The sequence below is a fragment of the Fontimonas sp. FW305-C-3 genome (assembly GCF_058783185.1).
Map to the genome: position 1 here is coordinate 341,024 of NZ_JBYSYK010000001.1, position 55,116 is coordinate 396,139.

58 protein-coding genes (2 of these 58 only partly in view) are annotated in these 55,116 nt (G+C 65.1%); 25 read left to right on the plus strand and 33 right to left on the minus strand.

All coding sequences use genetic code 11. The features are described 5' to 3' along the window. Together AC3WUF_RS01555 and AC3WUF_RS01560 are read left to right on the plus strand one after the other, a co-directional pair. Positions 1-368, plus strand: the final stretch of a protein-coding gene (locus AC3WUF_RS01555) for an autotransporter assembly complex protein TamA (RefSeq protein ID WP_492421728.1). It extends 1,387 nt beyond the left edge of the window; only the last 368 of its 1,755 coding nucleotides appear in the window; the start codon falls outside the window, past its left edge; the stop codon is at positions 366-368. Next, positions 365-3,751, plus strand: coding sequence for a translocation/assembly module TamB domain-containing protein (locus AC3WUF_RS01560; protein WP_492421730.1), 3,387 nt, complete (start codon positions 365-367; stop codon positions 3,749-3,751). Before AC3WUF_RS01555 ends, AC3WUF_RS01560 begins: the two co-directional genes overlap by 4 nt. A 98-nt stretch (positions 3,752-3,849) precedes the next feature. On the opposite strand, the gene AC3WUF_RS01565 is transcribed toward AC3WUF_RS01560, so the two are convergent. Next, the gene (locus AC3WUF_RS01565; RefSeq protein WP_492421732.1) at positions 3,850-4,527 is read right to left on the minus strand and encodes an alpha/beta hydrolase; all 678 of its coding nucleotides are present in this window, start codon (positions 4,525-4,527) and stop codon (positions 3,850-3,852) included. Positions 4,528-4,622: 95 nt separating this feature from the next. Between AC3WUF_RS01565 and lptM the strand changes: the two genes are divergently transcribed. From lptM to polA, 3 genes are read left to right on the plus strand one after another with little or no spacing between them, the layout of a single operon-like run. After that, entirely contained in the window at positions 4,623-4,862 is a 240-nt protein-coding gene (gene lptM / locus AC3WUF_RS01570) for an LPS translocon maturation chaperone LptM (protein WP_492421734.1), read from the plus strand. Between the two features lie 9 nt (positions 4,863-4,871). Continuing rightward, on the plus strand, positions 4,872-6,119 hold the full coding sequence (gene lysA / locus AC3WUF_RS01575) for a diaminopimelate decarboxylase (protein ID WP_492421736.1): 1,248 nt from the start codon (positions 4,872-4,874) through the stop codon (positions 6,117-6,119). Then, on the plus strand, positions 6,116-8,935 hold the full coding sequence (gene polA / locus AC3WUF_RS01580; protein WP_492421738.1) for a DNA polymerase I: 2,820 nt from the start codon (positions 6,116-6,118) through the stop codon (positions 8,933-8,935). The genes lysA and polA overlap by 4 nt, the downstream gene beginning before the upstream one ends. A gap of 616 nt (positions 8,936-9,551) precedes the next feature. Here polA and AC3WUF_RS01585 read toward each other — a convergent pair. Both AC3WUF_RS01585 and yihA read right to left on the minus strand, forming a co-directional pair. Beyond that, entirely contained in the window at positions 9,552-11,669 is a 2,118-nt protein-coding gene (locus AC3WUF_RS01585; protein ID WP_492421740.1) for an EAL domain-containing protein, read from the minus strand. 12 nt (positions 11,670-11,681) lie between these two features. Further along, positions 11,682-12,308, minus strand: coding sequence for a ribosome biogenesis GTP-binding protein YihA/YsxC (gene yihA / locus AC3WUF_RS01590; RefSeq protein WP_492421742.1), 627 nt, complete (start codon positions 12,306-12,308; stop codon positions 11,682-11,684). 166 nt (positions 12,309-12,474) lie between these two features. Between yihA and AC3WUF_RS01595 the strand changes: the two genes are divergently transcribed. The 3 genes from AC3WUF_RS01595 to AC3WUF_RS01605 all read left to right on the plus strand — a co-directional run bounded on the left by AC3WUF_RS01595 (position 12,475) and on the right by AC3WUF_RS01605 (position 14,720). Continuing rightward, complete coding sequence (locus AC3WUF_RS01595) at positions 12,475-13,119, plus strand: c-type cytochrome (protein ID WP_492421744.1); 645 nt, start codon at positions 12,475-12,477, stop codon at positions 13,117-13,119. 10 nt (positions 13,120-13,129) lie between these two features. After that, the gene (locus tag AC3WUF_RS01600; RefSeq protein WP_492421746.1) at positions 13,130-13,783 is read left to right on the plus strand and encodes a thiol:disulfide interchange protein DsbA/DsbL; all 654 of its coding nucleotides are present in this window, start codon (positions 13,130-13,132) and stop codon (positions 13,781-13,783) included. A gap of 97 nt (positions 13,784-13,880) precedes the next feature. Beyond that, positions 13,881-14,720, plus strand: coding sequence for a M14 family murein peptide amidase A (locus AC3WUF_RS01605; protein WP_492421748.1), 840 nt, complete (start codon positions 13,881-13,883; stop codon positions 14,718-14,720). Positions 14,721-14,724: 4 nt separating this feature from the next. Here AC3WUF_RS01605 and AC3WUF_RS01610 read toward each other — a convergent pair whose 3' ends face one another. Together AC3WUF_RS01610 and glyS are read right to left on the minus strand one after the other, a co-directional pair. Further along, on the minus strand, positions 14,725-15,300 hold the full coding sequence (locus tag AC3WUF_RS01610) for a D-glycero-alpha-D-manno-heptose-1,7-bisphosphate 7-phosphatase (protein ID WP_492421750.1): 576 nt from the start codon (positions 15,298-15,300) through the stop codon (positions 14,725-14,727). 35 nt (positions 15,301-15,335) lie between these two features. Beyond that, positions 15,336-17,399 (minus strand): glycine--tRNA ligase subunit beta, encoded by a 2,064-nt coding sequence (gene glyS / locus AC3WUF_RS01615; RefSeq protein ID WP_492421752.1) that lies wholly within the window; start codon positions 17,397-17,399, stop codon positions 15,336-15,338. A gap of 232 nt (positions 17,400-17,631) precedes the next feature. Here glyS and katG point away from each other — a divergent pair, with 232 nt between their 5' ends. Next, positions 17,632-19,809, plus strand: a complete 2,178-nt coding sequence (katG, locus tag AC3WUF_RS01620) for a catalase/peroxidase HPI (RefSeq protein ID WP_492421754.1) — start codon at positions 17,632-17,634, stop codon at positions 19,807-19,809. 82 nt (positions 19,810-19,891) lie between these two features. Here katG and AC3WUF_RS01625 read toward each other — a convergent pair whose 3' ends face one another. The 3 genes from AC3WUF_RS01625 to glyQ form a co-directional block, all read right to left on the minus strand. After that, on the minus strand, positions 19,892-20,419 hold the full coding sequence (locus tag AC3WUF_RS01625) for a hypothetical protein (protein WP_492421756.1): 528 nt from the start codon (positions 20,417-20,419) through the stop codon (positions 19,892-19,894). 126 nt (positions 20,420-20,545) lie between these two features. Then, complete coding sequence (locus AC3WUF_RS01630) at positions 20,546-21,178, minus strand: glutathione S-transferase family protein (protein WP_492421758.1); 633 nt, start codon at positions 21,176-21,178, stop codon at positions 20,546-20,548. An 11-nt stretch (positions 21,179-21,189) separates the two neighbouring features. After that, entirely contained in the window at positions 21,190-22,104 is a 915-nt protein-coding gene (gene glyQ / locus AC3WUF_RS01635) for a glycine--tRNA ligase subunit alpha (protein WP_492421760.1), read from the minus strand. Between the two features lie 131 nt (positions 22,105-22,235). Here glyQ and can point away from each other — a divergent pair, with 131 nt between their 5' ends. From can to AC3WUF_RS01675, 8 genes are all read left to right on the plus strand, one after another. Then, complete coding sequence (gene can / locus AC3WUF_RS01640) at positions 22,236-22,886, plus strand: carbonate dehydratase (RefSeq protein WP_492421762.1); 651 nt, start codon at positions 22,236-22,238, stop codon at positions 22,884-22,886. A gap of 228 nt (positions 22,887-23,114) precedes the next feature. Further along, the gene (glnA, locus tag AC3WUF_RS01645) at positions 23,115-24,524 is read left to right on the plus strand and encodes a glutamate--ammonia ligase (RefSeq protein WP_492421764.1); all 1,410 of its coding nucleotides are present in this window, start codon (positions 23,115-23,117) and stop codon (positions 24,522-24,524) included. A 140-nt stretch (positions 24,525-24,664) separates the two neighbouring features. Next, positions 24,665-25,177: a DUF4124 domain-containing protein gene (locus AC3WUF_RS01650; RefSeq protein ID WP_492421766.1), complete on the plus strand. Its 513-nt coding sequence runs from the start codon at positions 24,665-24,667 to the stop codon at positions 25,175-25,177. A 139-nt stretch (positions 25,178-25,316) separates the two neighbouring features. After that, a complete protein-coding gene (gene glnL, locus AC3WUF_RS01655; RefSeq protein WP_492421768.1) occupies positions 25,317-26,363 on the plus strand; it encodes a nitrogen regulation protein NR(II) in 1,047 nt (348 codons plus the stop codon). Continuing rightward, positions 26,360-27,808 (plus strand): nitrogen regulation protein NR(I), encoded by a 1,449-nt coding sequence (ntrC, locus tag AC3WUF_RS01660; protein ID WP_492421770.1) that lies wholly within the window; start codon positions 26,360-26,362, stop codon positions 27,806-27,808. Before glnL ends, ntrC begins: the two co-directional genes overlap by 4 nt. A gap of 97 nt (positions 27,809-27,905) precedes the next feature. Beyond that, complete coding sequence (locus AC3WUF_RS01665; protein WP_492421772.1) at positions 27,906-28,220, plus strand: YbjQ family protein; 315 nt, start codon at positions 27,906-27,908, stop codon at positions 28,218-28,220. 3 nt (positions 28,221-28,223) lie between these two features. Continuing rightward, a complete protein-coding gene (locus AC3WUF_RS01670) occupies positions 28,224-28,688 on the plus strand; it encodes a YbjQ family protein (protein WP_492421774.1) in 465 nt (154 codons plus the stop codon). Next, positions 28,685-29,518: a M48 family metallopeptidase gene (locus AC3WUF_RS01675; RefSeq protein ID WP_492421776.1), complete on the plus strand. Its 834-nt coding sequence runs from the start codon at positions 28,685-28,687 to the stop codon at positions 29,516-29,518. The genes AC3WUF_RS01670 and AC3WUF_RS01675 overlap by 4 nt, the downstream gene beginning before the upstream one ends. A gap of 12 nt (positions 29,519-29,530) precedes the next feature. On the opposite strand, the gene AC3WUF_RS01680 is transcribed toward AC3WUF_RS01675, so the two are convergent. Both AC3WUF_RS01680 and AC3WUF_RS01685 read right to left on the minus strand, forming a co-directional pair. Beyond that, the gene (locus AC3WUF_RS01680; protein ID WP_492421778.1) at positions 29,531-29,950 is read right to left on the minus strand and encodes an MAPEG family protein; all 420 of its coding nucleotides are present in this window, start codon (positions 29,948-29,950) and stop codon (positions 29,531-29,533) included. 8 nt (positions 29,951-29,958) lie between these two features. Further along, positions 29,959-30,792: a helix-turn-helix domain-containing protein gene (locus tag AC3WUF_RS01685; protein ID WP_492421780.1), complete on the minus strand. Its 834-nt coding sequence runs from the start codon at positions 30,790-30,792 to the stop codon at positions 29,959-29,961. A 107-nt stretch (positions 30,793-30,899) separates the two neighbouring features. Between AC3WUF_RS01685 and AC3WUF_RS01690 the strand changes: the two genes are divergently transcribed. From AC3WUF_RS01690 to AC3WUF_RS01715, 6 genes are all read left to right on the plus strand, one after another. Next, positions 30,900-31,223, plus strand: coding sequence for a DUF2834 domain-containing protein (locus AC3WUF_RS01690; protein ID WP_492421782.1), 324 nt, complete (start codon positions 30,900-30,902; stop codon positions 31,221-31,223). A 62-nt stretch (positions 31,224-31,285) separates the two neighbouring features. After that, a complete protein-coding gene (locus AC3WUF_RS01695; RefSeq protein WP_492421784.1) occupies positions 31,286-31,666 on the plus strand; it encodes a phosphopantetheine adenylyltransferase in 381 nt (126 codons plus the stop codon). Positions 31,667-31,673: 7 nt separating this feature from the next. Next, entirely contained in the window at positions 31,674-32,534 is an 861-nt protein-coding gene (locus AC3WUF_RS01700; RefSeq protein ID WP_492421786.1) for an alpha/beta hydrolase family protein, read from the plus strand. 129 nt (positions 32,535-32,663) lie between these two features. Continuing rightward, positions 32,664-33,272: a translesion DNA synthesis-associated protein ImuA gene (gene imuA, locus AC3WUF_RS01705; protein WP_492421788.1), complete on the plus strand. Its 609-nt coding sequence runs from the start codon at positions 32,664-32,666 to the stop codon at positions 33,270-33,272. 10 nt (positions 33,273-33,282) lie between these two features. Beyond that, the gene (locus AC3WUF_RS01710) at positions 33,283-34,710 is read left to right on the plus strand and encodes a Y-family DNA polymerase (RefSeq protein WP_492421790.1); all 1,428 of its coding nucleotides are present in this window, start codon (positions 33,283-33,285) and stop codon (positions 34,708-34,710) included. Then, positions 34,707-37,784 (plus strand): error-prone DNA polymerase, encoded by a 3,078-nt coding sequence (locus AC3WUF_RS01715; protein ID WP_492421792.1) that lies wholly within the window; start codon positions 34,707-34,709, stop codon positions 37,782-37,784. The genes AC3WUF_RS01710 and AC3WUF_RS01715 overlap by 4 nt, the downstream gene beginning before the upstream one ends. On the opposite strand, the gene AC3WUF_RS01720 is transcribed toward AC3WUF_RS01715, so the two are convergent. The 12 genes from AC3WUF_RS01720 to AC3WUF_RS01775 form a co-directional block, all read right to left on the minus strand. Then, positions 37,781-37,981, minus strand: coding sequence for a hypothetical protein (locus tag AC3WUF_RS01720; RefSeq protein ID WP_492421794.1), 201 nt, complete (start codon positions 37,979-37,981; stop codon positions 37,781-37,783). The genes AC3WUF_RS01715 and AC3WUF_RS01720 overlap by 4 nt on opposite strands. A gap of 27 nt (positions 37,982-38,008) precedes the next feature. Continuing rightward, positions 38,009-38,239, minus strand: a complete 231-nt coding sequence (locus AC3WUF_RS01725) for a hypothetical protein (protein WP_492421796.1) — start codon at positions 38,237-38,239, stop codon at positions 38,009-38,011. Positions 38,240-38,256: 17 nt separating this feature from the next. Next, positions 38,257-38,673 (minus strand): GFA family protein, encoded by a 417-nt coding sequence (locus AC3WUF_RS01730; RefSeq protein ID WP_492421798.1) that lies wholly within the window; start codon positions 38,671-38,673, stop codon positions 38,257-38,259. A gap of 13 nt (positions 38,674-38,686) precedes the next feature. Beyond that, on the minus strand, positions 38,687-38,995 hold the full coding sequence (locus AC3WUF_RS01735) for a hypothetical protein (RefSeq protein WP_492421800.1): 309 nt from the start codon (positions 38,993-38,995) through the stop codon (positions 38,687-38,689). A 25-nt stretch (positions 38,996-39,020) separates the two neighbouring features. Then, entirely contained in the window at positions 39,021-39,401 is a 381-nt protein-coding gene (locus AC3WUF_RS01740) for a DUF1801 domain-containing protein (protein ID WP_492421802.1), read from the minus strand. Positions 39,402-39,403: 2 nt separating this feature from the next. After that, complete coding sequence (locus AC3WUF_RS01745; RefSeq protein ID WP_492421804.1) at positions 39,404-39,829, minus strand: GNAT family N-acetyltransferase; 426 nt, start codon at positions 39,827-39,829, stop codon at positions 39,404-39,406. A 16-nt stretch (positions 39,830-39,845) separates the two neighbouring features. Next, entirely contained in the window at positions 39,846-40,097 is a 252-nt protein-coding gene (locus tag AC3WUF_RS01750; protein ID WP_492421806.1) for a hypothetical protein, read from the minus strand. Positions 40,098-40,104: 7 nt separating this feature from the next. Next, positions 40,105-40,551, minus strand: a complete 447-nt coding sequence (locus AC3WUF_RS01755; protein WP_492421808.1) for an MOSC domain-containing protein — start codon at positions 40,549-40,551, stop codon at positions 40,105-40,107. 26 nt (positions 40,552-40,577) lie between these two features. After that, a complete protein-coding gene (locus AC3WUF_RS01760; RefSeq protein ID WP_492421810.1) occupies positions 40,578-41,045 on the minus strand; it encodes an AAC(3)-I family aminoglycoside N-acetyltransferase in 468 nt (155 codons plus the stop codon). A 15-nt stretch (positions 41,046-41,060) separates the two neighbouring features. Further along, positions 41,061-41,486 carry a GNAT family acetyltransferase gene (locus AC3WUF_RS01765; RefSeq protein WP_492421812.1) on the minus strand — a complete coding sequence of 142 codons (426 nt, stop codon included), beginning with the start codon at positions 41,484-41,486 and terminating at the stop codon, positions 41,061-41,063. A 185-nt stretch (positions 41,487-41,671) separates the two neighbouring features. Beyond that, a complete protein-coding gene (locus tag AC3WUF_RS01770) occupies positions 41,672-41,938 on the minus strand; it encodes a TFIIB-type zinc ribbon-containing protein (protein ID WP_492421814.1) in 267 nt (88 codons plus the stop codon). Positions 41,939-42,086: 148 nt separating this feature from the next. Continuing rightward, positions 42,087-42,764, minus strand: a complete 678-nt coding sequence (locus AC3WUF_RS01775; RefSeq protein WP_492421816.1) for a DUF4304 domain-containing protein — start codon at positions 42,762-42,764, stop codon at positions 42,087-42,089. Between the two features lie 233 nt (positions 42,765-42,997). Between AC3WUF_RS01775 and AC3WUF_RS01780 the strand changes: the two genes are divergently transcribed. Then, complete coding sequence (locus tag AC3WUF_RS01780; protein ID WP_492421818.1) at positions 42,998-43,390, plus strand: GFA family protein; 393 nt, start codon at positions 42,998-43,000, stop codon at positions 43,388-43,390. Between the two features lie 117 nt (positions 43,391-43,507). After that, entirely contained in the window at positions 43,508-44,641 is a 1,134-nt protein-coding gene (locus tag AC3WUF_RS01785; RefSeq protein WP_492421820.1) for a glycosyltransferase family protein, read from the plus strand. Here the strand turns inward: AC3WUF_RS01785 and AC3WUF_RS01790 are convergent. The 11 genes from AC3WUF_RS01790 to AC3WUF_RS01840 form a co-directional block, all read right to left on the minus strand. Continuing rightward, a complete protein-coding gene (locus tag AC3WUF_RS01790; RefSeq protein WP_492421822.1) occupies positions 44,630-44,818 on the minus strand; it encodes a hypothetical protein in 189 nt (62 codons plus the stop codon). The genes AC3WUF_RS01785 and AC3WUF_RS01790 overlap by 12 nt on opposite strands. Positions 44,819-44,842: 24 nt before the next feature. Further along, complete coding sequence (locus tag AC3WUF_RS01795) at positions 44,843-46,240, minus strand: OmpA family protein (RefSeq protein ID WP_492421824.1); 1,398 nt, start codon at positions 46,238-46,240, stop codon at positions 44,843-44,845. 66 nt (positions 46,241-46,306) lie between these two features. Further along, positions 46,307-46,555: a hypothetical protein gene (locus AC3WUF_RS01800; protein WP_492421826.1), complete on the minus strand. Its 249-nt coding sequence runs from the start codon at positions 46,553-46,555 to the stop codon at positions 46,307-46,309. Positions 46,556-46,630: 75 nt separating this feature from the next. Beyond that, positions 46,631-47,527, minus strand: a complete 897-nt coding sequence (locus tag AC3WUF_RS01805; RefSeq protein ID WP_492421828.1) for a PepSY-associated TM helix domain-containing protein — start codon at positions 47,525-47,527, stop codon at positions 46,631-46,633. A gap of 2 nt (positions 47,528-47,529) precedes the next feature. Beyond that, positions 47,530-48,075, minus strand: coding sequence for an FMN-binding protein (locus AC3WUF_RS01810; RefSeq protein WP_492421830.1), 546 nt, complete (start codon positions 48,073-48,075; stop codon positions 47,530-47,532). A 112-nt stretch (positions 48,076-48,187) separates the two neighbouring features. Beyond that, entirely contained in the window at positions 48,188-48,655 is a 468-nt protein-coding gene (locus AC3WUF_RS01815) for a group I truncated hemoglobin (protein WP_492421832.1), read from the minus strand. A 36-nt stretch (positions 48,656-48,691) separates the two neighbouring features. Further along, positions 48,692-49,732 carry a DUF3034 family protein gene (locus AC3WUF_RS01820; RefSeq protein WP_492421834.1) on the minus strand — a complete coding sequence of 347 codons (1,041 nt, stop codon included), beginning with the start codon at positions 49,730-49,732 and terminating at the stop codon, positions 48,692-48,694. A 448-nt stretch (positions 49,733-50,180) separates the two neighbouring features. Then, the gene (locus AC3WUF_RS01825; RefSeq protein ID WP_492421836.1) at positions 50,181-50,468 is read right to left on the minus strand and encodes a hypothetical protein; all 288 of its coding nucleotides are present in this window, start codon (positions 50,466-50,468) and stop codon (positions 50,181-50,183) included. Next, positions 50,465-51,094: a tetratricopeptide repeat protein gene (locus tag AC3WUF_RS01830; RefSeq protein ID WP_492421838.1), complete on the minus strand. Its 630-nt coding sequence runs from the start codon at positions 51,092-51,094 to the stop codon at positions 50,465-50,467. Before AC3WUF_RS01830 ends, AC3WUF_RS01825 begins: the two co-directional genes overlap by 4 nt. After that, positions 51,078-53,903 carry a tetratricopeptide repeat protein gene (locus AC3WUF_RS01835; RefSeq protein WP_492421840.1) on the minus strand — a complete coding sequence of 942 codons (2,826 nt, stop codon included), beginning with the start codon at positions 53,901-53,903 and terminating at the stop codon, positions 51,078-51,080. The genes AC3WUF_RS01830 and AC3WUF_RS01835 overlap by 17 nt, the downstream gene beginning before the upstream one ends. Further along, a protein-coding gene (locus AC3WUF_RS01840; protein WP_492421842.1) for a tetratricopeptide repeat protein crosses the window boundary here: on the minus strand, positions 53,900-55,116 show its 3' portion. 445 nt of this gene lie beyond the right edge of the window; 1,217 of the gene's 1,662 nt are visible here — the last part of the coding sequence; the start codon falls outside the window, past its right edge — the gene reads right to left on this strand; its stop codon occupies positions 53,900-53,902. The genes AC3WUF_RS01835 and AC3WUF_RS01840 overlap by 4 nt, the downstream gene beginning before the upstream one ends.

Below are 55,116 nucleotides of genomic sequence, written 5' to 3' on the forward strand. Positions count from 1 at the left end.
ATTTCGCCGAACTGCCGGCATCGCAGCGCTTCTTCGCCGGCGGCGACCAGTCGGTGCGCGGCTACAGCTACCAGGAACTGGGTCCGCGCGACGCCGACAACAAGGTCATCGGCGGCAAGTATCTGGCGACCGGCAGCTTCGAACTGGAACGACGGATTTGGGGCGAATGGGGAGCCGCGGTTTTTATCGACAGCGGCGGTGCCGACGATACGAAGCTGCCGCGGCTGTTCACCGGCGTCGGCGCCGGTGTGCGTTATCGCGCGCCGGTCGGTTCGGTGCAGGTGGATCTGGCGCATCCCCTGGATGATCCAAGCGGTGGCTCCGGCTCCGGCGTGAAGCTGCATATCGGCGTGAGGGTCGGCTTGTGAGCGTGCGCCTGCGTGGCGTGCTGCGCGTGCTGGGGCGCTTGCTCGCCGAAACGCTTGCGCTGCTGTTCGCCGGCCTGGTGTTCGGCGTGCTGTTCCTGTTGTTCACCGAGTCCGGTGCCCAGCTGGCGCTGCGCCAGATCGAGGATCGCACCGGCCTGATTCGCAGCAGCGGCATCTCCGGCGCCTTGTGGGGTCCGCTCAGCGCCGAGCAACTGCGCTACGAAGACGGCTTCGTCGCGGTCGATCTGCAGCAGGTCACGCTGGACTGGTCGCTGTTGCAGCTGCTGGGCGGACGGCTGGGGGTTTCGCAGCTGCACGCCAGCGCGGTCGGCGTCACGCTCAAGCCGCAGGAAGACAAGCCGGAGGAACCGTCGGGCCCGGCGCTGACGTCCCTGCCGATCGGCATCGTGGTTCGCGAGTTGCGCGTCGGCAGCCTCGACATCGGCGGCGCCGGCGCGCCGCTGCACTTCGAGCGCCTGGCGCTCGATGCCAGCTGGATTGCCGACGTCGTCGACATCGAAACCCTCAGCGGTCTGACGCCCTGGGTCGATGCCGTCGCGCTCAAGGGCAAGGTCCAGCTGCAGCCGGACGGCGTACGCCTGGACAAGATCGCGCTCGATGGCTTCATGACTGCCGAACTGGACGGACGTTACGCATACGCCACCGATTCCGATCTGAAGCTGCAATGGACCGCCCTGCGCTGGCCGCCCGCGGCGGAGAGCCCGGCGCTGGTCGAAAGTCCGCGCGGCGCGCTGAGCTGGGCCGGCCATCCCGATGCCTGGCGCTACGAGGCGGCATCGCAAGTCGCTTTCGACGGCAAGACCTACGACCTGATGCTCAAGGGCGCGGGCAGTCTGGACGGCATGCAGGCCGAGCAGGCGAGCATCGAGACCGGACATGGCCGGGTCGAACTGCAGGCGCAGCTCGCCTGGCAGGACGAGTTCACGGCCGCCGTCCAGGCCCGGCTCGAGGGCGTCGAACCGCAGTTCTGGGTTGCGCAGGTCAAAGGCGAACTCAACGGCAAGCTCGATGCGCGGCTGCAGATGGACGATGGCGAGCCAAACCTGCAGGCGCGCCTGAACCTCGACCAGTCGACGTTGCAGGGTTATCCGGCGACGCTGAGCGCCGATGCGAGCTATGTCGGTGAGCAGCTCAGCCTCGCTGCAATGGATCTGCGTACCGGCAGCACCCGGCTGCAGGCCAGTGGCAGGGCCTGGCCGCAGATCGCGCTCGATCTGAATCTCGACAGCCGCGACCTGCGCACGTTGTTGCCGGAGCTGACCGGCAATGCCAAGGCGCGCGTGAACCTCGAGGGCCGCTGGCCGCAGCTGCGCGCGCGCGGCAATCTGCAGGCCGGCGACATCAAATACGAAACCTACACGGCGAAGACGGTCGCCGCGGATTTCGATATCGCCAGCGAAGGCGAATCGCGCGCCGACATCCTGCTGGGCCCGATGAATGTCGGCCAGATCATCGACAGCGCGCAGCTGCGTCTGCGCGGCATGGCGAAAGCCCACGAGCTCAGCGTCACCGCCTCGGCGCCGCAGGGCGGCGTCGCCATGGCGCTCAACGGCAGCGCCGATATCGACAACCAGAGCTGGGTTGGCGAACTCAGTGCGCTGCGGATCTCGCCGCGCAACCTACCGGCCTGGGCGCTGGAAGAAGCGGCCAAGCTGGAGCTCGGCGAGCAGAAGATCGAACTCGCTCCGGTCTGCATGGCTTCGGACCTGGCGCGCTTCTGCGCAGGCCTGCGGCCGGTCCCCGGCGCACGTCGCATCGCGATGCGCCTGGAGCAGTTCAAGCTGACCGGCCTGCAGCCCTGGCTGCCGGCGGGCACGGGCCTGAGCGGCGTGATCGACGGCAGCGGTTACGTTGATCTGGGCGATGCCGGTCTCAAGGATCTGCGTCTCGATCTGAACACGACGGCGATCCAGTTGAGCCGCAGCGGCGTGACGCCGTTCAAGCTGTTGCCGGGGTACGTCAAGGTCGAAGCCGAAGGCAAGGAACTGCGCGCGGTGGCGTCGCTGCCGTTCGATGTGGATGGCCGTGCCGCGGGCGGCCTGGCGCTGGATGCGAGGCTTGGAGCGGGCGCAGATCTGATGCAGCGCAGCCTCAGCGGGCAGTGGCGTGTCGACATGCCCGATCTGTCCTGGCTCGAACTGCTGAATCGCGAGATGCAGAAGGTCAAAGGCCAGCTGACCGGCCAGCTCGAACTCGGCGGCACGCTGGCGCAGCCCGACCTCAGCGGCAAGGTCACGCTCAGCGACGGCGGCATGAACCTGCGTGCGCCCGGCATCACCGTTGAACGCATGTCCGCGTCGCTGGAAGGCCGCGCCGGCGCGATACTGACGCTGAAGGCCGAGGCCTGGTCGGACGATGGTTTCATGCGCCTGCAGGGAACGATCGACACCGAAGGCGGCGCCAATGCGGTAGAGCTCAATCTGTTCGGCGAGCGTTTCCAGGCAATCCGCATTCCGGAGGCCTCGGTATGGATTTCGCCGAACCTCAAGGTCAGCTTTGCCGACAAGGCGCTGCGCGTCGGCGGCAGCCTCGAAGTCCCGCGTGCCGACCTCACGCCCAAGTCGATCGATCAGGGCGTCGGCGTCAGCGCGGATCAGGTCGTCGTTCGACAGGAGGTCGAACCCGAGGAAGCCGGCCCGGCGATCTACGCCGACATCCGGGTGCTGCTGATCGGCGATCCGGGGATGCGCATCGAGGGTCTCGGCCTGAAATCGAAACTGTCCGGCGAGATCCGCATCCTCGAAGAGCCCGGCGTCGTTACCCGCGCGCGTGGCGAGCTGCAGCTCAAGGACGGCCGCTATAAGGCCTACGGGCAGGATCTGACGATCACCACCGGGCGCCTGCTGTTCAACGGTGGGCCGGTGGCGCAACCGGCCGTCGAGCTGCGTGCGACGCGGCAGCCGCGCGAAGACATCACCGTCGGCGTGTTCGTGCGCGGCACGCTCGACAAGCCGAACTTCAGTCTGTTCTCCACGCCGACGATGCCGCAGGAACGCCAGCTGTCCTGGCTCGTGCTCGGCCGCCCGCTCGATCAGACCACCGGCAGCGCGGAACGCGGGCAGGTTGCCGATGCGGCCGTGTCGCTCGGCCTCGCCGGCGGCGAATGGCTGGCGCAGCGCTACGGCGGCAAGATCGGCATCGACGAAATCGGCATCGGCGCGAGGCCCGGCGAAAGCACCGATCTGGCGCAGCTGACGATCGGCAAATACCTGTCGCCGAAACTGTTCATCAGCTATGGCGTGCGCCTGTTCCAGCCCGGGCAGAGCTTCCGCATGCAGTACGACCTCGGCGCCGGCTTCAAGCTGGCGAGCGAAGCCGGCGTGGAATCGGGCGGCGACCTGCTCTACACGATCGAGAAGTAGGCCTGAAGCCAGAGTCGTAGCCCGGATGAAATCCGGATCTGCGCTCGCTGTGGGTCAAAAGCCGCGGATTGCATCCGGGCTACGGTCGGAAAAATAACTCAGAGCCCAAGCCGTTCGATCAGCCAGCGGCGAATGTCGGCAATCTGTTCGGCGCAGACCTGGTGCTGCATCGGATAGCTGCGCCAGTCGACCGTGTAGCCGCGCTCGCGCAGGACGGCCGCCGCATCCTCGCCCCAGGCGTAGGACACGACCGGGTCGTGCGTGCCGTGCGCCATCAGGATGGGGATTTTGCGATTGGCGCTGCTGAGTTCGCTATCCAGCGTCGCCTGCAGCGGCAGATAGGTCGACAACGCCAACAGGCCGCCGAGCGGTTCCGGTTCGCGCAATGCACAGTGCAGCGCAATCGCGCCGCCCTGCGAGAAGCCGGCGACGATGATGCGCCGGCTGGGAATGCCGGCGGCGATCTGCTCGGCGATGATTTCGCTGATGTCCGCCACCGAATCGCGGATGCCGGGCTCGTCGTCGCGGCTTTCCTTGGTCAGGCCGGTGATGTCGTACCAGGCACGCATTTCGAGGCCGCCGTTGAGCGTGACCGGCCGCTCCGCGGCATGCGGAAAGATGAAGCGGATCGCCGCGCTGGCCGGCAACCGCAGCTCTTCGACAACCGGAACGAAATCAAAGCCGTCGGCACCCAGGCCGTGCAGCCAGATGACGCAGGCGGTGGCCGGGATCTCGGGTTCGAGGACAACTTCGGTTTCGGATTCTTGGACTTTCATGAGCGGCATTGTCGATGCCTTGTATGGCAACGGCAATGCGGGCCGGTCCGTCGCTGGCCGGTATACTGCCGACCCGACTTTCTGCGTGCCCGCCCATGCGCCGATTTTCCAAGCCCGCGTCACGACCGAGCCTGCGCGTGTTGCTGGCCGCCGCGCTGTTGCTGAGCGCTTGCGGTCAGGCCGGTCCGCTGTATCTGCCCGATTCGAGCCCGACGCCGGGACCGACCGCGGCGCCAACGGCAGCACCGACGCCGGGCGCTGAACCCGCTGCCGAGCCGGGCAGCGCCCCGACCACACCCGCCGCGACTGCGGCACCCCAGACACCGCAAGGATAAAGATTCGCCGTGGAAGCCTTTGAGTATCGCGCCGGCCGCCTGCATGCCGAAGCTGTGGCCGTCGCCGAGATTGCCGAACGCCACGGCACGCCTTGCTATATCTATTCGAAGGCGGCGCTTGAGCAGCGCTATCGCGCCTTCGACGAAGCACTGGCGGATACCGATCACTACGTCTGCTACGCGGTCAAGGCGAACTCCAATCTCGCGGTGCTGCAGGTGCTGGCGCGCCTCGGCGCCGGCTTCGATATCGTCTCCGCCGGCGAGATGTTCCGCGTGCTGCGCGCCGGCGGCGATGCGTCGCGCATCGTGTTCTCCGGCATCGGCAAGACCGCCGGCGAAATGCGTGCCGCGCTGGACGCCGGCATCTATTGCTTCAACGTCGAATCGGCCTACGAGCTGACGCAGCTCGATGCCGTTGCGCGCGAGATGGGCAAGATCGCGTCGATCGCACTGCGGGTGAATCCGGATGTCGATGCGCAGACGCATCCGTACATCTCCACCGGCCTCAAGCAGAACAAGTTCGGCGTCGACATCGCGACGGCGGAAAATCTCTACGCCGAGGCGGCGCAGCTCAAGGGCATCCGGATCATCGGCGTCGCGAGCCACATCGGTTCGCAGCTGCTGCAGATCTCACCGTTCCTCGACGCGCTCGATCGCGTGCTCGGGCTGATCGATCGTCTCGCCGCGCGCGGCATCAAGCTGCGCCATATCGATGTCGGCGGCGGCCTGGGCGTGCGCTACAAGGATGAAACGCCGTTGGAGCCGAAGGACTGGGCGGCGGCGATCAAGCCGAAGATCGCCGGCCGCGGCCTGCGCATCCTGACCGAGCCGGGCCGTGCAATCGCCGGCAATTCGGGGCTGCTCGTCACGCGCGTGCTCGGCCTCAAGCCGGGCGAGGAAAAGTCCTTCGCGATCGTCGATGCGGCGATGAACGACCTGCTGCGGCCGACGCTGTATCAGGCCTGGATGAACATCGTGCCGGTCGATACCAACGGCAGCGCGCCGACGAAGATGTACGACGTCGTCGGCCCGGTCTGCGAATCCGGCGACTGGATCGGCCGCGATCGCGAGCTGGCGGTGGCGGCCGGCGATCTGCTCGCCGTGCGCACGGCGGGCGCCTACGGCTTCACGATGGCGTCGAACTACAACACAAGAACCCGCGCGGCCGAGATCATGGTCGATGGCGCGCAGGTGCATGTCGTGCGCGAGCGTGAGACGCTGGAAGATCTGATCCGCGGCGAGAAGTTGCTGCCATGAGCAACGTGACGGCGCCGACGGCCAAGCCGCTGATCCTGATTGACGGCTCGAACTGGCTGTTCCGCGCCTATCACGCACTGCCGCCGCTGAACAATCTGCGCGGCGAGCCGACCGGCGCGGTGTTCGGCATGGCCAACATGCTGCGCAAGCTGATGAAGGACTTCACACCGGAGCGCATCTGCGTCGTCTTCGATCCGAGCGGCAAGACCTTCCGCGACGAGATCTTCGCCGAGTACAAGGCCAATCGCAGCGAGACGCCGGAAGACCTGTCGGCCCAGTATCCGGCGATTCTCGAACTGATCGACGCCATGGGCCTGCCGCTGGTCACCGTCGATGGCTTCGAAGCGGACGACGTGATCGGTACCTACGCACGCACCGCCGCCGCGCGCGGCGAGCTGGTGCTGGTCGTCACCGGCGACAAGGACATGGCGCAGCTGGTCGACGAGCGCGTGCACCTGCTCGACACGATGAAGAACCGGCGCATGGATCCGGCCGGCGTCGTCGAGAAGTTCGGTGTCAGGCCGGACCAGATCATCGACTACCTCGCGCTGATGGGCGATACGGTCGACAACGTGCCCGGCGTTCCGAGCGTCGGCCCGAAGACCGCGGCGAAGTGGCTGGCCGAGTACGGCTCGCTCGACGCGATCATTGCGCAGGCTGACAGCATCAAGGGCAAGGTCGGCGAGAAGTTGCGCGATCATCTGCATCTGCTGCCGATGGCACGCCAGCTGACGACGATCTGCTGCGAAGCGCCGTTGCCGCTGACGCTGGACGAGCTGCAGCCGCGCGCGCCGGATTTCACCCGCCTGGCCGCGCTGTATCGCCGGCATGATTTCCATCGGCTGCTTGAAGAAGCCGAACGCGGCGGTGCGCCAAGCGCAGCGACCGTTCCGCCGGCACCGGCGCCCGACATGGTCGTGCCTGCGGCGGAGCTCGCCGTCGAGACGCCTGCCGAACCGGAAGTGCCGGCATCGGCGCCGACCCAGGCCATCGCGGTCATGGACGAAGCCGCGCTGGCGCAGATGATCGTCGCGCTGGAGAGCGCGAAGCTGCTGTGCTTCGACACCGAAACCGACAGCGTCGATTCCAACAGCGCGGCGCTGGTCGGCCTCGCGTTCGCAGTCGAAGCGGGCGCCGGCTGGTACGTGCCTGTCGGCCATCGCTACCTCGGCGCGCCGGCGCAGCTCGATCGCGCAATGGTGCTCGCGCGCCTCAAGCCGATTCTCGAGAATCCCGCGATCCCCAAACTCGGCCAGCACGTGAAGTTCGACGCCAACGTGCTCGCCAATCACGGCATCCAGGTGCGCGGCATCGTGCACGACACGATGCTGCAGAGCTACGTGCTCGACGCGACCGGCAACCGGCATGACATGGACACGCTGGCGCAGAAGTTTCTCGGCCACGCGACGATCAAGTTCGAGGATGTCGCCGGCAAGGGCCGCAATCAGCTGACCTTCGATCAGGTCGCGATCGATGCCGCGGTGAAATACTCGGCCGAAGATGCCGACATCACCCTGCGTCTGCACGAAGCGATCTATCCGCGCCTGCAGCAGATCGCATCGCTAGACGCGGTGTACCAGGACATCGAGATGCCGCTGGTGCCGGTGCTGGCGAGCATCGAGCAGACCGGCGTCGGTGTCGATGTCGCGCTGTTGCGCAAGATCAGTGCCGAACTGCTGCAACGCATGGACGATCTGCAGCTGCAGGCCTACGAGCAGGCTGGCGGAGAATTCAATCTCGGTTCGCCCAAGCAGCTCGGCGCCATCCTCTACGAAAAACTGCAGCTGCCGGTGCTCGGCAAGACGCCGAAGGGCGAACCTTCGACCGCCGAAGACGTGCTTGAGGAGCTCGCCGCCCAGCACCCGCTGCCGCGCCTGATTCTCGACTGGCGCGCGATGCAGAAGCTGCGCTCGACCTACACCGAACTGTTGCCGCAGGCGGTCAATGCGCGCACCGGACGGATTCACACGTCGTATCACCAGGCCGTGGCGGCGACCGGGCGGCTGTCGTCGTCCGATCCGAACCTGCAGAACATCCCGGTGCGTTCCGCTGAAGGCCGGCGCATCCGCCAGGCTTTCGTGCCGGCGCCCGGAAAGTTGCTGCTGGCGATCGACTATTCGCAGATCGAGCTGCGCCTGATGGCGCACTTCTCGGGCGACGCAAAGCTGCAGGATGCTTTCCGCCAGGGTCTGGACATTCACCAGGCCACCGCGGCCGAGGTCTTTGGCCTGCCGCTCAATGAAGTGCCGGCCGAACAGCGCCGCGCCGCAAAGGCGATCAACTTCGGCCTGATCTATGGCATTTCGAGTTTCGGTCTCGCCCGTCAGCTCGGCATCGGTCGCGGCGAAGCGCAGGGCTATATCGACCTGTTCTTTGGCCGTTATCCCGGTGTCCGCGAGTTCATGGAAAAGACCAAGGCCGCGGCCCGCGAGCAAGGCTTTGTCGAAACCCTGTTCGGTCGCCGCCTGTATCTGCGGGACATCAACGCGCGCAACCAGGCCCAGCGCCAATATGCCGAGCGCACCGCGATCAACGCGCCCTTGCAGGGCACGGCCGCCGATCTGATCAAGCTCGCGATGATCGACGTTCATGCCTATTTGGCGCAGAACGCGGCCGATGTCAGCATGATCATGCAGGTTCACGACGAGCTGGTCTTTGAGGGACCGGCGGCGCGCATCCGTGAACTGGCGCCGCAGATTGCCGGCCGTATGTGCCGGATCAAGGCGCTGGACGTGCCGCTGGTTGCCGACTGGGGCCTCGCCGACAACTGGGATGCCGCCCATAACGCCAGCGGCCATGCAAGTAGCGCAGGCTAAAGGAAATTTAGTTTTTCGCCGAGGAAATCGCAGGGCCTTGCCGCGACAACGCGGATTTTTAAATATCTGATTTCATTGAGTCGCGGCGCATGGCCCGGCCATGAAATCCGCCGGCTCTGATCGGCACTGCGAATGGGGTTGAACTTTTTTCGCGGCAACCCCATCTAAGTTTACAGAGCGGCGACACTCCCTAGTCTCGCTCTCCGCCTCACTCCCTGGGCGGCTCCGGCATCCCCCAAAGCCGGAAAGCATGGCCCGGTGGCTCTCCCCAAGTCGCCGGGCTTTTTTATTGGGCGCTGCTTTTTATTGGGTCTTGGACGGAAACCGAAAGTTAAAGTTTCCGGCGCTGGAACGGCGTCGTTCCGTTCAGCCATTGGACAGTTTCGCGGGCCTTTCCTACCCGTACTGTCATCTTTCGGGTAGGGCTATTGAACTTCGTTTGAGCGACCCTATCTAAACACTTGAACGGCGATATCCCCTGTCCCGTTCCCCGCCCCTCCCCCTGGGCGGATCCGGCACCCCCCAAAGCCGGATACGGCCCGGTGACTTCCCCCCAAGTCGCCGGGCTTTTTTATTGCCCGTCTGTTCTCGCAGGGATTCCGGCCGCGCGGGCCGGCTAGATCATCACCGAGCCCATCTTGTTGACGGCGCTGCCCTGCACGAAATCGACGCCGGCCTTGCGCAGTACCGGCAACGCGGCGGCGGATTCGATGTTGATCGCGGCGGCCTTGCGGCCGAGCAGGTGGGCGGCGTCGCACAGCCAAGCCAGATGGCGACGCTCCAGCTCGTCGGTCTCGATGTTGCGTGTGACGCTGGGGTGGATCTTCATGTAGTCGATCGGCAGGTGACGCAACTGCGTGATGCCCATCGTCGTATGGCAGCGGTCGAGCGCGAATGCCACGCCGCTGGGGCGCAGCATGTCGGTGAAACGCTGCACGACATCGCTGTGGCTGATCGCGAACAGCTCGTCGATCTCGAAGCAGAGCTGCTTCATCGGCATGGCGGTTTCGGCCAGCAGGTCGAACACTGCGTTCGCAAACTTCGGATCGAGGATCGACTGCGCCGAGAGATTGACGCTGAACATGCGGTGCTTCTGCAGCGCCTCGGGATTCTGATCCATCGCACGCAGCAGGCTCTTGATGACCCACAGGTCGATCTTCGGCGCCTGGTTGAGGCGTTCGATCGCCGGCAGGTAGTAGCCCGGCTCGAGCCAGACACCGTCGTCGTCCTCGACGCGGATGAAGAACTCGAGCATCTGCGGCGGGCCGCCGGCCAAGGCATGCACTTCCTGCGAAATCAGATGCGCCTTGCCGTTGTCGAGGCGCGGCAGCAGCCACTCCAGCCAGGTCTTGTCGTCGCGGCGGCGCGAGATCGTCTTCTCGTCGGTGCTCTGCTGCTGCGTGCGGTTGCCGCCGCTGTTGCGCGCATCGGCAAGCAGATTCTCCGCAGCCGCCAGCAAGCGTGCGCTGTCGGTGGTCTCGCGGTTGATCGGCAGCACGGCGATGCTGAAGGTGCACTTGATCGGCTTGCCTTCCCAGACCAGCGGATTGCTCTCGGCATGCTGACGGATGCGCTCCGACAACTCCTTGGCAAACTCCTCGTCGTGGCCGGTGACCAGCGCCGCGAAGCGGTTGTTGGAATAGCGATAACCGGTGCCCGAATCGACCAGCGCCATCGAGAAATTCTTCGCGGCCTGCGATAGCGCCTGCTCGCCGGCCATGTAGCCGGCGCGCGCATTGATGCCTTCCAGATCGTCGATGCGCAGGAACAGCAGCGTGTGCGGCGTGCCGGAGCGCGTGGCCTCGCCGATCAGTTCGGTCAGGCGGCGCTCGAACGGCTCGCGCGACAGCAGCATGTTGCTCCAGCCCAACAGATCGGCGTCCGAGATTGCATTCTGCGCAGCCTGCGGCTTGCCGGCATCCGCCTTGTCGGCACGTGCCAGCCGCACGGTGCAACCGAGCGCCTGGCCGTTCGCGTCGAGCACCGCGCCGGCGGTGATGAATACCGGCAGCGGCTCGTTTTCCTGATTGACGACGGTGGCCTGCTGGATCAGCGGAATCGCCGAGCGCGAACCGATCACGCGCTTGAGAAAGTCGCGCAGCGGGCGCGTCGTATCGAGCACGCCGCTGTCCTCGAACAGCGGCACGATGTCGTCGAAGTTCTTGCCGACGACGCTCTCGCGCGGTGCGCGCAGCATGGTCGCCGTCGCCGGGCTCACGCCGAGGATGACACCGGCCTGATCCGTCAGCAGGACCGCGTCGAGCGTCGTGCTCAGCGCCGCGTCGCGCAAGCGCAGGCTGACCTGGCGGCTGCCGTCGAGCAGGGCCATCTTCTCGCGCATCGCGCGATTGAGTTGCGCCATCGCATTGAGCTGCTCGGTCCGCTTGATCAGCGCCTGACTGTCTGCCGTCGTGGCCGCGGCGGTCTTGGCGGCCGTCTGACCGCGGCGGGCGCGACGCTGGCGCAGCTTGGCGGGCCAGGCCAGCAGAGGGCGCATCACGGCTCGACGCCAGGTCAGTATCGCGACGACGAGGAGGCCGGCGGCTAGCGTCAGCGCCAGCCCGAGCATCAGCGCTGCGGCATTGCTGCCGTCGTCAGCAAGCTGCGGCCTGAACAGGCCAAAAACCAGGGCGACGCTGAGCGCGGCGCCGATCAGGGTCGCGACGGCCCAATCGGTGAGCCAGCGTGCCCGTCGGGTTCCGAGATTCTGCGCCAGCGTGCTCTTCAAGCCCATGAGAACGTTCCGTCAAGATGCTGCAGGTTGCCCGGTGGGGGCACGAAGCATGCCTGCGGCACGCTCGCGAAATTCATCGATGCCGACATCGGTCTCGGACGAGAACAGTTGGATCGTCACATTGCTCAGCTTGGGCAGCGAGCGCTGGACGCCGAGCAGCACATTCTTGGAAGCGCCGAAACTCAGCTTGTCGGCCTTGGTCAGCACCAGGTGGCAGGCAAGGCCGGCGCGGACCGCCCAGTCGAGCATGTCCGTATCGAAATGCGTCATCGGGTGGCGCACATCCATGATCAGGACGATGCCGGTGAGGTTCTGGCGGGACTCGAGATAGGCGCCAATCAGCTCGCCCCAGGATTCGCGCTGCGCCTTTGAGACCTTGGCATAGCCGTAGCCTGGCAGGTCCGCGAAACGGCCGCCGGGAATCTCGAACAGATTGATCAGCTGGGTACGGCCGGGGGTCTTGCTGACGCGCGCCAGGGCGTTATGCCCGCACAAACGGTTGAGCGCACTGGATTTGCCGGCATTGGAGCGGCCGGCAAAGGCGAACTCGGGCACCGCGTCTTCCGGCAGTTGCTCAAGTCCGGCGCAGGACAGGAGAAAGCGCGCTCCTGCGAAAGGATTGACCGGTTTGGGCTTCATTGGACTTAAGTTTATAAACGCGTAACAGCATAGCGGACCCACTCCTCGGCGTGCCAATAACGCATAAGGCCATGTAGAATCGCGGACTGATCAAACCTCGCCGCGCGGCCATGGGCTCGGGACCAGCCCGGCCGGCGCGGGCCGTGACCCTTGGAGTCGATACAAAATGAAGCGTGTTTTGCTGGCGGCAGCGCTGTGCATCCCGATGGCCGTGCCCTCCATGGCACTGGCCACCGAAACGGCCCATGACCCGTTCACCCAGGGGAGCGCCGAAGCCGGCGCCGCCAAGGCGGCGGTCTGCTCGGCTTGCCACGGCCCTGCCGGCAAGAGCAGCAACCCGGCATGGCCCAAGCTGGCCGGCCAGGGTTCCAAGTACATCTTCAGACAGTTGCAGGACTTCAAGTCCGGCGTCCGCAAGGATCCGGTGATGGGCGCCCAGGCCGCGGCGCTGTCCGAGCAGGACATGCGCGACCTCGCCGCCTATTTCGCTGCCCAGCCGTTCAGCCCTGGCGTCGCCAGCGAGGCTGCGGTCGCCAGCGCGCAGAAAATCTATCGTAGCGGCGATGCCGCGCGCGGCCTGCCGGCCTGCGCCGCCTGCCATCTGCCTACCGGAGCTGGCGTTGCCGGTTCCGCCTACCCGCGCCTCGGTGGCCAGCACGCGACCTATGCCGCCAAGGTCCTCCGCGATTTCCGCGAGCTGTCGAAAGCCGAGCTCCCGGACGGGAACTTGAAGACGATGGCGACGGTCGCAGGCAAGCTCACGGACGCCGAGATCGAAGCGCTCGCGTCATACGTGAACGGCCTCCAGTAAAGGAACCAAGATGCGTTCGATCATTCGTGTAGTGTCGGCAGCGGCGTTGAGCCTGATGGCGTTCGCCTGTTCCGCCGAGGACAGCAGCAAGTATGTGGAAGGCAAGAACTACAAGGCCGTCCGCGAAGCGCAGGCCCCGGCCGACGCCAAGCGCATCGAAGTCGCCGAGTTCTTCTGGTACGGCTGCCCGCACTGCTACGCGTTCGATCCGACGATCAACGCCTGGGAAAAGACCCGCGCCAGCGATGTCGATTTCGTCCGCTATCCGGCCACCCTCGGCCGTCCTGTCGGTCGCGTCCATGCCAAGGCCTTCTATGCGGCTGAAGCGCTGAACGTGTTCGACAAGATGCATCCGGCGCTGTTCGACCTGATCCAGAACAAGCACAACCCGCTGGCGACCGACGACCAGGTTGCCCAGGCGTTCAACACCGTCGCCGGCGTCATGCCGGACGTCGCCAAGTCCACGCTGACCGGCTTCGCCGTCGACTCGCGGACCCGCAAGGCCGAACAGCTGGCGATGACCTACGGCGTGACCGGCGTGCCGACGATCATCGTCGGCGGCAAGTACATGACCAGCGCCGCGATGGCCGGTGGCTTCAAGGAAGTGACGGAAGTGATCGACATGCTGGTCGAGAAGGTGCGCAAGGAACGTGCGAAGCGTTAAGCCGTTCCCTCGACACCGCGGAGCCCGGCTACTCGCCGGGCTTTTTGTTGTACTGAGCGCGACGGCTCAAGCTCAGTCTTCCGCCGGGAACGTCGAGGTGCCGCTGGCGACGGTGGACATGGCCTGCGAGCTGATCGGTGAGCGCCTGCAGAGCGTGGGCATCGACCACTGCAAGCAGTCGAAACTGCAGGCGGTGTCGGGTTCAAGTTCGCAGGGTCTGCCGCTGCTCTACCGCGATTACGCGCCGACCTCGCGTCGTACGGTCCCCAAGCGCGTGCTGATGATCGGCGGCATCCACGGCGACGAACTGTCGTCGATCAGCATCGTGTTCCGCTGGATGGACCAGCTCGAGAAAGCGCGCTTCCAGCCTTTCCACTGGCGCGTCATGCCCTGCACGAATCCGGACGGCCTGCTTGCCAAGCCTTCGACCCGGATGAACGCCAACGGCGTCGACCTCAACCGCAACTTCCCGACCCAGGACTGGACCGCCAAGGCCCAGCAATACTGGGAAGAGCGCACGCACAGCGACCCGCGCCGCTATCCCGGCAAGCAGGCGCTGTCCGAAGCCGAAACGCGGATGCTCGTGCGCGAGATCGAACGCTACAAGCCGGATGCCATCGTCTCGGTGCACGCGCCCTATGGCGTGCTCGACTTCGATGGCCCGCGCGATCCGCCGGATCGTTTCGGCTATCTACATCTGCACCAGCTCGGTACGTATCCGGGCTCGCTCGGCAACTTCGCCGGCATAAACATCGGCATCCCGGTCATCACGCTGGAGCTGCCGCATGCCGGCATCATGCCGACACCGCAACAGCAGCAACGCATCTGGGCCGACATGCTGACCTGGCTGGAAAAGAACCTGCCGGACGAGGCGCCGCTGTACTTCCGCCTCGGCGATCATCCCTGGAACGGCCAGGCGCGCCAGCCGCAGCCGTAGCTTTTTAGTGAAACCCCTGCGGTACCGCAGGCAGCGCGTGCTGTGCCGCGATCAATGCGGTCGCAAACGCCGCGAGGTTGTCGTAGATCGCCACGCCGCGCAGTTCACTCAAATGCTCGGCTTCCGTTGCGCGTCCGTGACCGGTGCGCACGAGCACCGGCCGCGCCTTGGCCGCGCGTGCCGCCGCGATATCGCGCCATGAATCGCCAACCACGGGAATCAATTCGGCACTGACATTCAGTCGCCGCGCGATGTCGAGAATCATGCCGGGCGCGGGCTTGCGCATCGGCGTCGGTGTCTCCGGATCGTCCGGCGCGAAAGCGATGCCGTCGAGGCGGCCGCCGAATTCCGCGAGCAGTTGCTGCAGGCGATCGTTCATCGCGCAGAACGCGTCGTAGTCGAACAGGCCCTGGCTGAGGCCCGGTTGATTGCTGGCGAGAAAGACGCGGAAGCCAGCCTGGCTCAGCTTGGCGACGGCTTCGATGCTGCCCGGAATCGGCCGCAGTTCCGCGACCGATTTGACGCGTTCGGGCGAGGCTTCGTTGATGACGCCGTCGCGGTCGAGGATGACGATCTTCATGCCTCGACTCTACCCCGATTCAACCCGATTCGCGCTCAGCCCGGCAGCTGCGACAGATCGGCCACCGACCGGCACAAGGCATCGAGCCGCGCCAGCAAGGCCAGGCGATTGGCGCGCACCGCGGCATCGTCGGCATTGACCATGACCTTGTCGAAGAACGCATCGACCGGTTCGCGCAGGCTGGCGAGATTCAGCAGCTGCGTGCGGTAGTCGGCGGTCTTCGCGTTCAGTGCCTCCAGCTCGACGAGCTTGGCGAACAGCGCGCGCTCGGCATCTTCGGCGAACAGCTTGGCGTCGACTGTGCTCGTGACCGCGCCGGCCTGCTTGAGGATATTGCGCGCGCGCTTGTTGGCTGCAGCAAGATTCGGCGCTGCCGGATCTGCGACGAAGGCATGCACGGCGAGCAGGTGCTGGTGGAAATCGTAGGGCTGCAGGATGCCCATCGCGGCGACCGACTCAAATGTCTCGACGCTGACGCTGCGACCGTCGATGGTCTGGCCGACGAGCCAGGCACGCAGGCGCTCCATGACGAAGTCGACGAGGGCCTTGAGCGTTTCCTCATCGCGCTTGCCGGCCGGCTGCGCGCTCAGCGCTGCGTTCAGCAGGTCGCGGACATCGAGCGCCAGGCCGGCTTCGATGCAGATGCGCACGATGCCGAGTGCAGCGCGGCGCAGTGCATAAGGGTCCTTGCTGGCAGTCGGCTTCTGACCGATCGCGAAGATGCCGGCCAGCGCATCGAGCTTGTCGCTCAGCGCGACGATCTGGCCTTCGACGGTCGACGGAATCGGCGTGCCCTGCTGCGTCGGCAGATAGTGTTCGCGGATCGCGCGACCGACGGCGGCGCTGTCGCCGGACTTCACGGCGTAGTAGCCGCCCATGATGCCCTGCAGTTCCGGGAACTCGTACACCATCTTGCTGACGAGATCGTTCTTGCACAGCAGCGCCGCGCGCTCGGCTTCGGCCCCGCGCTTCAGCGCGGCGGCGATGTGCTTGGCCAGCGCCTGCAGTCTTGCGATGCGGGCGCCGGTGCTGCCGAGATCCTTCTGGAAGGTGACGCTCGCCAGCTTCTCGCTGTTGGCCGCCAGCGGTTGCAGTAGATCCTGCTGCCAGAAGAACAAGGCATCGGTCAGGCGCGGACGAACCACGCGTTCGTTGCCGGTGATGACCTGGCTGACGTCGCGCGACTCGATGTTGGAGACGGTGATGAAGGCATTCGTCAGCTGCGTCATCGCGGCGTCGCTGAACACCGTGAAATAACGCTGATTGGTTTCGACCGTCGCGACGATCACCTCAGGCGGCAGCTCAAGGAAGCGTTCTTCGAAATGACCGGTGATGGCGGTCGGCCATTCGACCAGTGCCGTCACTTCGTCGAGCAGATCCTCGGTGATGCGCGCATGGCCTTTCAGGCGCAGCGCCTCGGCTTCGATCTGTCGGCGGATTTCCGCCTTGCGGCTGGCCACGTCGGCCCAGACCTTGGCGGCGCGCAGCTTGGCTTCGTACTCGTCCGGCGAGTTGACGACGATCGCCTCGGGTGCGTGAAAGCGATGGCCGAAAGTCTGCGCGGCGGAGCGGATGCCGAAGCGCTGCAGCGGCACGCGCTCGCTACCGAACAGGCAGACGATCCACTTGACCGGGCGCACGAAGGTTTCCGTGCCCGAGCCCCAGCGCATGCGCTTGGGCACCAGCTCGTCCATCTGCTTGAGGGTTTCCTCGAAAATCTCCGGCAGCAGTTCTTGCGTCGCGCGGCCCGGTGCCGTCTTCGTGTAGTGCAGCTTGCCGTCCTTCTGGCCGATGGCCGAGAACTCGACGCCGCAGGATTTGGCGAAGCCCAGCGCCGCCGGCGTCGGCTGGCCATCTTTCAGCGCGGCGTTCAGGGCCGGGCCGCTGCGCTCGATGACCTGTTCCGGCTGTTCGGCGGCAACGCCGGTGAGGCGCACGGCGATGCGGCGCGGCGTTGCGAAAGTCTGGCTGGCGCCGAGCGCGACGCCGCGGCGCGACAGACCGCCGGCAATGCCCTGGCTTAGGGCTTCAGCCAGAGGCACGACATAGCGTGCCGGGAGGTCTTCGGTGCCGATTTCAAGCAGGAGATCGCGCGACATGGGATGGGGTCTTCAAAAGAGCGCGCAATTCTCCGTGATCGTTGGGTTTCCCGCCAACTGCCGCAGAGGTCGGCCGTGCGTTGCGGCGGCGACCCGTGAATATCTAATAGCTATGAACTGGTTTGGAACAATCAATTTCTATTATGGAGCGGATGCGTGCAGGATGCCTCCAATCCGTTGCAATCCCGCGCGATAGTTAGACCGTCGAATTCAAGACCACAGGAGAAAGCCCATGGCCAACGAAGGCAAATGCCCATTCCACACCAGCGCCGGCAGCGGCACCGCCAACCGCGACTGGTGGCCCAAGCAGCTGCGCCTCGATCTGCTGCACCAGCACTCGACCAAGTCCGATCCGCTGGGCGCCGGTTTTGACTACGCCGCGGCGTTCAAGAGCCTGGACCTCAAGGCAGTCAAAGAGGATCTGCGGGCCTTGATGACCGATTCGCAGGAGTGGTGGCCCGCGGATTTCGGCCACTACGGGCCGTTCTTCATCCGCATGGCTTGGCACAGCGCCGGCACCTACCGCACCGGTGACGGACGCGGAGGCGGTGGCCGCGGCCAGCAGCGTTTCGCGCCGCTCAACAGCTGGCCGGACAACGGCAATCTCGACAAGGCGCGGCGCCTGCTGTGGCCGATCAAGCAAAAGTATGGCCAGAAGATTTCCTGGGCCGATTTGATGATCCTGACCGGCAACGTCGCGCTCGAATCGATGGGCTTCAAGACCTTCGGCTTCGCCGGCGGCCGCGCCGATGTCTGGGAGCCGGACCAGGATGTCTATTGGGGCGCCGAGAAAGCCTGGCTGGGCGCCGAGACGCGCTACTCCGGCGAGCGCGTGCTGGAAAATCCGCTCGGCGCCGTGCAGATGGGCCTGATCTACGTCAACCCGGAAGGCCCGAACGGCAATCCCGACCCGCTGGCGGCTGCGAAGGACATCCGCGAGACCTTCGCGCGCATGGCGATGGACGACGAGGAAACCGTCGCGCTGATTGCCGGCGGCCACACCTTCGGCAAGACCCATGGCGCCGGCGATGCGGGGCTGGTCGGTGTCGAGCCGGAAGGCGGCGATCTGGCCGCGCAGGGTTTCGGCTGGGCCAGCACGCATGCCAGCGGCCTGGGTGCCGATGCGATCACCAGCGGCCTCGAAGTCACCTGGACGACGACGCCGACGAAGTGGGGCAACAACTTCTTCGAGAACCTCTTCAAGTTCGAGTGGGCGCTGACGAAGAGCCCCGCCGGCGCGCACCAGTGGGTCGCGAAGAATGCCGAAGCGATCATTCCCGACGCCCACGACGCGTCGAAGAAGAAACTGCCGACGATGCTGACGACGGATCTGTCGCTGCGCTTCGATCCGGCCTACGAGAAAATCTCGCGGCGCTTCTTCGAGCACCCGGATCAGTTCGCCGACGCGTTCGCGCGCGCCTGGTTCAAGCTGACCCATCGCGACATGGGCCCGCGCGCCCGCTACCTCGGCCCCGAAGTGCCGGGCGAAGAGCTGCTGTGGCAGGACCCGATTCCGGCACTCGATCACCCGCTGATCGACGCGCAGGACATCGCCGCGCTGAAGGCGAAGATCCTCGCGTCCGGCCTGAGCGTTGCGGAACTCGTCTCGACGGCCTGGGCCTCGGCGTCGACCTACCGCGGTTCCGACATGCGCGGCGGTGCCAACGGCGCGCGCATCCGTCTGGCGCCGCAGAAGGACTGGGCGGTCAACCAGCCGCAGCAACTGGCGAAGGTACTGAAGGTACTTGAAGGCATCCAGAGCGGCTTCAACGCGGCGGCATCCGGCGGCAAGAAGGTGTCGCTGGCCGATCTCATCGTGCTCGCGGGCAGCGCCGCCGTGGAGTTGGCGGCGAAGAATGCCGGGCACGCCGTGACGGTGCCGTTCGCGCCGGGGCGCATGGATGCGACACAGGCGCAGACCGACGTCGAATCCTTCGCCGTGCTTGAGCCGCTGGCCGACGGTTTCCGCAATTATCAGAAGGCACCGTCGGCGATTTCCACCGAGGCGCTGCTGGTCGACCGCGCGCAGCTGCTGACGCTGAGCGCACCGGAGATGACGGTGCTGGTTGGCGGCCTGCGCGTGCTGGGTGCCAATGCAGGCCAGGCCCGGGACGGCGTACTCACCCAGCGTCCCGGGCAGCTGACCAACGACTTCTTCGTCAACCTGCTCGACATGGGAACGGCCTGGAAATCCGTCTCGGAGCATCAGGATCTCTTCGAGGGCCGTGATCGCAAGAGCGGCGAGAAGCGCTGGACCGGTACGCGTGCCGATCTGGTGTTCGGCTCGAATGCGCAGCTGCGTGCAGTGGCCGAGGTGTATGCCAGCGTCGATGCGCAGGAGAAGTTCGTCCGCGACTTCGTTGCGGCCTGGACCAAGGTGATGAACCTGGATCGCTTCGATCTGAAGTAAGCCGGCGCCGGTGGAAAGCAAAAAGGGCGTGAGCCGGAATCCGGCTCACGCCCTTGTTCGTTACTGGACGACTGGCGCGGCGTCAGTGGCGCCCGCGGCGATCGTCGCGATCGTAACGGACGTCCTGATGGCGGTCTCCGCGTCGATCGTCGTGGCGGCCATTGCCGCGATCGTGGCCTCGACCATGCCCCCGATCATGCCCACGCCCATGACCACGGTCGTGATCGTGATGGTCGCGATGGCCATGGCCGCTGTCGCGGTAGTAGCGGACGTGGCGTTCACGATAGGCCGGCACGTAGACCCGGTCGTACCAACGATCCTGCACGAAGTACACCGGCACGCCGCAGGCCTGGTAGTAGCCGCAATGGCGATCCCAGCGATTGCGATGGCCCGGCGGTACACGCAGATACAGCGGCGCCCCGTAAGCGACCGGGCGGCCGACGATCACCGGCTGCGCGTAAATCAATTGAGGCTGCGGTGCGTAGCCAAGATCGATGCGCCCGTAATAGCCGGGGTCACCGATATTGATCGATACGCCGACGTTGGCGGCCGTCGCACTACCGGCCCACAACGCGAGCAGCACACTGGCGGCTTTCAGGATTCTGTTCATGGCACTGGCTCCATCGCGGATTGCGATGAGCGGATGTTGCGGAGAATCGGCTGAGCCGTAGCTGAAGAAATTGTGCAGAAATTGGGTGCGCCGGCGAAAGCTGGCAAGTTGCAATGCCGGCAGGCTCTACGTCGTCGGCTGCGGTCTGAAAAACGCCACTCGCGTCTCGGTAAAAGCCGGCAGGGCTTCGCAGCGCTGGGCAAGGGCGTGCAGCGACGGATACAGCCCGCTATCGAAAGCCAGCGCGTCGTTGAGGAAGGTATACGCGGTGGCGCTGGTGACGTCGGCTTGCGTCATGCGGCCGCCGACCAGCCAGGTGCCGGCTTTCGCGCATTGCAGCTCAAGTTGCTGCAGGCTGCCATGCATCTGCTCGGCGCAGCGCGCAACCCAGGGTTCATGGCGCTTTTCCGCCGGGCGGAAAACGCCCTCGTAAAGCTGGGTGACGCCTTTCTCCGCCGCGCCGCTGGCGAGCGACATCAGTTGCAGCGCATCGCGCCGTTCGCGGCCACTGGTCGGCAGCAGCGCTCTGGCGGGACCGACGCTCTGGTCGAGGAAATCCAGGATTGCAAACGATTCGGCAAGCGCATCGCCGTCGTCGAGCACCAGCGTCGGCACGCGGCCGAGCGGGTTGTACTTGCGAATCTCCGCCTGATCCTTGCCGACCGACCAGTTGCGATGTTCGAAGCCGACGCCGAGCAGCTTCATGCTGACCGCGACGCGGCGCACGAACGGCGAATCGAACATGCCGATCAGGATCATGGCGTGAACGCCTACGCGGCCTTCAACGGCTCGAAGCCGACGATCTTCGCTCTGGCGTTGTAGTAAGCCTCGGCGCAGCCGCGCGCCAGCGTGCGCACGCGCAGGATGTAGGCCTGGCGCTCGGTGACCGAGATCGCGCCGCGCGCATCGAGCAGGTTGAACGCATGCGAAGCCTGGATCGTCCGCTCGTAGGCGGGCAGCGGCAGCGGCGTCGGCAGGCTCAGCAGATGCTGGGCTTCGGCCTCGGCCTTGCTGAAACGCTCGAACAGCGCGGCGGTGTCGGCATGCGAGAAGTTGTAATGCGACTGCTCGACTTCGTTCTGGTGATAGACATCGCCATAGGTCACGACGCGCACGCTGCCGTCCTCGAGCTTCTGCTCGGACCAGACCAGATCGTAGATCGATTCCTTTTTCTGGATGTACATCGCCAGTCGTTCGAGGCCGTAGGTGATCTCGCCGGCGACCGGCCGGCACTCGATGCCGCCGACCTGCTGGAAGTAGGTGAACTGGGTGACTTCCATGCCGTTGAGCCAGACTTCCCAGCCGAGGCCCCAGGCGCCGAGGGTCGGCGATTCCCAGTTGTCCTCGACGAAGCGGATGTCGTGGGTCAGCGGATCGAAGCCGAGCATCTTCAGCGATTCCAGATACAGCTCCTGGATGTTCGGTGGCGACGGCTTCATCAGCACCTGGAACTGATAGTAATGCTGCAGGCGGTTGGGGTTTTCGCCGTAGCGGCCGTCGGTCGGGCGGCGGCTCGGCTGCACATAAGCGGTGTTCCAGGGCTCGGGGCCGACGGCGCGCAGGAAGGTCGCCCAGTGGAAGGTGCCGGCGCCCATCTCCATGTCCATCGGCTGGACGATGACGCAGCCCTGGCTGGCCCAGAAGGTCTGCAGCTTGAGAATCAGATCCTGGAACGTCAGAGTCATCGAAAGGCCGCGCTCGAAAAAGCGTCATGTCATGTGGGGGCGCGAGTATATCAACCGGTCGCCGCAAGCCCGGGTTTTGAGGGAAAACCTGCGTGCGACACGGCCACGATGACCGGTATAGTTGCGCCGCCATGAGCTCACTCAAAATATTGTTCGACAACAACCTGGAATGGGCGCGGTCGCGGCTCGATCAGGATCCGCAGTTCTTCCGCCGCCTTGCGTCGCAGCAGCGGCCCGACTACCTGTGGATCGGCTGCGCCGACTCGCGCGTACCGGCCAACGAAATCCTGGGTCTGCCGCCGGGCGAGGTCTTCGTCCATCGCAACGTCGCCAACGTCGTCGTCCACACCGACTTCAACTGCCTGTCGGTGATGCAGTTCGCGGTCGACATCCTGCAGGTCAAGCACATCATGGTTGTCGGCCATTACGGCTGCTCCGGCGTGCACGCGGCGATGCATCAGCGCCGCATCGGCATTGCCGACAACTGGCTGCGGCATGTCCGCGACATTGCCGACCGCCACCACCACCGCCTCGACAAGATCACCGACGATCAGCAGCGGCATGACCGCCTGTGCGAACTCAATGTCATCGAGCAGGTCACCCACGTGGCGCAGACCACGGTTGTCGAAGACGCCTGGGCGCGCGGTCAGGAGCTGACCGTGCATGGCTGGGTCTACGGTCTCAGCGACGGCCGCCTGCGCGATCTGGGCATCACCCTGAGCGACAAGGAAAAGGTCACGCCGGCTTACGAGGCGGCGGTCGCGGCCTGCATTCAGGCCTGATCGGCCTGATCGCATCCTGATCCGCGGGTGTATAGCGGCGGCATCGCCCGCCGCTGCGCCGTTTTTGGCGCGGGATGCTGCCGCCTAGCCCGACTGATACGATAGCGCCCCCACCCGCCGCACCCCGCCCTTCGCGCCCCGCGCTGTGGCATGGAACGTGCTTCATTTTGGCGCACGCTTTGCGGGGTGGCTCGCAGCGCACCAATCACCGTCCCTTAGGAGAGACCCATGTCGGGTAATGATGTACTCAAGACGATCAAGGAACAGGAGGTCAAGTATGTCGACTTCCGCTTCTGCGATACGCGCGGCAAGGAACAGCACGTCACCGTTCCGGCCCACACGATCGAAGAAGAGCTGTTCACCGAAGGCAAGATGTTCGACGGCTCGTCGATCGCCGGCTGGAAGGGCATCAATGAGTCCGACATGATCCTGATGCCGGACCCGAGCACGGCCTTCATCGATCCGTTCTTCGAGGACACCACCCTGGTGATCTCCTGCAACGTCATCGAGCCGGCTACCGGCGAAGGCTACTCGCGCGATCCGCGCTCGCTCGCCAAGCGCGCCGAGGCCTATCTGAAGTCGACCGGCATCGCCGACACCGCCTTCTTCGGCCCGGAAAACGAATTCTTCGTCTTCGACAGCATCCGCTGGGATTCCGGCATGAAGGGCTGCTTCGTCGAGATCGATGCAGAGAACGCCGCCTGGAACTCGGGCAAGCATTACGAGACCGGCAACATCGGTCACCGTCCTGGCGTCAAGGGCGGCTACTTCCCGGTTCCGCCGGTCGATGCCCTGCAGGACATCCGTTCGGCGATGTGCACCACGCTCGAAGCGGTCGGCATGCCGGTCGAAGTCCATCACCACGAAGTCGCCACTGCCGGTCAGTGCGAAATCGGCGTGAAGTTCGGCACCCTGACCAAGAAGGCTGACGAAGTACTCAAGCTCAAGTACGTCGTCCAGAACGTGGCCCACTCCTACGGCAAGACGGCGACGTTCATGCCGAAGCCGATCGTTGGCGACAACGGTTCGGGCATGCACGTCCACCAGTCGCTGTCGAAGGACGGCAAGAACCTGTTCTCCGGTGACAAGTACGGCGGCCTGTCGGAAACCGCGCTGTACTACATCGGCGGCATCCTCAAGCACGCGCAGGCGCTCAACGCCTTCACCAATCCGGGCACCAACAGCTACAAGCGCCTGGTGCCGGGCTTCGAAGCGCCGGTCATGCTCGCCTACTCGGCGCGCAACCGTTCGGCTTCGATCCGCATTCCGTACGTGGCGAACCCGAAGGGCCGCCGCATCGAAGTGCGCTTCCCGGACTCGACCGCCAACCCGTACTTCGCGTTCGCCGCGATGATGATGGCCGGCCTCGACGGCATCCAGAACAAGATCCACCCGGGCGAAGCCTCGGACAAGGATCTCTACCATCTGCCGCCGGAAGAGGACAAGAAGATCCCGCGCGTTTGCCACAGCCTCGACATGGCGCTGGACGCACTCGACAAGGATCGCGAGTTCCTGACCCGCGGCGGCGTCTTCACCGACGACCTCATCGACGCTTACATCGAGCTGAAGATGCAGGAAGTCACGCGCTTCCGCATGACCACGCACCCGATCGAGTTCGAGATGTACTACTCGCTGTAATCGGCGTCTGGCTATGCAAAAGAAACCCTGCTCCGGCGGGGTTTCTTTTTGCTCGATACGAAAAACCCGTAGCCCGGGTGAAACCCGGGGCAGGTGTCCCGGCGCGCCAGCGGTCCCCGGGTCTCCGCTATGCTTCGCGCATGATCCGCTGCCTCGTCCTCCTTGCCTTGCTGTTCGGCAGCCCCGCGCTGGCCGACGAGGTCTACAAGCAGGTCCAGCCGGACGGCAGCATCCGTTACACCGACAAGCCGCCGAAGAAGGGCGACAAGCCGGTCAAGCTGCCGCCGCTGTCCGGCAGCATTTCCAGCGGCAGCTCCTCCGGAGCACGGGTCTTCTACACCGAGGAAGCGCTGCGCGAGGCGGCCCGTTTTGCGGTCAGCATCGAATCTCCGACGCCTGGCCAGGAATTCCGCATCGGCGCCGACCGCGCGGTGGCCGCCGCCAATGTCATGCCGGGCCTCGTCACCGGCTTTGGCCTGATGTACTACCTCGACGGCGCGGCGATGACCCAGGCTCCGGTCGACAAGCTCAGCGTGCTGATGCCCTTGATGACGATCGGTCCGCACAAGGTCAGTGTCGCGGTGCTCGACGCCCGGGGCCGCGAGGTGGCCCGGTCCGCGGAAACGGCCTTCATTGTCAGCGCACCAAAGTAGGTCTGCCTGCACCATCTGCGCGCACCAAATCGGTGCAACTTTTCACCGCTTGAGCTAGCCTGAGCGCCGGGACCCCGGCTGGGGCCGTGGCCTGTATCTTGCGATGGCAACGCCCATGAGATTGGTTTCCAGAAGCCGGGTGACGGCTGACGAAGCGTTGGACGGCATGACCGCGGCCGTGATCGCCGTGGACGAGCAGCTGCACGTGACCATCCTCAACTCCGCATGCGAGAGCCTGTTCGGCATTTCGCGGCGCATGGTCCTCGGTGCCCCGCTGGCCGAAGCGGTGCCCCATTTCAAACCACACGAGCCGCGCCTGCTGGACGCGCTGCGGCTGACGACCGGCTTCATCGAGCGCGAGACCGAGCTGAGCCGCAACGGCGAGGGCAATGTCACCGTCGACTGGACGGTCACGCCGTTCTTCGCCGGCGGCAAGCGTCCGGGCCTGCTGCTGGAGCTGCATGCGCTGGACCGTCATCTGCGTATCTCGCGCGACGAACAACTGCACGCGACCTTCGACGCCAGCCGCCAGCTGATCCGCGGCATGGCGCACGAGATCAAGAATCCGCTCGGCGGCATTCGCGGCGCGGCGCAGCTGCTGGAGCGCGAATACCCGGACGACGGCCATCGCGAATATACGACGGTGATCATCCGCGAGGTCGATCGCCTGCAGAACCTCGTCAACCGCATGCTCGGGCCCAACCGCCCGCCGCAGAAGGCGCGCCTCAACGTGCATGAAGTGCTCGAGCACGTGCGCCAGCTGGTGCAGGCCGAAGCGCCGGCGGATGTCTCCGTGCTGCGCGACTACGACCCGAGCATCCCGGACCTCGACGCCGACCGCGAGCAGCTGATCCAGGCCGTGCTCAACATTCTGCGCAACGGCCTGCAGGCGCTCGACGGCGAAGGCACGATCACCTTGCGCACGCGCACCAAACGCCAGTTCACGATCGCCGCGCTGCGCCACAAGCTGGTCGCGCAGATCGACATCGAGGACAGCGGCCCCGGCATTCCGGCGGTCATGCTCGAGAAGATCTTCTTTCCGATGGTGACAACCCGGCCGGAAGGCACCGGACTTGGCCTGCCGATTGCTCAGTATCTGATCCACAGCCACGGAGGGCTCATCGAATGCAGGAGCCGGCCGGGCTGCACCGTATTCACCATTTACCTGCCGCTGGAATCCCCATGAGTGCGATTAACGTCTGGATCGTGGACGACGACGAGTCGATCCGCTGGGTGCTGGAGAAATCGCTCGCACGTGACGGCATGCGTGTCACCAGTTTCCCGGGCGCCGCCGAACTGCAGGACGCCATCGCCGATTCGCAGCCCGACGTCCTGATCAGCGACATCCGCATGCCCGGCGTCGACGGTCTGACGCTGATGCAGCGCGTGCGCGAAGCGCATCCGGACCTGCCGGTCATCATCATGACCGCGCATTCCGATCTGGATGCGGCGGTCGCTTCGTACAAGGGCGGTGCCTTCGAGTATCTGCCCAAGCCCTTCGATGTCGACAGCGTCGCCGAACTCGTGCGGCGCGCAGCGAAGAAGCGCGAGGCCAACGTCGAGCCTGCGCCGGAGCAGACCGCGGCGATGATCGGCGAAGCGCCGGCCATGCAGGACGTGTTCCGTGCCATCGGCCGCCTGTCGCATTCGCATATCACCGTGCTGATCACCGGCGAATCCGGCACCGGCAAGGAGCTTGTTGCGCGCGCGCTGCATGTCACCAGCCCGCGCAACAACCGGCCGTTCCTCGCGATCAACACCGCGGCGATTCCCAAGGATCTGCTCGAAAGCGAATTCTTCGGGCATGAGCGCGGCTCATTCACCGGTGCCGCAACGCAGCGCAAGGGCCGCTTCGAACAGGCGGACGGCGGCACGCTGTTCCTCGACGAAATCGGCGACATGCCGGCCGACCTGCAGACCCGCCTGTTGCGCGTGCTGCAGAACGGCGAGTTCTACCGCGTCGGCGGTGTCGCGCCGATCAAGGTCGACGTCCGTGTCATCGCGGCGACGCACCAGGATCTCGATCAGCTGGTCCGCGAAGGCCGTTTCCGCGAAGACCTCTATCACCGCCTCAACGTCATCCGTATCCGCATTCCGGCGCTGCGTGAGCGTCCGGAAGACATTCCGCAGCTGGCCCGTCACTTCCTGCAGCGCGCCTCGGAAGAACTGCAGGCCGAACCCAAGCGCCTGCTGCCGAACGTACTGCAGCGTTTCCGCCAGTTCTCCTGGCCGGGCAACGTGCGCCAGATGGAAAACATCTGCCGCTGGCTGACCGTGATGGCGCCGGGTCAGGACGTGCATCTGCAGGATCTGCCGCCTGAGCTGCAGGGGACTTCGCGTCCGGTCGCCGCTGCTGCGCCGGCAGTCACCAGCAGCGAAGCAGCGCCGGCGACGTTCATGCAGGAAGCCAGCAACGGCCAGTGGAGCAGCTTGCTGCGCGGCTGGGCGGCGCAGGCTTTCGCCGACGGCCAGAGCGGTGTGCTCGACATCGCCACGCCGGAATTCGAGCGCACGATGATCGAAGCCGCGCTCGATGCGACGCATGGCCAGCGTCAGGAGGCGGCGAAGCGATTGGGCTGGGGCCGCAATACGCTGACGCGGAAGATCAAAGAGCTGGGGATGGAAGACTAGGGCTGAAGCGGCACGGCCCCGCGGCGTCTGTATTCACCGTTGTAAAGGAATGGCCCTAGACTGAGCGCCAGCGTTTTCCTTTCGCAATGGGGCCACCATGGAACTCAGCAACCTCGAAATCCTTCCCGGCCGCACGGTCGTCCGTCACCTCGGGCTGGTGCAGGGCTCGACGGTGCGCAGCAAACATGCGGGCAAGGATCTGCTCGCCGGCTTCAAGAACTTCGTCGGCGGCGAGTTGAAGGCTTACACCGAGCTGCTGAACGAATCGCGCCAGGAAGCGATCGACCGCATGGTCCAGCAGGCGCAGAGCGTCGGCGCCAATGCCGTCGTCAATATCCGCTTCTCCACGTCGAACATTGCTTCCGGCGCCGCCGAAGTAATGGCCTATGGAACCGCGGTGGTCGTGGAGTAGCGCGTGGAACTCCTGATCCAGCTCGGATTTCTGGTTGTCCTGCTGGCGGTCGGCCTGCTGTTCGGCGGCCTCAGCGAACGACGCCACTTCCGCCAGATCCAGACGCGCGAAGCCGAGCTGCGCGAGCTGCTGGTTTTCAACGAACGCCATTTGCCGGCCGGCATGGAGTTCCGCGAGGCGCGTCTGGTCGTCGGCTCGGTCGTGATTGCCGAGGATTACTTCAAGCGCGTCGCGGCCCAGCTCAAGAGCATCTTCGGTGGCCGCCTGACCGCTTATGAATCGCTGATGGACCGCGGCCGCCGCGAGGCTATCCTGCGCATGAAAGAGGAAGCGCGGCAGCTGGGCGCGACGATGGTGTTCAACGTCCGCTTCGAGACCTCGTCGCTGGCGGACGCCATGGCGGGCCGCCAGGTGTCGTTCTCCGCCGAATTTCTGGCTTACGGCACGGCGCTGATTCCGCGCGCGTGAGCTACGAAAACCCGCAGATTCCGGAAGGCATCAATGTGGGCCGCGACAATCCCGTCGCGGAATTTCTGCGGCTCGCCGCCGGATTTGCGCTGACGCTCGCGGTGGTCGGTGCCGTGCTGTACGTCGCCGGCGGCTGGCTTGCCCGGCAGATTCCATTTTCCGTCGAGCGCCGCTGGACCGGCGAGGATCGCCTCATCGGCTTTCGCGATCTGCCGGCCAATGACGCGAACGGCATCGCGATCCAGGTCTATCTGGATCAACTGGCCGCGCAGCTCGCGGCGGTCATGTCGGTGCCTGAAGACATGCCGCTGACGCTGCACTACGCCGATCTGCCGGAGCCGAATGCCTTTGCCGGACTCGGCGGGCACATGGTCGTCACCCGGGGGCTGTACGCGCGGATGCCGAGCGAGAATGCGCTGGCTCTGGTCCTTGCGCACGAGATCGCGCACATCCACGCGCGCGATCCGATCTCCGGCGTGGCGGGCGGGTCCTTGCTGGTACTGGCGACCGCCTTGCTGACGGGCGATTCGGGCGGCCTTTCCGGCGCCATGGCGAACCTGGTGCAGCGCGGCTACTCGCGACGCGCCGAGCGCGCGGCGGATGAAGCGGCAATCGCAGCCTTGCGCGCTCATTACGGGCACGCGGGCGGCGGCGCGGCGGTATTCGAGATGTTTGCGCAGTACCACGAGCAGCGCGGCGGCAAGGTTCCCGCGTTTCTGGCGACGCATCCGCTCGATGCGGAGCGGATCGCCTATCTGCAGGACGCAGCGCGCGACTGGCAGGCGCAAGCGCAGCCCCTGCGGCCGCTTGCGATCGCGGCCGAAGACTGAGCCCTTCGCCTTCTAAAGACTCCGCAGGATCATCGCCGACATGCCGATCAGGCAACCGATGCCGATGCCGTAGCTGAGCGTGCGCCAGGGCTGCAGCTGATTCAGATAGCACAGCGTATGACCGATGCGCGCCGCGGTGAAAATTCCGAACAGCCAGGGTGCCGCGGCAGCCGATGCGCCGGTCATCACGTACAGGATGCCGAGCGCGAAGAACACCGGGATGTTCTCGACATCGTTGGCCCAGGCGCGCGCACCGCGCTGCACTTCCGGCAGTTCTTCCGCCAGCGGCTCGCGCCCGGCGAAGCGCGCATCCTCGACGTTGCGAAAGCTGCCGCGGCCGATGCGATGCCAGCCCTGATACAGCGAAATCGCGAACATCTTCGCGAACAGGATGACGCTGCACAGCGCCAGCCAGTCGAGTGTGCTGTCCATGCTCATCTTCAAGCTCCCTTGGTTTGACCCGCCAGCATCCGCAGCAATGTTGCGCTGGCCTCGTCGGCCGGGAAGAAACTCTCGACGCGCAGCTCATCGGCGGTGACATCCTGCGGTGTGCCGAAGGTGGTCAGTGTCGTGAACATGCGCAGGTCCATGCCGTGCACGCGGAAATGCGTCGGCAGCAGCGGCAGGCGGCTCGCTTCCAGATCGATCTGCCGCAGCTTCGTCGGCAGGCCGGGATAGCGCAGCACTTCGTCGAGTACGTCCTGCACCTCTGGATGTTCCAATGCCTCGCGTGCGGTGCGTGCGAGGAACGGCGGCGCGATCTCTTCGAGATTGGCGATCATCGGGCGCAGACCTTCGGGATGGAAGGTCAGCTTGAAGATGTTGCGCGGACCATCGCCGCAGACCCGCTGCCACATGGCTTCCGGATCGCCGACCATATCCGTCAGGCGCTGCATGGCGTCATTCGCCATCACCAGATTCCAGGCGCGATCGACGACAACGGCCGGATACGGCTCGTGATGACGCAGCATCAGTCCCAGCGCTTCGCGCACCGGCTGCATGTCGGCCGCTTCGAGTGTGCGCTGCGGATAGATGCCGGCGAAGCCCGCACTGTTGAGCAGACGGTTGCGCTCGCGCAGCGGCAGGTCGAGCGCCTGTGCGAGCTGCACGACCATCTCGCGGCTCGGCCGCGCGCGGCCGGATTCGAGAAAGCTCAGGTGTCGCTGCGAGACATCGGCATTCATCGCCAGATCGAGCTGCGAAAGATGACGCGCACGGCGCACATCGCGGAGCAGGGAGCCGAAGGCAGCGAGGTCGGAGCCGGGAGTTTGCATGCCAGGATTCTGGCACGCGGCGGCCGCAAAGCGATTACCTCCGGCGTAATTGAGAGGCCGCATCCGGGCCGGCACAGTGGCGGCGCATTCCACCACCGGAGATTGATATGAACCGCACCGTCCTGACCGTTGTCCTGGCGTTCGTCACGCTCGATTTCGCCGTGCTCACCGGTTATTCGATCATGCAGCACGGCTATCTGGGATTGTTCGAATACCAGCTCGCGAGCGCGGCCGGCTGGCAGGTGCTGGCCGATCTGGTCATCGTCTGCACGCTGGCAATGTCCTGGATGATTGCCGACGCGCGCCGCACTGGCCGCACGGTCTGGCCATACCTGATCGGCACCGTGTTCCTCGGCTCGTTCGGCCCGCTGGCCTATCTGCTGATCGGTCAGCTCAGCGGCGCGCCGAACCGCCAGCCGGCGTATGCCTGAGTTTTCACGCTGACACCGGCAGCGGCCGGTGTCAGCATCAGGCGGCATCGGGAGGAACAACCATGGAAGTCTTCGCCAAAGTCGTGCTGGCCTTCGTCAGCATCATTCACCTGCTGCCGGGCCTGGGTGTGCTCGGCGGCGAGCGCCTGCTGACGCTGTACGGCGTGAGTCCGGACGAACCGAACCTGCAGATCCTGCTGCGTCATCGTGCGGTGCTGTTCGCGATCCTCGGCGCCGGGCTGGTCTGGTCGATCTTCGATCCGGCATGGCGGCCGGCGATGATCGCCGCATCGATGATCAGCATGGCCAGCTTCCTGATGTTCGTGCTGCCGGACGCCAACGCCAACGCCGCACTGCGACGCGCGGCTTACATCGACATCATCGCCATCGTTGGCCTGCTGCCCGTCATCTGGGGCATGCTCGGCGAAAAGGCCACGACATGAAAAGCACATGACCGAAGACATCGAACTGCAGTGCGAAGACGGCGTGACGCTGCCGGCGACGGTCTGGCGTCTACCGGCCGACAGCAAGCCGCGCCGCGCGGTCGTCATCGCGCCGGCACTTGGCGTGCCGCGCAAGTTCTACAGAAAATTTGCCGACGCACTCGCGCAGGCCGGATACAGCGTGCTGGTGTTCGACTATCGCGGCATCGATGGTGCCGGGCCGCAGGTCGCACCGCGCGACCTGCAGCTCGCGCACTGGGGTCAACGCGATCTGCAGGCGGCACTGCGCTATGCGCGCACCCAGCTGCAGGCCGACAAGCTGGCGCTGGTCGGCCACAGCATCGGCGGCCAGCTGCCGGGTCTGGCGCCGGAAGCGCAGCACATCGATGCCTTCGTGATGGTCGCCGCATCGCTGCCGCACGGCAGTCGCTATGGCCTGCGCGATCGCCTGCAGATCGAACTGCTGTGGCGCGTGTTCGTCCCGCTGCTTGGCCGCGGCGAACGTTTCCCGGCGCGCCGCATCGGCTTTGCATCGATCGATCTGCCGGGACGCATCGTCCGCGAGTGGGCGGCCTGGGGTTCGCGCAAGGATTACCTGTTCGACCCACGTTTCGGTCTCGATACCCGCGCGTATGCGAGCTTCAAGGTTCCGCTGCTGGCCTACAGCTTCGAGGACGACGGCTATGCCTCGAAGCGCGCGGTCGAGGCGCTCAATGCGCGCTACAGCGCGGCACGGCTGACGCATCGTCATCTCGACCGCGTGCCCGGCAAGACCTATGGCCACTTTGGCTATTTCCGCGAATCGCAGCGCGAAACGCTGTGGCGCGAGACCCTGGACTGGCTGGCCGAAGCCCTGAAAACCCCCTGAGGCCGGCCAGCCGCCAGCCGGTTGCGGCTGGACAACTGTGTTTATTGACAGTTATCCTTCGCCGTAGCACTGTATGTATATGCAGATATCCATACAGTGCGAGCTTCGTTCAGCCTGGGCGGCGGCGCCATGACAGCGGCGTCTCCGCTCAACAACCTGCTGGGCGATCCGCGTCTGTGGCGGGGCTCGGGCGGCGCGCCATTACGCGCCGTCCCGACCGGCCACAGTGCGCTGGACCAGGTGCTGCCCGGCGGCGGCTGGCCGCTCGGTGCCCTGAGCGAAATCCTCTATCCGCAGCCCGGCGTCGGTGAGCTGCAGCTGGCATTGCCGCTGCTGTCGCAGCTGACGCGCAGTGGCCGCCGCATCGCCCTCGTCGGTCCGCCGTACCTGCCGTATGCGCCGGCGCTGGCGCAGGCCGACATCCACCTTCCGCAGATTCTGGTGATCGAGCCGCGCCAGACGGCGGATGCGCTGTGGGCGGTCGAACAGTTGCTGCGCGCGCGCGCCGGTGCGGTGCTGCTGTGGCAGACGCGGATCGACATGACGGCCTTGCGCCGCCTGCAACTCGCGGCGGAGAGCGGCGATGGCATCGGCCTGCTGTACCGGCCGCTCGAAGCGGCGGAGCACAGCAGCATCGCCGGCCTGCGCCTGCGCATCGAGCGCGAAGGTCAGCGCGCGCAGGTTGAAGTTCTGAAATGCCGCGGCGCCCGACCTTCGCGGCGCTACGCGCTGCAATGAGTGCGCAGACATGCTCTGGCTCTGTCTTCATTTTCCGCATCTGCCGGCCGAAGCGCTGGCCCTCCGCGATCCGCTCGACGCGGTCACCGACAGCCACAGCGCGCGACGCTGGCTGATCACGCCTGCTGCCGGCATGGCGGCCGGTACGCCGCTCGGCGAGGCGTTCGCGCGCCAGCCGGATCTGCGCGCGCAGCATCGCAAGCCGGCCGCCGAGCGCGCTGCGCTGAAGCGGCTCGCACATGCGCTGTATCGCTACGGTCATCCGGTCTGCACCGAGATTCAGGAAATGCCCGAACCCGGCCGCGGCCCGCGTGCGCTCGCATGGGTCGAAATTGGCGCGAGCCTGAGGCTGTTCGGCGGCATCGATACGCTGAGCGCGGCGATCCGCGCCGATCTCGAAGAGCTGCAGCAGACGGCGCGTATCGGCATCGCGCCGACGCGCGGCGCCGCAGCCTTGCTCGCGGTCGCCGGGCATGAGACGCCGGTGGCGGACAGCGCTGCGCTGCGCGAACAGCTCGAACGCCTGCCGTCGGCGCTGCTGCCCTGGACGCAGCAGGAGATCGATGCGCTGCACGGCATGGGCCTGCGCCGCCTCGATGCGCTGTTCGCGCTGCCGCGCGCAGCGTTCGCGCAGCAGTTCGGCCATGAGCGTCTGCTCGAACTCGATCGCCTGCGCGGTCTGGCCGGCGATCCGGTGCAGGGCATCACGCCGCCGCCGGTGTTCAGCCGCCGCTTCGAACTGCCAGGCGAAGTCGAGAATCTGGAATCGCTGCTGTTCGTGCTGCGCCGCATGAGTTTCGAACTGCAGGCCTGGCTGCGCGCGCGCGACACCGGCGTGCAGAGCATCGAGCTGCAATGCGAACACGCGCGCCAGCAGCGCAGCCGTTTCGGCCTGCGCTTCGTCGGCGCGCATCGCGACGGCACGCGAATCTTCGAGGCTCTGCGCGAACGCCTCTCGCGCGATGCGCTGAGCGGGCCGGTACGCGCACTGCGCCTGAGTGCGACCGATCTCGCTGCGGTGCCGAACGGTCAGCTGCCGCTGTTCAGCGCCGACAGCGATGCCGGTCTGCAGTGGTCTGCAACCGTCGAGCGTTTGCTCGCGCGGCTCGGCGAATCCGCGCTGTGGACGCCGGTCGTTGCCGAAGACCATCGGCCCGAGCGCGCCGCCGAGAAGCAAGCGGTGCTGCAGGCCGCGCCGCGCGTGGCGGGTGCGCTCGCGCTCAACGAACGCCCGCTGTGGCTGCTGCCGACGCCGGTGCCGCTGCCGGCACAGGTGCAGGCGCAGATCCGCGGTGAACCCGAGCACATCGCGAGCGGCTGGTGGGATGGCCAGGACGCGCGGCGCGATTACTACACGACCGACTGGCAGCACGCCGCCGCGTGGGTGTTCCGCGACGTGAGCAGCGGCAGCTGGTATCTGCACGGCTGGTGGGCGTGAATGGCCTGCCTGAATACGCAGAATTGCATGCGCTGTCGGCCTTCAGTTTCCAGCGCGGTGCGTCGACGCCACAGGAGCTGATCGACGCGGCGCTGACGCAGGGCTACTCCGCGCTGGCGATCACCGATGAATGCTCGATGGCCGGCATCGTCCGCGCCTGGCAGCAGACGAGAGATCGCGACGTGCCGCACTGGCCGCTGATCGTCGGCAGCGAACTCACGCTGCATGACGGCCCGAAGTGCGTGCTGCTCGCCGAGACCCAGCGCGGCTACGCCGAGATCTGCGCCGCGATCACGCGCGGCCGGCACGAGGCCGACAAGGGGACGTACCGACTGGGCTGTGACGACCTCCAGGTCGCCAACGATGTCAGCGTGCTGTGGATTCCGCGCGATCTGAACGGCACCGCGGAACTCGAATGGCTGCGCGAGCGCTATCCGGCGCGCCTCTGGATCGCCGTCGAACTGCATCGCGACGGTAACGATGCGCTGCGCTTGGCGGAGTTGGGCGAACTGTCGCGACGCTACGGCGTGCCACTGGTCGCGACCGGCGATGTCCACATGCACTGCCGCAAGCGTCGTCCGTTGCAGGACGTGATGACCGCGCTGCGCCATCACCTGCCGGTGCAGCGTTGCGGCTATCGCCTGTTTCCGAATGCGGAACGCCATCTGCGCAGCCGTGCCGAGCTTGCCGAGCGCTATCCACCGGCGTTGCTGCGCGAAACCCTGCGCATTGCGGAGCGCTGCCGGTTCCGTCTTGGCGAACTGAAATACGAATACCCAAAGGAAATCGTCGGCGACGATCCGACCGCCTACCTGCGCATGCTCGTCGACAGGCATCTGCCGGAGCGCTGGCCGCAGGGCATGCCGCCGGAGGTTCGCGACGATCTGGAGAAAGAGCTGAAGATCATCGCCAATCGAGAGTACGAGGCGTTCTTCCTGACCGTCTACGACATCGTCCGCTACGCGAAGAAGCACGGCATTCTCTGTCAGGGCCGTGGCAGTGCCGCGAACTCGGTGGTCTGCTACGTGCTGGGCATCACCGAGGTCAATCCGGAAACCAACGATCTGCTGTTCGAGCGCTTTGTCTCCAAGGAGCGCGACGAGCCGCCGGACATCGACGTCGACTTCGAGCATGAGCGGCGCGAAGAAGTTATTCAGTACGTCTACAACAAGTACGGCCGCGAACGGGCAGCGATCGCGGCAACGGTGATCTGCTATCGGCCGCGCTCGGCATTGCGCGATGTCGGCCGCGCGCTCGACATCGGCGCGGAAGTCATCGACCGCGTGACGCGCTCGCTGGCCTGGTGGGACAATCCCAAGGATCTGGAAGAGCGGCTGCGCCAGCTCGGCGTCGATCCGCACAGCGCGGCGATCCGCCGCTGGTTGGCGCTGAGCCGCGAACTGCTCGGTTTTCCGCGCCATCTTTCGCAGCACGTCGGCGGCTTCGTGATTTCCGACGCGCCGCTGTCGCAGCTGGTGCCGGTCGAGAACGCGGCGATGCCGGATCGCACGATCATCCAGTGGGACAAAGACGATCTGGAATCGCTGAACCTGCTCAAGGTCGACGTGCTGGCGCTCGGCATGCTCACTGCGCTGCGGCGCAGCTTCGATCTGCAGCGCGGATACGACGGCACGCAGATCGGGCTTCGCGAGATTCCGCCGGACGACAAGGACACCTACACGATGATCCAGAGCGCCGAGACCATCGGCGTGTTCCAGATCGAATCGCGTGCGCAGATGTCGATGTTGCCGCGACTCAAGCCGCGCCATCTTTACGACCTGACGGTACAGGTCGCGATCGTTCGCCCCGGCCCGATTCAGGGCGGCATGGTGCATCCGTATCTGCAAAACCGCATGGAAGGGCGCACGCAGAGTTATCCGAGCGAGGCGATGCGCGAGATTCTTGAGCGTACGCATGGCGTGCCGATCTTCCAGGAGCAGGTCATGCGTCTGGTCGTCGAGGCGGCCGGCTTCACGCCCGGCGAGGCTGATCAGCTGCGACGTTCGATGGCGGCCTGGAAGCGCAGCGGCGGTCTCGAAAAGTACGAGGAGAAGATCAAGCTTGGCATGGCGGCGAGAGACTACCCCGCCGAATTTGCCGACCGCATCTACCAGCAGATTCTCGGCTTCGGCTCGTACGGATTTCCGGAAAGTCACGCGGCGAGCTTTGCACTGCTCGCCTACGACTCGGCGTACATGAAGTGCCATCACCCTGCCGCGTTCACGGCGGGCCTGCTGAACTCATTGCCGATGGGCTTCTATCCGGCGTCGATGCTGGTGACCGAAGCACGCCGTGTCGGCGTCGAGGTGCGCGCGGTCGATGTGCGCGACAGTGTCTGGGATTGCACGCTGGAGCGCGGCGATGCAGGCGCAGCGATCCGTCTCGGCTTGCGTATGGTCGATGGATTCAATGCGCTGGCTGCGGCGCGTCTTGTGTCGGCGCGCACCGCGCATTCATTTGCAGACGTCAACGATCTCGCCCGGCGCGCCGTCTTGAACCGCCGCGAGCTGAATCTGCTCGCCGGGGCCGATGCCTTGCGCGGCCTGGCCGGACATCGCTTCCAGGCGCGCTGGCAGGCACGCAGTCATGAAGCCTTGCCGGGCCTGCTCGCGGCAACGTCATTGCCGCAGGAAAAAGTGACACTGGCGGCGCCGCGCGAAAGCGAAGAGATTCTCGCCGACTACCAGAGCACTGGCCTGACGCTGCGCCGCCATCCGGTCAGCCTGCTGCGCACGCGGCTGCAGCGCAGCCGCATCACCGCCAACGGCAGCCTGACGGAGCTCGACGACGGCGCGCCGGTGCGTGTCGCCGGCATCGTCATGTTCCGTCAGCGCCCGGGTTCGGCGAAAGGCACGATGTTCATGACGCTCGAGGATGAGACCGGCATCGTCAACCTGATCATCCGCCCCAAGCTGATCGACGCCGAGCGCGATGCGGTCGTCGGTGCACAGTTCCTGATCGCGCAGGGACGCCTGCAGCGCCAGCATTCGGTGACGCACGTGATTGCCGAACACTTCTTCGACCGCTCGCACTGGGTCGGCGAGCTGCCGTACCTGTCACGGGATTTCCGCTAGCAGGCGCCGTAACGGTCACCGTGCTTGATGTGGCCGTTCGCAGCTTCGCTGGGCAGCTCCATCGTCTTCTTGCCCTTGTGGCAGATCAGCGTGCTGCCACCGCTCTTGCCGCCCTGGTTGTCGACGGGAAAATACACGCAGGCGCTGCCGGACATCGCGAGCATCAGGGCAATCGACAGCTTGATCGTTGCTTTCATCGGAATCGCTCCTTCCTTGGTCGATCTTCAGCGCAGCGGCCGTGGACGGCAGACCGGCCCTGGGATCAGCGGCAGGCCGAGCTTGGCACGGACAGCAACGATCGCGCGAGCCCTGCGGTCCGGATCGCCTTTCATCTTCTCCAAGGTATCGAGCAGCTCCGCGATGTCTGGATGCGGCTGCTCAAGCACGGCCAGCGCACGCTGCAAGGCAGCCAGCTCGCCATCAAGCACGAAGGCTTCCATTTCATCGAGAAACATCGCTACCGCCACGCCGATCAGCTTGCGCCGAACTTGGCGAAGACTTCCGCCTCCGTCAGCATGCGCGTCCGGTTGGCAAAGGCGTAGTACGCCGGCTTCTTGTCGACGAAGATCTGCTCGTCGAAGCTGAATGCCGTGCCATCCTGAAACAGGCCGACCGGCACGGCGTACTCGTTCACCGCTTCATTGCCGGCCTGAACAAGCCGGTAATAAAGATGCGTGCCGCATCGGGCGCAGAAGCCGCGTTCCGCCCAGTCGGACGACTTGAATGTCGCCACGGCATCCTGGCCGGTGATCTGCAGATCGCCGCCGCAGTGGACCGACAGCAGCGGGCCGCCGCCCCAGCGCTGGCACATGCTGCAGTGGCAGGCGTTGATCTCGGTGTGGGTTCCCGCCGTGATGGACACGGCACCGCAAAGACAACTGCCTTTCATGGTCACTCTCCGTCTACTGAAATCCGATCAGGGGCCACAACGCGAGTGTGACGCCCAGATAGATCAAGGGAAAACGCGCCTGCTTGATCGCGGTGCTGACGTGACCTGCTCGCAACGAGCCCGACGCATTGATCCAGCCGACCAGATAAGCCACCGGATATCCAGCCAGCGCCAGCACATGCAGCTGCTGCAGCGGCGTAATGCCCTGCGCCAGCAACGCGAACAGCGAGCCAAACAGCACGAATGGGCTCAGCAGCAGCGGAATGCCGCCGATGAAGCGCCAGATGCGTACCTGTCCGCTGTCGGGAGAGGGGTCGTTCATCGATGTACCGTCCAGAGTGTTTGCATCACAGCGCAGTCGGATTGCCGAACTGCTCATTCAACTTGATGGCCTCGCGGATCAGCTTGCGCGCGCGGGCGGTCGGAATGCTATCGCCTTCCTGCAGGGTGATCGTCGCCATCTCGTACTTGCCACCCGGTTTGAGACGTGGCTCGATGGCGCGCAGACGCTGGCCGCGCCAGAAACCGAACAGGACACGATCTTTCTCCGCGCGAATCACCAGCACCGGGCCATTGGAAAGACAGACGATGTTGCCCCACTTGATGATTTCCTCAAGGCCGCGAACGCCGAGCGCCGCAGTACGCAACTGCTCCACCAGCGCACGCTGCCAACCCGACAGCGCGGCGGCATAGGCTTCGGGACTCGCGGCGGGCGTTGATTTCTTCACAGTCAGCGCGCCAGCACCTTCTTCATGAAGTAGCGCGCAGAACCTTTCGGATAATCCGGCAGCTCGCCGAAGCAGGTGTAGCCGAGGCGTTCGTAGAATCCACGCGCCTGGAACTCGAAGGTGTCGAGCCAGGCACCATGGCAGCCGCGCAGCAGGGCCTCGCGTTCCGCGAGCTGCATGATCTGGCTGCCAACGCCGCGCCCACGCAGCGCTTCCGGAACCGCGAGATACTGCACGAAGAGCCACTCGAAGCCGGTGTGTCCCCACAGGCCGCCAATGACAGCGCCGCTGTCATCCCTGACCGCGATGGACAACGGCCGGGTCCCGCTGGGTCCGGCTTGCCGGTCGTTGTACTCGACCAGCGGTGCGAGCACGCCCTTGCGGACTTCGTCGTCGACCACATCGCCGAGCGTCAGTGTGTAGTTCATCGTCTGTGGCACTGCTTCAGTCCAGTGGCTCGAAAAGCTCGCGCCAGATCTCGATCGATTCGTCGTCGCCGATATCCCAGCTGCGGGTGCCGGCGGCGCCGGGCTGCGTAAAGAAATAGCCGGTGATGCCGTCGTAACGGCTCCAGGCCTTGCTGTCGTAGATCAGGATTTCACCCTCGACGAAATGATCGCGCAGCGCCTTGAAGCTGCGCCTGACCCGATATTGGACGCCGATGCGGAATGGATACTCGGATGACGAAGCGCTCATCGCAATCTCAGGCTGGTGCAACGGCATCGCCAACGCGAATTTGTCCACCCTTCAGAATCCGGCAGCGCAGCCCGCCGCGATGGACAAAGAAGCGCACAACCTCAGGGTGAGTGCGCTGCGCAAAGGTCGCGCAGGGCTCGCAAAGTTCCAAGCCTTCCAGTTCCACATCGCCGACACGAAAGCGCTGGCCGCAGAAATCGTTGAGGCGCACGCCCTCGGTCACCAGATTGCGCCGCGGATCGTAGGGTTCGAGGCTGAGGCCCGACGCCATCGAGAACGCTTCAATGTTCTCCCGCTCGATCAGCGTCAACTGATAGTCGGGCGACTTACGCAGCTTTGCGTCCGCATAGCGGTCTCCACGCAGGCCGCAGTCGGCGATCGCCTCCGCCTCGGGCAGCGACTGCATCGCTTCGCCGCGGCCGGCCGCCACAAAGATGTGCAGAATCGTCCCCATACCGATCTCCCGAAAGCGCGGCCGATCTATCCCGGACCTGGAACCGCGATATCAAAGTGCAGCACATCTTCGCGCGTGCCGAGCTTGCTGTACAAGGCAATCGCCGCCGCGTCCTCGGCACCGGTATCGGCTTGCACAAACATCACATAGGCGCCACGGGCGATGGCAACCGCCTTCAGCCCTTCGATCAGCGCCGTTGCCACGCCCTCGCGCCGACACGCCGCGGAGACAGCAAGATCGTAGATATAGATCTCGCTGCGCCGCTGTTCGAACTTCTTCATCTCGTAAGCGGCAATGGCGCCGACGACAACGCCTTCCTTAATGGCCGCCAGAGCGATGAAGGCATCTCCCGCGAGCAGCCCGCGCAGATAGTCGTCGTCGGGCCGGTTGCCGGTATAAGTCTCGGGCTCGTTGAAGACCTCACCGAAGCATCGCAGCAACGCATCCATCAGTGGAAGGTCGTCGGCGCCAACGCGTTGAATCTCGACCGGCATAGGGCCTCGCAATGCTTACGGGGGCGTATCCGGAATGAGCCGTTTGCCCAGGCTGACGACATCATCCGTGCTGTAACCGATGCGGCGGTAGAACTCGAGCACCGCGTGATTCGTCGTGCGAACCTGCAGATTCAGCTTCGGGCAGCCGCGCGCCTCAAGCGCTTCTTCCACATGGCGCATCAGTGTCCGTCCGAGACCGGCCTTGCGCTGATCGGGCGCGACCGCCAGATAGTTCACCCAGCCGCGATGTCCATCGAACCCGGCCATTACGGTCGCAACCAGCCGGCCGGGAATCTCGCCAACCAGGAACAGCTCCGGCTGCGTCGTCATCTTGCGCTGAATGTCCTTGTGCGGATCGTTCCAGGCGCGCAGCAGATCGCAGGCTCGCCAGAGCTCGATCACCGCGGGTTCGTCTGCGTCGACGAAGGGTCGGATGTTCATTGGCCGCGATCTCGAAATAGCCCAACTCGTCCCAGCTCGACGGAACCTGATAAGAGGCGGGGAATGTACGGAGCAAAGACTAGCCTAGTCTCTGGACCACTGCGCGGGCGCCGCACAGAGCGCGCGGCACGCCCGGAAAACAATCGACAACCGCGCGCGATGCTCAGTGCTATGCAGCCAAGCTGTCAGAAATCAAACAGCTCGCCCAGCAGACTCTTGCGCTTCCCCTTGTACTTGTAGTCGTCTGAAGTCCGAGAGTCGTAAGGCGCAGAACGGACATTCCGCGCATCCTGCGGGCGCGCCGGTGCCGCTTCGACGGCCGAGCGTTCGATCAGCTTGTCGAGTTCGCCACGATCAAGCCAAACGCCGCGGCATTGCGGGCAATAGTCGATCTCGATGCCTTGCCGATCAGACATCGCCAGATTCACATCTGCGCACACGGGACATTTCATGGATCAAGTGCTCTCATCAGGTAAGCAATAAGCCATGGGGCCAATGTGCAACCGTTCAATAGCGCCTGATCCACACAACAGGCATGAACGCCGGAATTAACGACGAGAAACGCCGCAGAAAGCGTGGAGGCCTCACTGCAAGCTGTTGTCAGAGCGCACTGGCACTGTTTATCCGATCAAGCAGTGCTTGAACTCTCACAGCCTCCTCCAGCTCGGCCTGCGACGGCGGCTCCGCCACCTCTTTCTGCCGCTTCATCACGTAATCCGGCGCTTTCAGTAAACCGAGGGCAGCTGTGAGCCATTGATGCGCGGCCTCCAGATCTCCGGCGAGAAACAGCAGCATCCCATGCTCCGAAGCACGGTACTGGTCGCTCTTCTGCTGAGGTCCTTCGGACATGAGCACGGCGTAAGTCTCAGTGGCGTCATCGGCAATGGCCTTGATCATGGAGTAACGCTCAAGCCAAGGTTCTGCGAGAGGCAGGAAGGAGGCGTACTGACCCAAGCTGTCTTCCAGCGCCTCCTTCGACGCTGCGGAAAGCCAGCAGTCCTGTCCTCCGGCCCCAGCTTCCGAAAGCCGGGAGCTGATGTATGGAGCGAACGACGAATCGCGTTCCCTCAGAGCTGTCAGGGCCGGGATATGAACCCCGACATTGCAGGCAAACGTTGAATCTCCATGGCGGGTCAACTGAAAGTGCAGACCCTGAACCACATCGCCTCTGGTGCGCGTGAACAGACACTCTCCGGCGAACTCGAATCCGTGGCTGCGCGCCATCGGTGAGAAAGCGCGTTCGATTTCCTTTCCGAAGCTCTTGAAATTACGAGTCATGAATCATGTGTGCCCTGACAAAGGGACAAAGGCGCGAGTCAACGAGCGCTGTGAGCGCCTTCGCGTCCGCCTCTAGGGTGCGCCTGGCTTCCATGGCGATGAGTCTAACGCTCCACTCAAGTCGACGGACCGCCGAGACTCCGAGCGATGCGCAAGGGCTGAAAGTCGGGGGCAATTGCGAAGACGGCGCGCTTCGGGGTACACATCTCGCCCGCTCACTTTGGAGACGCGGCATGGACCGATTCAGCGGCGGTTGCCTGTGCGGCAATGTTCGGATCGTGGCATCGGGCCGCCCTCACCGGGTTGGTCTTTGTCATTGCCTCGATTGCCGCAAGCACCATGGGGCGCTCTTCCATGCCTCCGCGATATTTCCGCAGGATGCGGTGACGATCGATGGCGAAACCCGCGACTACGCCGGGCGGCATTTCTGTCCTCGTTGCGGTTCGTCCGTCTTTGGGCGCAGCGCAGGCGAGATCGAGGTGAATCTGGGGTCCCTGGATGCGCCCGATCAACTGATGCCGACCTACGAACTGTGGACTGTCCGTCGCGAGTCCTGGCTGCCGCCGTTCCCTCGGCTCAGCCGATACGATCGCGATCGTGACCCCACGAGTCCCTTCGAGAAATAGGCCGCAAGTTGCGGAGTATTGCTTCAGGCTTCGTCACAGCATCGTCACAGTGCTGTCATCTGACTTGAACGCAAACGCCATAAGGTGACGTGCGTCGAATCAGATGAGTGACGCGCCATGAAGATTGCCTACGGTGTGATGGGTTACGGTCGCGGCCACGCGATGCGCACGATGTCGGTGCTGCCGAGCCTGATGGCCGAGCACGAGGTGACGGTTTTTGCCGGCGGCGATGCCTATGACGTGCTCGCGCCGCGTTTCCCGACGGTGCGCATTCCGGTCATCGGCTACCAATACAACGACGCCGGCCGGCATTCCTTCACGCGCACGATCGCGCGCAACTTTGCGCCGATGCGGGATCTGCTGTTTGGCGGCGACGGTCAGGCGCTGGTCGAGCGCGAGTTCCGCGAACGCGGCATCGATCTGGTGATCTCGGACTCCGAGGCCTGGACGCATCGTGTCGCGCAGCGGCTCGACATTCCGCGCATCAGTTTCGATCACGTTGGCATCATTGCTTACTGCAAGCCGCACTTTCCGCCGGATCTGTGGGCATTGGGCATGCGCGATGCCTGGGGCTACCGCTCGTTGATGGGCGTGCCGGAGCGCATCCTGGTCTCGAGCTTCTATCCGGCAGAGCCGGCGTATCCGCAGGTGACGGTGATTGGCCCGATGCTGCGCGACGAAGTGCTCGCCGCGAAACCGACCGATGGCGATTACCTGCTGGCCTATTTCAACAAGGGCGAACATCAGTACCTGCCGCATGTTGATCGCGCGCTGCGATTGCTGGACTGCAGGGTCGTCGTCTACGGCACAGGCCGCAGCGGGTTCAGCGACAACCTCGAGTTTCGCGCGCCGAGCGTGGAAGGCTTTGTCCGCGATCTCGCCGGCTGTCGTGCGGTGCTTTCAACAGCGGGCAATCAGCTGATCGGCGAGGCGATCCATTTCGGCAAGCCGCTGCTGGTGGTGCCGGAAGACGCTTTCGAGCAGCGACTCAATGCGCACATGATCGAGCGCATGGGCGTCGGCATGCGTGCCGACCTGATGCAGCTGGCGCCCAGCGATGTCGATCGCTTCATGGGCAATCACGCCTGGTACCGCTCCAACATGAAGGCGCATGCCGGCAATGGCCGCAAGCAGGCGATCGACACCTTGCGTCGCTACATCAATGACATCGCCCGTCAGAGTCCGGCGGTCCAGACGGCGCCAAAACCTGCACGCGCCGCCCAGACCGCGTTGCTGGCCTCAGGCCTGTAAGGTCACCGCCGCATAACGGCTGCTGTTCTCGCGCCTGCGACGCAGGCGAGCCAAGGCCTGCGGGCTTGCGGGCCGGCGCATGAGCATCGGCATCGCGACCAGCACGGCGAGGGCAATCAGCATCATCGCCTGATCAATGAACGGAAACAGCATCGCTTCTGGCAGGGCCTGGGGCATGTGATTCTCCTGGGTCTGCGCGCCTTACTCGACGATGACCGTGCCGGACATCATCGCGCCGTGGATCGAGCACTGGTAGTCGTAGGTTCCCGGCGTGTCGAAGCTGCGCGTGTACGTCGCGCCATGCTTCATGCGTCCGCTTGCCGTGGTCGAGAACATGACGTTGTGATTGGAACCATCGTTGTTGGTCCAGGTCACCGAGGTCCCCTTCGCAACGCGCAGCGTGGCCGGTACGAAGACCATGTTCTCGATGCTGACGGCATTGGCGCCAGCCGCGGCGGCCGGTGCCGGCGTTGCCGCCGGCAGGGCCGTCGCCATCGGTACTGGTGTCGCCACCGGTGCAGCGGCCGCCGGCATCATCGTCGGCACTGGCGTGGCCATCGGCGTCATCGGCTCAATCGCAGCGCCCGACTTGTCGTTGACGACCTTCAGTTCCACGCGACGGTTCAGCTCACGGCCTTCGTCGGTGGCGTTGTCGGCCACCGGCATCGATTCGCCGTAACCGATCGAATCCATCCGCTCGCCCGCCACGCCCTTGTCTTCCAGATACTGGACCACGGAGGCCGCGCGCTTCTCGGACAGTTTCTGGTTGTAGGCGTCGCTACCCTTGGAGTCGGTGTGACCCTGGATCTCGATGTCGATCGCCGGGCGAGCAACCAGCTCCGCCGCGACCGGATCGAGGATCGTCTTGGCGTTCGTCGTCAGGCGCGACTGATCGAATTCGAAGTTGACGCCGCGCAGGACGAACTGGTCGCCCGGACCGCAGCCGGCCATCGAGCCCGCGCCTTCGGTCGCCGGCAGTTCGCAGCTCGGCACCGGGGTCGGTGCCGGCGTCGGCATTGGGATCACCGGCACGATGCGCACCGGTTCCGGCGTCGGCGCCGGCGCCTTCGCGCCGAGCGGAATGCGCCAGCCGATATTGAATTGGGGTTCTTCGACATCGGCGTCGTCGTCGACGTGATACAGCGCCTCAAGGCGCAGCGAGCTGCCGACGCCTGCGAACTCGTAGCCGATGCCGGCGTTGTAGTAGGTGGCATCGCCACCCATCACATCGCCATGAATATAGAAACCGCCGGACGGATCCGGGAACAGGTTGATGCCGCCGCCGCCGGCGAAGTAGTCCTCGTCCGGCGCGTCGGGGCAGACGCCGAGCAGGCTGCAGATCGGATTGGTGATCTGGCCTTCGCCCTTGAAGTCCAGATACTGGCCGCGCAGCTCGGCCTCCAGCCAGGGCGTCAGGCGCATGCCGATCGCGAGCGCCCCGCCGAGGCCGTCCTCGGCGTGGCGAACATCGTCGGCGATGACATACGACAGCATCGGCATGACGTAGATACGGTCGTCGTAGGTTTCATCGGCTCGGGCCGATGCCGCAGCGGCGGTGGCCGCCAGTGCTACACAGAAAGTGATGCTGCGCATTGCCATGTTATTCCCCACGTCCTATCCCTGGTACCGTTCTTGTTGACCGACCGCTGTCGTTGCCGCTGAGCTTCAGTAGAAGTACTCGTCCTTCGTCAGCGTGCCGTCCTTGTTGGTGTCGCGCGTTTCGAAGCGCTTGTAGAGCTGCGAATCGCCGGCCAGCTCTTCCTTCTGGATCATTCCGTCGCCGTTCTTGTCGGTCCAGATCTTGCTGAGCACCGGATTGCCGCTCGCGGTCGCGCCGGCCGTCGTGTAGTTGTCAGCGGCAACGGCGCTGCCGCTGACCAGCAGTGCCAGAACCATCATGTGTCGTGCTTTCATTGCGTAACTCCTGCTTGAGTGCTGTGTATGCCGGGCCGCGAAGCCCCCCTTGAAGGCGCAGCCGCGCGCCATAACTCATCTCTTGACCGGTCGACGGTTCTGACGGATTCGCCACCACATCCACACGCCGCTGAGCGACAGCCAGAAGGCGGCGAAGCCAACGAAGTTGATGATCCAGGCGCCGACGTTGCCGAACAGACGGCCGCTGTGCGCATCGACCAGTACGTGCTCCAGCGAGACGCTGGGCTTGGAATAGGGCAGCAGTGCCTGACGGTTCTCTTCGGGCATGCGTGTCGCCACCGACCAGGTCACCTGGTTCGGATCGACCGGCGTCCAGGAATCGCCGGAATCCTTGCTCTGGAAGGCATCGAGATCCTGCACGACGATCGCGCCGTCCGCGGTCGTGCCGATGCGGCGGATGCTCGACACCGGCAGGATCGGCGGCTGCAGCTGGTCGTACAGTCCACCGTCGGTGGTCAGCAAGGTCAGCGAGCCGGACGTCCCGACGAACAGCAGGGGTTTGGCTTCGCTGCCGCCGGCGACGAAGCCCAGCGGTTCGTGAATGCGCTCGGCGAGCGGTTGCGCGTCGAGCAGCGTGTAATCGCTGGTGACCGACAACCAGCGTCCGCCGGAGCTGAAGCCGGTTGCCGGCGGCACCGGGTGCAATCCGTACAGTGCCATCACCAGCGGCGAATCGATGCGGACGGTGTCGTAACCCCAATCCGCGCTCTGGTTGATCAGAAAGCCGCTGGCGCCCAGCCAACCCATGAAACTGAATGCGAACAGGCCGACGCGCTTGTGCCACTCGCGCAGCGTCATCGTCAGGTTGCGCCGCGGCTGCGGCGTCGACGGCCGATGCGCGCCGTGCTTGCCCAGGCTCCGCCAGTGATGGAAACGTGCGCCAAGGCTACGCCGTGAACCGCCGGTACTGGACATGTGCGTCGTGTCGTTGGCCGTCAATTCCGGAGGCATGATTACTTCGCCAGCGTATCGAGCAGCAGCGCGGTGCGTGCCATGCGCTGCATGAGCTTCACCGAGTATGTGGCGCCGGAGATGCTGTCGACCTTCTTGTCGATTCCGGCACCGGCGGCGCGCGCACCGATCATCTGGTTGAGGAACGACAGTTCGCCCACCTGCTCGCCGCGCGATTCCTTGTAGAAGAGCACGCGCGCCGCCTGGATCGCGTTGTCGGCGACGACGAAACCCGATGTGGTCGGCTGATAACCTTCCTTGCCGATGTCGTCGAAGATCCAGACGGTCTTGCCGCTGGCCTGCCAGTAGCGGATTCGCGCCTGCGGGAAACGCCGGCCGTAGATCGGCGTCAGTTGAGCTTGGGCAGCCTCGTCGAGATCAAGAACCTGGGCCGGCGGCAGCGTGGCGCCAAAGGCTTCGGCCAGGAAGGCTTCGCGAGTGATGAAAATCTTGCAGATGACGGGCGGGCACTCCTCGGCCAGCGCGTCGGTCAGCGGGAGTGCAACCAATGCCAGAGTGAGCAGGATCTTGCGGATCTGAGTTCTCATGGTCGTCGTAGTTTTCGTGTGCATGGTGTTCTGAAAGGTCTCTGAGAGCCGACTGCCCAGCCGACGATCGCAAGCGCGATCGAAGGCTGGGCATGGGGCCGTTTAACGATTTTCAGCGCGTCACAATGTCCCGCGTGAACGGTGCCAGGGCATTGATCAGCTGGTTGCAGGCGTAGTACTTGATGTTGTTGCGCTCGCAGGCGCTGTACGCAGCTTCGACGACCGCGTTGAACTGCGTCATCGTGATCTCGAGATCGGCGTGCGCCGCGCTCATGCTCGCGCCCTGGTACTCGTTGGGGCCGCCGAGCACCATGGTTTCGAGCTGCGTGTTCAACACGATCTGGCGCTCGGGATTGCCGAACTCCTTGAAGATCCTGTTGATGCGGTTGTCGAGCATGATGTAGTAGAAGAGGCTCTTCACCCACTCATGCACGCCTTCGCGACCGCCGAAGGACTCGAGGGATTCCGGCGAGATGCCGAGAATCGGATTGGTCTTGGATTCGCCGGCTTGCACCGACTGGGTGCCGACGAGGATCAGCGTGGCCGCTGCAAGGCTACGCAAAAAGAATCGAGGTTTCATGAAATTCTCCTGATGAATGCGGATGGCAGGTCTGGCTTAGAACGTCGCGTGCATCGACATGTAGAAGCCGTTCTGGTCCGGAGCGACCGAGATATTTCCCAGCATCAAGTAGGCCAGCACGAAAGACAGGTTCTTGTTCGGGGCATAGGCAAAGAAGATGTCCTTCCAGTCGCCTTCCTTCTTCTGGGTAAGCGCGCCAGCCAGGCCACTGACTCCGACGCCGCCGAGCAGGTCGGTCAGGCCGGACAGATCCAGACCGCCGATGTTCACGCTCTTGCCGTCGAGGTTGTCGCCATGCTGCTGATACTCGAAGCCGATCGCCGTGTTCTTGGCGAGCAGGTGGGCGACCGAAGCCTCCCAGCGCACTTCCTTGTCGTTCTCGCAGTTGGCACCGTCGCAGACGCCGAAGCCGGTCAGACCGATTTCGTTGGCCGAGGTGTAACGTGCGGTCACGTTGATCAGCGTGCTCCAGCGGAACAGGACCTTGGTCGCCGCTACGTAGGCTTCCCAGTCCTTGTTGTCGGCGGCGCCCAGCGTAGCCACCAGCTCTTCGCTGTTGTTTTCCTTGTACAGGCCGCCGATCGCGACCTGCGGAATCCAGCTGTCCGCCGTGTACACCGCATCGCCGAACAGACGCAGCTTGGCGCCGTACACATCCATCTTCAGCGTCGAGTTCCAGGGGTTGGTACCCAGCTCCAGGCCCGCGGCCTCGGCTGCGAGCGCAACCGTATCCAGGTTGGAGAGGTTGAGCGACAGGTCATGCTGAGCGTAGGACAGCTCGAACCGATCGTAGAAACCGACGGCTGCACCGATCACGGTCAACTGCAGCGCCGGCAGGTTTGCATAGGTGAAGCCGACGCCGCCGTTGATGCCGTCACGCGTCTCGTACCCCGTAATGGTTGCCCAGGGAACCGCGCCACCACCGCCTGCGCCGTCAACCGTGAAGACGCCGCCGGTCAGAAAGACCTTGCCGTCGTTGTAGAGATCCGCCCACGCTGCTTCGCTGGACAAAGCCGCAGCCGCGACCAGTAGCGATGCGCACCAGCGGCGCGCCTTGTTCCCAGTTTTGCCTTTCATGCCTGTAACTCCAAATCGTTAGGTGTGTTTTGAGCGACAGCCCCAAATCTGCTTTCTGTGCAGACGTCTGCGGCTCACTGCCAGCGCGGCGAGTCGCGTCCCCCGATCCCTTTGCAAGCGGACTTTCCACCTCCACGATCTGCACACCGGGAGATGGCGGATCGCGCAAAAAAAAAGTCCACGAACGGCCGCTGGGCCATGCGTGGACTTCGATGTCCTTTTAGTTGATCGGGCGTCTGTGGCCGATCGGTTTGCTTACTGCGGCGCCATATCGAGGCGGTTGAATTATTTGTTGCAAACGCTGTGCCAAGTTTGTTGCGCTGCCGCAGACGACGATAGACGCAAGTTTCTTAACGCAATGCCGCCAAATCAGCGATAGAAATGAATGATTGGTGTCGTGCAGCGCGGACTTCGGGTCCAAATTGGTGCGGTTGCACCGCGAAGCGGATCAGCGGCGCAACAAACGCAGGCGCCAATACGCATCCATGCTTTCGCGCACATCGACCTGGCGTTGCAGATCCGCCGCTTCGACGGCGTCGCCGGAGGCCTCGTACAGTCTTGGTGCACGATCGACGTCGCTCGCAAGTTCCTCGCGCCAGGGCGTCAGATACAGGCCGACCGCCGCTTCCTGTTCACCGATGATCGTCGTGCCGCTGTCGGTGCCGACGGATTCCGCTGCCATCGCGCTCAGGCTCAGAACGCTCAGCAGCGCGGCGAAATAGAGCGCGCCTCTCATCGGCTGGCTCCGGCCACGTCGACACCGGCGGTGCTTTCGAGGTTGTGAATCCAGGCGCTCAGCATCACGTTGTCGCCGGCGTTCAGCCGCTGTGCCTCGCGATAGTGCGCGAGCGCTTCCTGCGGCCGGCGCAGAGACACTTCATAAAGAAGTCCCAGGTTGCGATGCGCCGCCGCGTAGTCCGGCTCAGCCCGCAGCGCCTGCTTGTACTCGGTCTCGGCGCGCTGGAAGTCGCCGCCTTCGCGATACAGGCTGCCGAGCCAGTTGTGAGCAACCGCATTGTCCGGATTGACCGTCGCCGCGCGGGCGAAAGCCGACATCGCTTCGCCGCGTTGGCCGAGCTGCGCATAGAGAATGCCCAGATTGGTCAGCGGCCCGGACAAGGTCGGGTGTGCGCGATGCAGTTCGAGGAAGGCGTCGCGCGCGGCGGGGCGGTCGCCGCTCTTCATCAGCTTGAGCGCCGCGGCGAACTGCTGTTGCGCATTTGAACTGGTCGCCGCCGGCAGTGGCGGCGCCTTGGTCGGCATGCTCCGTGCCGGTGCGGCCGAGGCGCAGGCGCCGAGCAGCAAGCACAGGCCCAACACCAGGCCGCGCGCGACGATTTTTGCATCAGAACAGGGCGTCATAGCTCATCTCGCGTTGGTCCTGCTTGCCGTACTTCACCGGGACCAGGGTCGCCAATGCGGCTGCGCTGCGGTTGACCCATTCGTTCCAGATGTCCTGGTTCAGTCGCGACAGGTTGTTCTCGAAAGCGGCGATCGCCTGCTCCTCGAACGGATACGCCTGCTCTTCCAGCAGCAGCTCATACTGCTCGCGCTCTTCCGCACTCAGACCGGCCGGCCGTTCCGATGCGAGCAGCGCGCGTCCGAGTTCCAGATACAGCGCGCCGAGTTCGTAACTCGCGGCGGTCGTCGTGTCGGCAAAACCATAAGCCGCCGATCGATCGAGGAAGGCCACGGCCGCCTTGGTGCGGGTGATGCGTTGCGCCAGACTGTCCTTCAGCGAACCGCGCAACGGCATGCGAGCCAGCGCGATGGCTGCATTGCGCCCCAGTTGCAGGCTCGCCGCCGCCGCCAGCTGGCGCGATTCCGCTTCACGCGAACCGTTGCGCTGGTCGGCATCGACGATTTCCTGCAGCCACTGAGCGGCCTGTTCGGGCGAGCTCTTGTTGTACTCGGCCAGCCGCTGGCGCGCCTTCTGCGCGGCGAGCAGGGGCTGCGGATAGCTGCTGACGTATTGGCTGTATGCAGCCATCGCATTGCCGCGAGCCTGCGCGCGGTCGTACAGGCTGGCGCTGAGCCAGCTGGCCTCGCGGCGCAGATCGGCTGCCGTCGTCGTTCGCATCGCAACGCGCTGGTAGGCTGCGGCCGCCGCGGCGAGCTGACCGCCGCGCTCATAGGCGACGGCGAGTTTGCTTTCCGCGTCTGCGGCGAGCGCATGATCGGCATTGCGCGCGAGATAGCGCTCAAGGCTGCGCTGGCTCGCGGTCCAGTCGCTCAGGTCGAAGTACGCGGCCGCGGCATCGTAATCCGCCGACGCACGGACCTTCGCATCCGGAGACGCGAGCGCGGCCTGCTCGAACAGACCCGCCGACTCGCGCAGCTGGCCGCCGCTGCGCGCGACTTCCGCGCGCTTGTAAAGGCTGGCCGCCAGGCGCTCCGACCATTGCGTGCGGACGGCTTCGCCCGCCGAGCTGCCTTGCGCGAGCAGCTGCCGGTAGCCGGCCTCCGCAGCGACATAGTCGGCCTGCGCGAACTGCGCGTCGGCGACGACCGTCCAGGCGATGCGCTGCTGCGCCGCGCTGGCGCCGGCGGCGATGATGCTCTGCGCGAGGTTGATCGCCGCCGGATAGTCGCGCAGTTCGTAGCGGTTCTGCGCGGCGCTGGTCAGCGCGGCGAGCTTCTGCGGATGCGTCGGCAGCTTCTCGGCCAGCTGCAGGCTGCTGCCGATCGCCGACTGCAGCGCCGTCGTGCGCGTCGCGCCGGTGCTGCTGTCGGCAAATTGCTGCCAGGCCTGCACCGCGGCGTAGGCGGCTTCGGTGGTCTTGGCGTGTGCCGGATATTCATAGGCGCTGCGCGTGTACTGCTCGGCTGCGGCGCTGTACTGTCCGGCATCGAGCAGGCTGTCGGCGAGCAGCAGCGTGGTTTGTGGCGCGGCCGGATCGTCCGGGAACAGCGCCAGGGAGCGCTGGTAGTAGTCCGCCGCAATGGCATAAGCCTGCTTGCGCTGCGCGCCCGCGGTGGCCGGAATCGACTGGGCATTGGCGTGCGCCAGCGCCGCGAGTTCGCCGAGCTGGGTCCTGACCAGCGCGAGCGTGCCTGGATCCGCAGCGCGGTCCGCCCAGTAGTCCGCGCCCGGTGCGTAACGCGCGATGAAGCGCTGCTTGAGATTGAGCATCGGCTCGCTGAAGCCGCCATCGCGATAGGCGACGATGGCCTGCTCGTCGAAAGCCGGCGCCAGGCGATGCTTCGGATAGCGTTCGACAAAGGCCGTGTAGGTCTGCGCCGCTTCGCTGTAGCGGCGCAGATCCAGCAACTGCGCGCCGAGCGATGCATACAGGCTGACGAAGAAAGGCGGCTGCGGATGGGTTTCCAGATAGCGATTGATCGCGGCGCCGCCGCCCAGTGCGGCGAACGACAGACCGACGACGCGCAGGCTCTCGGTCATCGTCTCGTTGCTGCCGGCCACCGGCACCGCGCTGGAGAACTGGGCCGGTTCGCCGCCAGGCAGGGTGCGCGTCAGGATGGCGACAAACACCGGCACCGCATCGGCGTACTTGCCCTGCTGATACAGGGTCCAGCCGTACTTGTACTGCGCGGCTTCGAACTGCGGCGCGGCTTCGCCGATGTCGAGCAGGCGCCGGTACTGCGTCTCGGCTTCTTCGTAGTCCTTCGCGAGATACAAGGTCTCCGCGGCGCGAAACAGCGCATCGGCGCGCAGCAGGGATTTCGGATAGCGGCGCTCCAGCTCGGCGAGCAAGGTGACCATCTGGTCGTTGTTGCCGTTGAGCTGCTCGGCGCGTGCGAGCTGGTACAGCGCCAGATCGTTGGCCGGATCGTCCGGCATTTCGCTCAGCACCTGGCGGTACTGCGTGATCGCCATGGCGAGTTCTTCGGGGCCGCCGACTTCGCTCTCGACCATGCGCAGGCGCAGGTAGGCCGCGCGGCGCAGCGATTCGGCACGCATCGGCGAGCGGATCGCCGACAGCCCGGCGACGCGGTCGTAGTTGGCAATCGCCTCGCGGGCGTTGGCCGGCAGCGGTGCCGACTCGGTGACGCGCAGGATGCTCGGCGACTTGCCGAGCAGCTTGCTGCTGAAGTCTTCGCTGTTGCTGAACGTGACGTCGGCGACCGTCGAAGCAGGTGCCGCGTAGGCATTGCCGAGCGCCAGCACCCACAGGCTCAGCGCGAAAGGGGTGAGCCTGGTCGTGTTCACTGGACCATTCCTTCAGTAAAGGCTTCCGGCGCATCGACCATGCGCGCCAGGGCGAAGCTGGCTTCGACGAGATACTGCTCGGCGACGTGGCGCTGGCCACGCAGCTGATCGAGCGCGCGCTGGCGCAGCGCCGATTGGTAGCGGCCCGCCAGAACTTCGGACTCCTTGCGCAGCTGCGCATTGGCCGCGCTCAGCGAGGCGGGGGCGGTGGCCTGCAGCTTCTGCGCCTGCACGGCGAGCAGATCCTGCAGCTCGCGCACCGCGAGCAAGGCATCGAGATCGCGCAGAAAATCCGGGCTGGCGATCAGGCGATCGAAATAGAACGTCGACGGCGCGTTCGGCGGATCGGTCAGCCACCAGCGCGGTTCCGGCATGACCGACATCCAGCCCGGCCAGCCATTGTCGGCATTGCCGGTCTGCGTCCACAGTCGCGCCAGTCCATCGTTGGCGATATCGCGCTCGGCGCCGGCGTAATGAGCGATCAGCGATTCGAGCTGGCTGACCGCGCGGCGGAAATACGCGTCGGCCTGCGCGTGTGCACCGAGATGGCCGTGCGCATAGGCCAGCGCGAGCAGGCCCTCCTGCACCGCGGGATCGGTCGGATCGCGGCCGATCAGTTCGCCCCAGGGCACCAGGGCCTTGCGCAGATCGCCGGCACGGTTGTCGTGGGCGACCGCATTGACGTAACGGAACGGCGTGGTGCGGCGGGCTTCGGCAACGGCATTGTCGTCGCCGGGGCGCAGCTGCGTCGTCGCCAGATACATTGCCGCCGCATTCGGTGCCGACGGCGGGATCAGGCGCGCCCAGCCGTAGCCGAGCAACGCGGCATTGGAGTTCGGCCCCGGACTGCGAACGCGCTGGAAAGCCTGGGCTGCCATGTCCGGTGCGCCGGCGCGTAACTGCAGATAGCCGAGGCGCAGGTTCGCGCGGTCGCGCAGCGCCCAGCCCAGACTGTCCTCGGGATCGACTTCCGCGAGCTGCTGCAGCGTGACGGGCGTTGCGGAAACAAGGGCTGCATTGAACTGCGCGACGCGTGCCGGATCGACGACCGGTTTCGCCGTCGTGATGTAGCCGGCCCCGTAGGCAGCCCGCACGAAGGCGGCGCGCGCAGTGTGTGTACTGGCGTCGAGAAAATCGGCGTAGCGCAGCTCGGCATCGACCCGGCTCGGCGTCGCGGTCCAGCTCAGCTCCGGACGGCTCAGTGTCCGGTCGC

What these genes read in the sequence shown, in the direction of transcription:
- AC3WUF_RS01565 (WP_492421732.1), bottom strand. Translation starts at nt 4,527, where the DNA reads ATGAAAGTCCAAGAATCCGAAACCGAAGTTGTCCTCGAACCCGAGATC.
- lptM (WP_492421734.1), top strand. Translation starts at nt 4,623, where the DNA reads ATGCGCCGATTTTCCAAGCCCGCGTCACGACCGAGCCTGCGCGTGTTG.
- polA (WP_492421738.1), top strand. Translation starts at nt 6,116, where the DNA reads ATGAGCAACGTGACGGCGCCGACGGCCAAGCCGCTGATCCTGATTGAC.
- AC3WUF_RS01585 (WP_492421740.1), bottom strand. Translation starts at nt 11,669, where the DNA reads ATGGGCTTGAAGAGCACGCTGGCGCAGAATCTCGGAACCCGACGGGCA.
- yihA (WP_492421742.1), bottom strand. Translation starts at nt 12,308, where the DNA reads ATGAAGCCCAAACCGGTCAATCCTTTCGCAGGAGCGCGCTTTCTCCTG.
- AC3WUF_RS01595 (WP_492421744.1), top strand. Translation starts at nt 12,475, where the DNA reads ATGAAGCGTGTTTTGCTGGCGGCAGCGCTGTGCATCCCGATGGCCGTG.
- AC3WUF_RS01600 (WP_492421746.1), top strand. Translation starts at nt 13,130, where the DNA reads ATGCGTTCGATCATTCGTGTAGTGTCGGCAGCGGCGTTGAGCCTGATG.
- AC3WUF_RS01610 (WP_492421750.1), bottom strand. Translation starts at nt 15,300, where the DNA reads ATGAAGATCGTCATCCTCGACCGCGACGGCGTCATCAACGAAGCCTCG.
- glyS (WP_492421752.1), bottom strand. Translation starts at nt 17,399, where the DNA reads ATGTCGCGCGATCTCCTGCTTGAAATCGGCACCGAAGACCTCCCGGCA.
- katG (WP_492421754.1), top strand. Translation starts at nt 17,632, where the DNA reads ATGGCCAACGAAGGCAAATGCCCATTCCACACCAGCGCCGGCAGCGGC.
- AC3WUF_RS01625 (WP_492421756.1), bottom strand. Translation starts at nt 20,419, where the DNA reads ATGAACAGAATCCTGAAAGCCGCCAGTGTGCTGCTCGCGTTGTGGGCC.
- AC3WUF_RS01630 (WP_492421758.1), bottom strand. Translation starts at nt 21,178, where the DNA reads ATGATCCTGATCGGCATGTTCGATTCGCCGTTCGTGCGCCGCGTCGCG.
- glyQ (WP_492421760.1), bottom strand. Translation starts at nt 22,104, where the DNA reads ATGACTCTGACGTTCCAGGATCTGATTCTCAAGCTGCAGACCTTCTGG.
- can (WP_492421762.1), top strand. Translation starts at nt 22,236, where the DNA reads ATGAGCTCACTCAAAATATTGTTCGACAACAACCTGGAATGGGCGCGG.
- glnA (WP_492421764.1), top strand. Translation starts at nt 23,115, where the DNA reads ATGTCGGGTAATGATGTACTCAAGACGATCAAGGAACAGGAGGTCAAG.
- AC3WUF_RS01650 (WP_492421766.1), top strand. Translation starts at nt 24,665, where the DNA reads ATGATCCGCTGCCTCGTCCTCCTTGCCTTGCTGTTCGGCAGCCCCGCG.
- ntrC (WP_492421770.1), top strand. Translation starts at nt 26,360, where the DNA reads ATGAGTGCGATTAACGTCTGGATCGTGGACGACGACGAGTCGATCCGC.
- AC3WUF_RS01665 (WP_492421772.1), top strand. Translation starts at nt 27,906, where the DNA reads ATGGAACTCAGCAACCTCGAAATCCTTCCCGGCCGCACGGTCGTCCGT.
- AC3WUF_RS01680 (WP_492421778.1), bottom strand. Translation starts at nt 29,950, where the DNA reads ATGGACAGCACACTCGACTGGCTGGCGCTGTGCAGCGTCATCCTGTTC.
- AC3WUF_RS01685 (WP_492421780.1), bottom strand. Translation starts at nt 30,792, where the DNA reads ATGCAAACTCCCGGCTCCGACCTCGCTGCCTTCGGCTCCCTGCTCCGC.
- AC3WUF_RS01690 (WP_492421782.1), top strand. Translation starts at nt 30,900, where the DNA reads ATGAACCGCACCGTCCTGACCGTTGTCCTGGCGTTCGTCACGCTCGAT.
- AC3WUF_RS01695 (WP_492421784.1), top strand. Translation starts at nt 31,286, where the DNA reads ATGGAAGTCTTCGCCAAAGTCGTGCTGGCCTTCGTCAGCATCATTCAC.
- AC3WUF_RS01700 (WP_492421786.1), top strand. Translation starts at nt 31,674, where the DNA reads ATGACCGAAGACATCGAACTGCAGTGCGAAGACGGCGTGACGCTGCCG.
- imuA (WP_492421788.1), top strand. Translation starts at nt 32,664, where the DNA reads ATGACAGCGGCGTCTCCGCTCAACAACCTGCTGGGCGATCCGCGTCTG.
- AC3WUF_RS01710 (WP_492421790.1), top strand. Translation starts at nt 33,283, where the DNA reads ATGCTCTGGCTCTGTCTTCATTTTCCGCATCTGCCGGCCGAAGCGCTG.
- AC3WUF_RS01720 (WP_492421794.1), bottom strand. Translation starts at nt 37,981, where the DNA reads ATGAAAGCAACGATCAAGCTGTCGATTGCCCTGATGCTCGCGATGTCC.
- AC3WUF_RS01725 (WP_492421796.1), bottom strand. Translation starts at nt 38,239, where the DNA reads ATGTTTCTCGATGAAATGGAAGCCTTCGTGCTTGATGGCGAGCTGGCT.
- AC3WUF_RS01730 (WP_492421798.1), bottom strand. Translation starts at nt 38,673, where the DNA reads ATGAAAGGCAGTTGTCTTTGCGGTGCCGTGTCCATCACGGCGGGAACC.
- AC3WUF_RS01735 (WP_492421800.1), bottom strand. Translation starts at nt 38,995, where the DNA reads ATGAACGACCCCTCTCCCGACAGCGGACAGGTACGCATCTGGCGCTTC.
- AC3WUF_RS01745 (WP_492421804.1), bottom strand. Translation starts at nt 39,829, where the DNA reads ATGAACTACACACTGACGCTCGGCGATGTGGTCGACGACGAAGTCCGC.
- AC3WUF_RS01750 (WP_492421806.1), bottom strand. Translation starts at nt 40,097, where the DNA reads ATGAGCGCTTCGTCATCCGAGTATCCATTCCGCATCGGCGTCCAATAT.
- AC3WUF_RS01755 (WP_492421808.1), bottom strand. Translation starts at nt 40,551, where the DNA reads ATGGGGACGATTCTGCACATCTTTGTGGCGGCCGGCCGCGGCGAAGCG.
- AC3WUF_RS01760 (WP_492421810.1), bottom strand. Translation starts at nt 41,045, where the DNA reads ATGCCGGTCGAGATTCAACGCGTTGGCGCCGACGACCTTCCACTGATG.
- AC3WUF_RS01765 (WP_492421812.1), bottom strand. Translation starts at nt 41,486, where the DNA reads ATGAACATCCGACCCTTCGTCGACGCAGACGAACCCGCGGTGATCGAG.
- AC3WUF_RS01770 (WP_492421814.1), bottom strand. Translation starts at nt 41,938, where the DNA reads ATGAAATGTCCCGTGTGCGCAGATGTGAATCTGGCGATGTCTGATCGG.
- AC3WUF_RS01775 (WP_492421816.1), bottom strand. Translation starts at nt 42,764, where the DNA reads ATGACTCGTAATTTCAAGAGCTTCGGAAAGGAAATCGAACGCGCTTTC.
- AC3WUF_RS01780 (WP_492421818.1), top strand. Translation starts at nt 42,998, where the DNA reads ATGGACCGATTCAGCGGCGGTTGCCTGTGCGGCAATGTTCGGATCGTG.
- AC3WUF_RS01785 (WP_492421820.1), top strand. Translation starts at nt 43,508, where the DNA reads ATGAAGATTGCCTACGGTGTGATGGGTTACGGTCGCGGCCACGCGATG.
- AC3WUF_RS01790 (WP_492421822.1), bottom strand. Translation starts at nt 44,818, where the DNA reads ATGCCCCAGGCCCTGCCAGAAGCGATGCTGTTTCCGTTCATTGATCAG.
- AC3WUF_RS01795 (WP_492421824.1), bottom strand. Translation starts at nt 46,240, where the DNA reads ATGGCAATGCGCAGCATCACTTTCTGTGTAGCACTGGCGGCCACCGCC.
- AC3WUF_RS01800 (WP_492421826.1), bottom strand. Translation starts at nt 46,555, where the DNA reads ATGAAAGCACGACACATGATGGTTCTGGCACTGCTGGTCAGCGGCAGC.
- AC3WUF_RS01805 (WP_492421828.1), bottom strand. Translation starts at nt 47,527, where the DNA reads ATGCCTCCGGAATTGACGGCCAACGACACGACGCACATGTCCAGTACC.
- AC3WUF_RS01810 (WP_492421830.1), bottom strand. Translation starts at nt 48,075, where the DNA reads ATGAGAACTCAGATCCGCAAGATCCTGCTCACTCTGGCATTGGTTGCA.
- AC3WUF_RS01815 (WP_492421832.1), bottom strand. Translation starts at nt 48,655, where the DNA reads ATGAAACCTCGATTCTTTTTGCGTAGCCTTGCAGCGGCCACGCTGATC.
- AC3WUF_RS01820 (WP_492421834.1), bottom strand. Translation starts at nt 49,732, where the DNA reads ATGAAAGGCAAAACTGGGAACAAGGCGCGCCGCTGGTGCGCATCGCTA.
- AC3WUF_RS01825 (WP_492421836.1), bottom strand. Translation starts at nt 50,468, where the DNA reads ATGAGAGGCGCGCTCTATTTCGCCGCGCTGCTGAGCGTTCTGAGCCTG.
- AC3WUF_RS01830 (WP_492421838.1), bottom strand. Translation starts at nt 51,094, where the DNA reads ATGACGCCCTGTTCTGATGCAAAAATCGTCGCGCGCGGCCTGGTGTTG.